General features: G+C 72.7%; 50 protein-coding genes (2 of these 50 only partly in view). 23 read left to right on the plus strand and 27 right to left on the minus strand.

Features of this window, described 5'->3' with window-relative positions:
- Both alc and allB read right to left on the minus strand, forming a co-directional pair.
- Positions 1–702: the 5' portion of an allantoicase gene (gene alc / locus ACFYQQ_RS02645; RefSeq protein WP_355790574.1), read on the minus strand. It extends 435 nt beyond the left edge of the window; only the first 702 of its 1,137 coding nucleotides appear in the window; the start codon lies at positions 700–702; its stop codon lies off the left edge, out of view.
- Between the two features lie 67 nt (positions 703–769).
- Positions 770–2,107 carry an allantoinase AllB gene (allB, locus tag ACFYQQ_RS02650; protein ID WP_355790576.1) on the minus strand — a complete coding sequence of 446 codons (1,338 nt, stop codon included), beginning with the start codon at positions 2,105–2,107 and terminating at the stop codon, positions 770–772.
- A 254-nt stretch (positions 2,108–2,361) separates the two neighbouring features.
- Between allB and ACFYQQ_RS02655 the strand changes: the two genes are divergently transcribed.
- On the plus strand, positions 2,362–3,174 hold the full coding sequence (locus tag ACFYQQ_RS02655) for an IclR family transcriptional regulator (RefSeq protein ID WP_356166794.1): 813 nt from the start codon (positions 2,362–2,364) through the stop codon (positions 3,172–3,174).
- 114 nt (positions 3,175–3,288) lie between these two features.
- On the opposite strand, the gene ACFYQQ_RS02660 is transcribed toward ACFYQQ_RS02655, so the two are convergent.
- Positions 3,289–3,603 (minus strand): DUF5955 family protein, encoded by a 315-nt coding sequence (locus ACFYQQ_RS02660; RefSeq protein WP_356166797.1) that lies wholly within the window; start codon positions 3,601–3,603, stop codon positions 3,289–3,291.
- Between the two features lie 211 nt (positions 3,604–3,814).
- Between ACFYQQ_RS02660 and ACFYQQ_RS02665 the strand changes: the two genes are divergently transcribed.
- Both ACFYQQ_RS02665 and aceB read left to right on the plus strand, forming a co-directional pair.
- Positions 3,815–4,414 carry a nucleotidyltransferase family protein gene (locus ACFYQQ_RS02665; RefSeq protein ID WP_355786408.1) on the plus strand — a complete coding sequence of 200 codons (600 nt, stop codon included), beginning with the start codon at positions 3,815–3,817 and terminating at the stop codon, positions 4,412–4,414.
- Positions 4,415–4,685: 271 nt separating this feature from the next.
- Positions 4,686–6,311, plus strand: coding sequence for a malate synthase A (gene aceB / locus ACFYQQ_RS02670; RefSeq protein ID WP_356166800.1), 1,626 nt, complete (start codon positions 4,686–4,688; stop codon positions 6,309–6,311).
- 63 nt (positions 6,312–6,374) lie between these two features.
- On the opposite strand, the gene ACFYQQ_RS02675 is transcribed toward aceB, so the two are convergent.
- The 3 genes from ACFYQQ_RS02675 to ACFYQQ_RS02685 are packed head-to-tail and all read right to left on the minus strand — an operon-like array spanning position 6,375 to position 9,172.
- Positions 6,375–6,650 carry a SelT/SelW/SelH family protein gene (locus tag ACFYQQ_RS02675; protein ID WP_355785145.1) on the minus strand — a complete coding sequence of 92 codons (276 nt, stop codon included), beginning with the start codon at positions 6,648–6,650 and terminating at the stop codon, positions 6,375–6,377.
- Between the two features lie 4 nt (positions 6,651–6,654).
- Positions 6,655–7,578, minus strand: coding sequence for a HipA family kinase (locus ACFYQQ_RS02680; protein WP_355785148.1), 924 nt, complete (start codon positions 7,576–7,578; stop codon positions 6,655–6,657).
- A 40-nt stretch (positions 7,579–7,618) separates the two neighbouring features.
- Entirely contained in the window at positions 7,619–9,172 is a 1,554-nt protein-coding gene (locus tag ACFYQQ_RS02685; protein ID WP_355785151.1) for an IucA/IucC family protein, read from the minus strand.
- Between the two features lie 175 nt (positions 9,173–9,347).
- Here ACFYQQ_RS02685 and ACFYQQ_RS02690 point away from each other — a divergent pair, with 175 nt between their 5' ends.
- The 3 genes from ACFYQQ_RS02690 to ACFYQQ_RS02700 are packed head-to-tail and all read left to right on the plus strand — an operon-like array spanning position 9,348 to position 12,987.
- Complete coding sequence (locus tag ACFYQQ_RS02690; RefSeq protein ID WP_355785154.1) at positions 9,348–10,859, plus strand: IucA/IucC family siderophore biosynthesis protein; 1,512 nt, start codon at positions 9,348–9,350, stop codon at positions 10,857–10,859.
- A gap of 32 nt (positions 10,860–10,891) precedes the next feature.
- Positions 10,892–12,166 carry a VWA domain-containing protein gene (locus ACFYQQ_RS02695; RefSeq protein WP_355785157.1) on the plus strand — a complete coding sequence of 425 codons (1,275 nt, stop codon included), beginning with the start codon at positions 10,892–10,894 and terminating at the stop codon, positions 12,164–12,166.
- Entirely contained in the window at positions 12,166–12,987 is an 822-nt protein-coding gene (locus ACFYQQ_RS02700; RefSeq protein ID WP_356166811.1) for a hypothetical protein, read from the plus strand. Before ACFYQQ_RS02695 ends, ACFYQQ_RS02700 begins: the two co-directional genes overlap by 1 nt.
- A gap of 109 nt (positions 12,988–13,096) precedes the next feature.
- Here the strand turns inward: ACFYQQ_RS02700 and ACFYQQ_RS02705 are convergent, their stop codons facing one another.
- A complete protein-coding gene (locus ACFYQQ_RS02705; RefSeq protein ID WP_355794474.1) occupies positions 13,097–13,729 on the minus strand; it encodes a helix-turn-helix domain-containing protein in 633 nt (210 codons plus the stop codon).
- Between the two features lie 86 nt (positions 13,730–13,815).
- Here ACFYQQ_RS02705 and ACFYQQ_RS02710 point away from each other — a divergent pair, with 86 nt between their 5' ends.
- The 4 genes from ACFYQQ_RS02710 to ACFYQQ_RS02725 all read left to right on the plus strand — a co-directional run bounded on the left by ACFYQQ_RS02710 (position 13,816) and on the right by ACFYQQ_RS02725 (position 17,050).
- Positions 13,816–15,024: a pyridoxal phosphate-dependent aminotransferase gene (locus tag ACFYQQ_RS02710; RefSeq protein ID WP_356237821.1), complete on the plus strand. Its 1,209-nt coding sequence runs from the start codon at positions 13,816–13,818 to the stop codon at positions 15,022–15,024.
- Between the two features lie 131 nt (positions 15,025–15,155).
- The gene (locus tag ACFYQQ_RS02715; protein WP_355795869.1) at positions 15,156–15,755 is read left to right on the plus strand and encodes a histidine phosphatase family protein; all 600 of its coding nucleotides are present in this window, start codon (positions 15,156–15,158) and stop codon (positions 15,753–15,755) included.
- 93 nt (positions 15,756–15,848) lie between these two features.
- On the plus strand, positions 15,849–16,478 hold the full coding sequence (locus ACFYQQ_RS02720) for a hypothetical protein (protein WP_356166818.1): 630 nt from the start codon (positions 15,849–15,851) through the stop codon (positions 16,476–16,478).
- Between the two features lie 149 nt (positions 16,479–16,627).
- The gene (locus ACFYQQ_RS02725) at positions 16,628–17,050 is read left to right on the plus strand and encodes an acyl-CoA thioesterase (RefSeq protein WP_355785611.1); all 423 of its coding nucleotides are present in this window, start codon (positions 16,628–16,630) and stop codon (positions 17,048–17,050) included.
- A 73-nt stretch (positions 17,051–17,123) separates the two neighbouring features.
- On the opposite strand, the gene ACFYQQ_RS02730 is transcribed toward ACFYQQ_RS02725, so the two are convergent.
- On the minus strand, positions 17,124–17,525 hold the full coding sequence (locus ACFYQQ_RS02730) for a helix-turn-helix domain-containing protein (protein ID WP_355785608.1): 402 nt from the start codon (positions 17,523–17,525) through the stop codon (positions 17,124–17,126).
- A 90-nt stretch (positions 17,526–17,615) separates the two neighbouring features.
- On the opposite strand from ACFYQQ_RS02730, the gene ACFYQQ_RS02735 reads away from it, so the two are divergent.
- Complete coding sequence (locus ACFYQQ_RS02735) at positions 17,616–19,100, plus strand: MFS transporter (RefSeq protein WP_388903065.1); 1,485 nt, start codon at positions 17,616–17,618, stop codon at positions 19,098–19,100.
- Here ACFYQQ_RS02735 and ACFYQQ_RS02740 read toward each other — a convergent pair.
- Positions 19,073–19,927 (minus strand): NAD(P)H-binding protein, encoded by an 855-nt coding sequence (locus tag ACFYQQ_RS02740; protein WP_356237819.1) that lies wholly within the window; start codon positions 19,925–19,927, stop codon positions 19,073–19,075. The genes ACFYQQ_RS02735 and ACFYQQ_RS02740 overlap by 28 nt on opposite strands.
- A gap of 95 nt (positions 19,928–20,022) precedes the next feature.
- Here ACFYQQ_RS02740 and ACFYQQ_RS02745 point away from each other — a divergent pair, with 95 nt between their 5' ends.
- Entirely contained in the window at positions 20,023–20,877 is an 855-nt protein-coding gene (locus ACFYQQ_RS02745; protein WP_355794490.1) for a helix-turn-helix domain-containing protein, read from the plus strand.
- 110 nt (positions 20,878–20,987) lie between these two features.
- A complete protein-coding gene (locus ACFYQQ_RS02750; protein ID WP_356237818.1) occupies positions 20,988–21,803 on the plus strand; it encodes a chitosanase in 816 nt (271 codons plus the stop codon).
- 130 nt (positions 21,804–21,933) lie between these two features.
- Here ACFYQQ_RS02750 and ACFYQQ_RS02755 read toward each other — a convergent pair whose 3' ends face one another.
- The 7 genes from ACFYQQ_RS02755 to ACFYQQ_RS02785 all read right to left on the minus strand — a co-directional run bounded on the left by ACFYQQ_RS02755 (position 21,934) and on the right by ACFYQQ_RS02785 (position 27,886).
- Positions 21,934–23,319: a nucleobase:cation symporter-2 family protein gene (locus ACFYQQ_RS02755; RefSeq protein ID WP_355786860.1), complete on the minus strand. Its 1,386-nt coding sequence runs from the start codon at positions 23,317–23,319 to the stop codon at positions 21,934–21,936.
- A gap of 327 nt (positions 23,320–23,646) precedes the next feature.
- Positions 23,647–25,023 carry an 8-oxoguanine deaminase gene (locus tag ACFYQQ_RS02760; RefSeq protein ID WP_355786857.1) on the minus strand — a complete coding sequence of 459 codons (1,377 nt, stop codon included), beginning with the start codon at positions 25,021–25,023 and terminating at the stop codon, positions 23,647–23,649.
- Positions 25,024–25,204: 181 nt separating this feature from the next.
- A complete protein-coding gene (pucL, locus tag ACFYQQ_RS02765; RefSeq protein ID WP_355786854.1) occupies positions 25,205–26,152 on the minus strand; it encodes a factor-independent urate hydroxylase in 948 nt (315 codons plus the stop codon).
- A 5-nt stretch (positions 26,153–26,157) separates the two neighbouring features.
- Positions 26,158–26,547 carry a hydroxyisourate hydrolase gene (uraH, locus tag ACFYQQ_RS02770; RefSeq protein ID WP_355786851.1) on the minus strand — a complete coding sequence of 130 codons (390 nt, stop codon included), beginning with the start codon at positions 26,545–26,547 and terminating at the stop codon, positions 26,158–26,160.
- Entirely contained in the window at positions 26,544–27,059 is a 516-nt protein-coding gene (uraD, locus tag ACFYQQ_RS02775; RefSeq protein ID WP_355786848.1) for a 2-oxo-4-hydroxy-4-carboxy-5-ureidoimidazoline decarboxylase, read from the minus strand. Before uraD ends, uraH begins: the two co-directional genes overlap by 4 nt.
- A 201-nt stretch (positions 27,060–27,260) precedes the next feature.
- A complete protein-coding gene (locus ACFYQQ_RS02780; protein WP_355786845.1) occupies positions 27,261–27,629 on the minus strand; it encodes a helix-turn-helix domain-containing protein in 369 nt (122 codons plus the stop codon).
- Entirely contained in the window at positions 27,626–27,886 is a 261-nt protein-coding gene (locus tag ACFYQQ_RS02785; protein ID WP_355786842.1) for a hypothetical protein, read from the minus strand. The genes ACFYQQ_RS02780 and ACFYQQ_RS02785 overlap by 4 nt, the downstream gene beginning before the upstream one ends.
- 137 nt (positions 27,887–28,023) lie before the next feature.
- Here ACFYQQ_RS02785 and ACFYQQ_RS02790 point away from each other — a divergent pair, with 137 nt between their 5' ends.
- The 4 genes from ACFYQQ_RS02790 to ACFYQQ_RS02805 all read left to right on the plus strand — a co-directional run bounded on the left by ACFYQQ_RS02790 (position 28,024) and on the right by ACFYQQ_RS02805 (position 32,071).
- Complete coding sequence (locus ACFYQQ_RS02790) at positions 28,024–28,863, plus strand: TIM barrel protein (protein WP_356166843.1); 840 nt, start codon at positions 28,024–28,026, stop codon at positions 28,861–28,863.
- A 56-nt stretch (positions 28,864–28,919) separates the two neighbouring features.
- Positions 28,920–29,813 (plus strand): 2-hydroxy-3-oxopropionate reductase, encoded by an 894-nt coding sequence (locus ACFYQQ_RS02795; RefSeq protein ID WP_355795096.1) that lies wholly within the window; start codon positions 28,920–28,922, stop codon positions 29,811–29,813.
- Between the two features lie 189 nt (positions 29,814–30,002).
- Complete coding sequence (locus ACFYQQ_RS02800) at positions 30,003–31,460, plus strand: catalase (protein WP_356166846.1); 1,458 nt, start codon at positions 30,003–30,005, stop codon at positions 31,458–31,460.
- Positions 31,461–31,846: 386 nt separating this feature from the next.
- Positions 31,847–32,071 (plus strand): hypothetical protein, encoded by a 225-nt coding sequence (locus ACFYQQ_RS02805; protein WP_356166849.1) that lies wholly within the window; start codon positions 31,847–31,849, stop codon positions 32,069–32,071.
- Positions 32,072–32,441: 370 nt separating this feature from the next.
- Here the strand turns inward: ACFYQQ_RS02805 and gcl are convergent, their stop codons facing one another.
- A complete protein-coding gene (gcl, locus tag ACFYQQ_RS02810; protein ID WP_356237812.1) occupies positions 32,442–34,226 on the minus strand; it encodes a glyoxylate carboligase in 1,785 nt (594 codons plus the stop codon).
- A 476-nt stretch (positions 34,227–34,702) separates the two neighbouring features.
- On the opposite strand from gcl, the gene ACFYQQ_RS02815 reads away from it, so the two are divergent.
- Positions 34,703–35,572 carry a hypothetical protein gene (locus tag ACFYQQ_RS02815; RefSeq protein ID WP_388903390.1) on the plus strand — a complete coding sequence of 290 codons (870 nt, stop codon included), beginning with the start codon at positions 34,703–34,705 and terminating at the stop codon, positions 35,570–35,572.
- A gap of 60 nt (positions 35,573–35,632) precedes the next feature.
- Here the strand turns inward: ACFYQQ_RS02815 and ACFYQQ_RS02820 are convergent, their stop codons facing one another.
- Positions 35,633–37,255, minus strand: coding sequence for an AMP-binding protein (locus ACFYQQ_RS02820; protein ID WP_355788840.1), 1,623 nt, complete (start codon positions 37,253–37,255; stop codon positions 35,633–35,635).
- Positions 37,252–38,955 carry an AMP-binding protein gene (locus tag ACFYQQ_RS02825; RefSeq protein ID WP_355788838.1) on the minus strand — a complete coding sequence of 568 codons (1,704 nt, stop codon included), beginning with the start codon at positions 38,953–38,955 and terminating at the stop codon, positions 37,252–37,254. Before ACFYQQ_RS02825 ends, ACFYQQ_RS02820 begins: the two co-directional genes overlap by 4 nt.
- Before the next feature lie 101 nt (positions 38,956–39,056).
- Between ACFYQQ_RS02825 and ACFYQQ_RS02830 the strand changes: the two genes are divergently transcribed.
- Together ACFYQQ_RS02830 and ACFYQQ_RS02835 are read left to right on the plus strand one after the other, a co-directional pair.
- Entirely contained in the window at positions 39,057–39,905 is an 849-nt protein-coding gene (locus ACFYQQ_RS02830; RefSeq protein WP_356166860.1) for a helix-turn-helix transcriptional regulator, read from the plus strand.
- Positions 39,906–40,703: 798 nt separating this feature from the next.
- Positions 40,704–43,520, plus strand: coding sequence for an AAA family ATPase (locus tag ACFYQQ_RS02835; RefSeq protein WP_388903080.1), 2,817 nt, complete (start codon positions 40,704–40,706; stop codon positions 43,518–43,520).
- A gap of 521 nt (positions 43,521–44,041) precedes the next feature.
- Here ACFYQQ_RS02835 and ACFYQQ_RS02840 read toward each other — a convergent pair.
- Entirely contained in the window at positions 44,042–45,256 is a 1,215-nt protein-coding gene (locus ACFYQQ_RS02840) for a winged helix DNA-binding domain-containing protein (RefSeq protein WP_355784960.1), read from the minus strand.
- Positions 45,257–45,433: 177 nt separating this feature from the next.
- Between ACFYQQ_RS02840 and ACFYQQ_RS02845 the strand changes: the two genes are divergently transcribed.
- Positions 45,434–46,594: a CorA family divalent cation transporter gene (locus tag ACFYQQ_RS02845; protein ID WP_356166867.1), complete on the plus strand. Its 1,161-nt coding sequence runs from the start codon at positions 45,434–45,436 to the stop codon at positions 46,592–46,594.
- A 90-nt stretch (positions 46,595–46,684) separates the two neighbouring features.
- Here ACFYQQ_RS02845 and ACFYQQ_RS02850 read toward each other — a convergent pair whose 3' ends face one another.
- A complete protein-coding gene (locus ACFYQQ_RS02850) occupies positions 46,685–48,244 on the minus strand; it encodes an MFS transporter (RefSeq protein WP_355788584.1) in 1,560 nt (519 codons plus the stop codon).
- Between the two features lie 119 nt (positions 48,245–48,363).
- Positions 48,364–49,368 carry an Lrp/AsnC family transcriptional regulator gene (locus tag ACFYQQ_RS02855; RefSeq protein WP_355788587.1) on the minus strand — a complete coding sequence of 335 codons (1,005 nt, stop codon included), beginning with the start codon at positions 49,366–49,368 and terminating at the stop codon, positions 48,364–48,366.
- A gap of 186 nt (positions 49,369–49,554) precedes the next feature.
- Here ACFYQQ_RS02855 and ACFYQQ_RS02860 point away from each other — a divergent pair, with 186 nt between their 5' ends.
- Positions 49,555–50,343 (plus strand): polysaccharide deacetylase family protein, encoded by a 789-nt coding sequence (locus ACFYQQ_RS02860; RefSeq protein ID WP_355788590.1) that lies wholly within the window; start codon positions 49,555–49,557, stop codon positions 50,341–50,343.
- A 26-nt stretch (positions 50,344–50,369) separates the two neighbouring features.
- Here ACFYQQ_RS02860 and ACFYQQ_RS02865 read toward each other — a convergent pair whose 3' ends face one another.
- Positions 50,370–51,587, minus strand: a complete 1,218-nt coding sequence (locus tag ACFYQQ_RS02865) for a cytochrome P450 (protein ID WP_356166874.1) — start codon at positions 51,585–51,587, stop codon at positions 50,370–50,372.
- A gap of 379 nt (positions 51,588–51,966) precedes the next feature.
- Here ACFYQQ_RS02865 and ACFYQQ_RS02870 point away from each other — a divergent pair, with 379 nt between their 5' ends.
- Positions 51,967–52,407, plus strand: a complete 441-nt coding sequence (locus ACFYQQ_RS02870) for an SRPBCC family protein (protein WP_355794261.1) — start codon at positions 51,967–51,969, stop codon at positions 52,405–52,407.
- A 76-nt stretch (positions 52,408–52,483) separates the two neighbouring features.
- Here the strand turns inward: ACFYQQ_RS02870 and ACFYQQ_RS02875 are convergent, their stop codons facing one another.
- From ACFYQQ_RS02875 to ACFYQQ_RS02890, 4 genes are all read right to left on the minus strand, one after another.
- The gene (locus ACFYQQ_RS02875; protein WP_355794262.1) at positions 52,484–53,146 is read right to left on the minus strand and encodes a hypothetical protein; all 663 of its coding nucleotides are present in this window, start codon (positions 53,144–53,146) and stop codon (positions 52,484–52,486) included.
- Between the two features lie 155 nt (positions 53,147–53,301).
- Positions 53,302–54,453, minus strand: coding sequence for an XdhC/CoxI family protein (locus ACFYQQ_RS02880; RefSeq protein WP_356237808.1), 1,152 nt, complete (start codon positions 54,451–54,453; stop codon positions 53,302–53,304).
- Between the two features lie 33 nt (positions 54,454–54,486).
- The gene (locus ACFYQQ_RS02885; protein WP_355783772.1) at positions 54,487–55,944 is read right to left on the minus strand and encodes an NCS2 family permease; all 1,458 of its coding nucleotides are present in this window, start codon (positions 55,942–55,944) and stop codon (positions 54,487–54,489) included.
- A gap of 225 nt (positions 55,945–56,169) precedes the next feature.
- A protein-coding gene (locus ACFYQQ_RS02890) for a molybdopterin cofactor-binding domain-containing protein (protein WP_355783769.1) crosses the window boundary here: on the minus strand, positions 56,170–57,020 show its 3' portion. The gene runs 1,534 nt beyond the window's last position; 851 of the gene's 2,385 nt are visible here — the last part of the coding sequence; its start codon lies beyond the right edge, outside the window — the gene reads right to left on this strand; its stop codon occupies positions 56,170–56,172.

The raw sequence follows: 57,020 nt of genomic DNA on the forward strand, positions 1-57,020 counted from the left end.
GAAGCGGTCGGACGCGTCCTCGACCTGGCCGCCGTTCTCCAGGGCCACCACGTCGAAGGCGCCGAGCACGGAGAGCCACTTCGGGTCCGGCACGACCTCGCCGTACACCCGCAGGCGGGCGATGCCGCCGTCCGGGTGCTGGTTGACCCGCAGGTGCGTGAAGCGCTGCTCCACGGAGACCGCGAAGCCGTTCGCCGCGTGGCCGCCGACCGCCGTGCGCGGCACCAGGGTCGTCCACTTCACGTCGTCCCCGAGCAGTTCCTCGGGCGACGGGGACCCGGCGACCGAGGTGCCCTCGACCGACACGGCCTGGGGGTAGTTGCCGCGGAAGTGGGCGGTGTCCACGACGATGCCGCGCACGACACCGGGGGCGCCGAGGCGTACGAGCGCCCAGTCGTGGTCCTCCGCCGTCGGCCACGGGTGCCCGGCCGAGGCGCCGCGCCGGCGGCGGGTCTCCCAGCCGTCCATGATCTTGCCCTTGTGGCCGAAGTGCTCGGGGTCGAACTCGGCGCGCTCCGGCACCAGGAGGTTCTCGCGCTGGGCGAAGAACTCGTCGTTGGCGGCGATGACACCGGCGCCCAGCTGCCGGTCGGCGAGGTTGGCGTACTGGGTGAAGGGGAGGTCGACCGTGCGGTAGTCCGCGTACGGGTCGCCGCCGCCGTAGGGGTTCGCGTCGCCGGTGAAGCCGGTAATCGCCGTCACGATGATCAGATCTGCCTTTCGGGAGTGTCGGGAGTCGGCTGCCGCGGGTGCGGGCGCGCGGAGTCGGTCAGGGGTGCCGGGTGAGGAGCCGCCCGGCGGGCTCGGAGAAGCGGCCGTCGGCCACGATGCGCTCGCCGCGCAGCCAGGTGGACCTGACGACGCCGCTGAGGGTGCGGCCCGCGTAGGCGGTGACCCGGTTGCGGTGCTGGAGCTCGGCGGGGTCGACGGTGAAGGTCGCGTCCGGGTCCAGGACGGCGAAGTCGGCGTCGCGGCCCGGCTCGATGGCGCCCTTGTGGCCGAGGCCGACGAGTTCCGCCGTGCGCGTCGACATCCAGCGGACCACGTCCTCCAGTCCGTGCCCGCGCCTGCGGGCCTCGGTCCACACCGCGGACAGGCTCAGCTGGAGGCCGGAGATGCCGCCCCACGCGGTGGCGAAGTCGTCGGTCTTGAGGTCGGCCGTGGAGGGCGAGTGGTCGGTGACGACGCAGTCGACGGTGCCGTCGGCGAGCGCCTGCCAGAGCAGGTCCTGGTTGGCGGACTCGCGGATGGGCGGGCAGCACTTGAACTCGCTGGCGCCGTCCGGGACCTCCTCGGCCGTGAGGGTGAGGTAGTGCGGGCAGGTCTCGACGGTGATGCGTACGCCCTCGGCCTTCGCGGCGGCGATCATCGGCAGCGCGTCGCTGGAGGACAGATGCAGCACGTGCACGCGCGCGTCGAGGCGCCGGGCCTGCGCGATGAGGTTGCCGATGGCGGTGTCCTCGGCGTCACGGGGGCGCGAGGCGAGGAAGTCGGCGTACTTCCGGCCGCCCTTCTGCGGGGCGGCGGCCAGGTGGTGCGGGTCCTCGGCGTGCACGATGAGGAGGCCGCCGAAGCCGGCGATCTCCGCGAGGGACTGGGCGAGCTGCTCCTGGTCCAGCTCCGGGAACTCGTCCACGCCCGAGGGCGACAGGAACGCCTTGAAGCCGAAGACGCCCGCGTCGTGCAGCGGCCGCAGGTCCTTGACGTTGCCGGGCAGGGCGCCGCCCCAGAAGCCGACGTCGATGTGCGCCTTGGGCCGGGCGACGTCCTGCTTGGTCCGCAGGTGGTCGACCGTGGTGGTGGGCGGGAGGGAGTTGAGCGGCATGTCGACGAGGGTGGTGATGCCGCCGGCCGCCGCGGCGCGCGTCGCGGTCCAGAAGCCCTCCCACTCGGTGCGGCCGGGGTCGTTCACGTGCACGTGGGTGTCGACGAGTCCGGGCAGCAGGACGTCGTCGCCGAAGTCCTCCAGGCGGGCCCCGGCGGGCACTTCGGCGTCGTGCGCGCGTACGGCGGTGATCTTCCCGGCGGCGACGGCGACCGAGGCGGCACGCGTCCCTTCCGGAGTGATGACGCGTGTCGAGCGCAGCACCAGTTCGACGTCGGACACCCGGACCCCTCTCTCGGACGCTGTTCACTTCCACGGAACGGAATTCAACGTTCTGTTGAAGGAGTCTTCACTCCCGCCTCCGCGCCGTCAAGAGCCCGCGTCTCCACTGTGCGCCCGATCGGCCGCACTCTGGACGTTTCCACAAGGCGGAATTAGAATTTCAACAGGCAGAACGTAGCTACGCACAACCGGAGAGCCGACCGACCGCCGGGTAGGCTGCCTCTCTGCCCGCCTGCCCTCGAAAGGACCGCGCCGTGCCGACGTCCAGCGCCAGCGACGCCCCCGCACAAGCCGCCGCCAAGTCTTCCGCCGCCAGCGGTGGTGTCCAGTCCCTGGAGCGCGCCTTCGATCTGCTGGAGCGGATGGCGGACGCGGGAGGCGAGGTGGGCCTGAGCGAGCTCTCCGCCAGCAGCGGGCTGCCGCTCCCCACCATCCACCGCCTCATGCGCACACTGGTGGCCTGCGGCTACGTACGCCAGCAGTCCAACCGGCGTTACGCGCTCGGCCCCCGCCTCATCCGCCTCGGCGAGTCCTCGGCCCGGCTGCTGGGCACCTGGGCCCGCCCCTACCTCGCCCGCCTGGTCGAGGAGACCGGCGAGACCGCGAACATGGCACTGCTCGACGGGGACGAGATCGTCTACGTCGCCCAGGTGCCGTCGAAGCACTCGATGCGGATGTTCACCGAGGTGGGCCGCCGGGTGCTGCCGCACTCCACGGGCGTGGGCAAGGCGCTGCTGGCGCACACGCCCGACGACGAGGTGCGCTCGCTCCTCGCCCGGACCGGCATGCCCGCCGCCACCGAGAAGACGATCACCACGCCGGACGGCTTCCTCGCCGCGCTGGAGGAGGTCCGCCGGATCGGCTACGCGGTCGACGACAACGAGCAGGAGATAGGAGTCCGCTGCCTCGCGGTCTCCGTACCCAACTCCCCCACCGCCGCCGCGATCTCGATCTCGGGCCCGGCCGGCCGCGTCACCGAGGCGGCCACGGACAAGATCGTCCCCGTGCTCCAGCAGGTGGCACGGGAGCTGTCCGAGGTCCTGGCGAGCTCGGGTTCGCCGGCCTGACGGAGCCCCGGCACGCTCACCCCCGGCGCCCGCCTCCCCGAGGCGGGCGCCGCGGCGCGCCCGGGGGAAGCCCCCTCGGCCCGGACCGACGGCTCACGGCGGGACATACGGCGTTCAGCGCCGCGGCGGGGTCCCGAAGAGCTCCACCGCGCCGCGCACGTCGGCGAGTCCGGCCGCGAGGGCGCTGACCGAACCGATGGCACCGGCGATCAGCAGCAGGGAGCGGCGCAGCCGCGGGATCTCGGGGGCGCCACCGACGGCCATCGCGGCCAGGGCGGCGAGTTCGTCCTCGGCGATGCCGCGGTCGGGGAAGTCCGCGGGGAGGGCGGCGAGTTCACGGCGCAGCCGGGACACGGCGGACCGCAGTTCCGCCACCCTCGGATCCTCGCCGCTGCCGGTCACCGGCCTCTGCCCCAAGCTCCGCAACACAGCTCTCCCCCCTCGCACGCCGTTGTGCGAAGCCCTACGTCTTTCGGCCCAACTCGCCCTGGGGCGTTGGTCGGACGCCGGAGGGACGCGGGCCAGTAAACGCCACCCGGCGCGCTCCGCGCCACTCCGCGGACGGAAATTCAGCCCCCCGGCACCGTGTGCCCCGCACGCCCCGGGAGCACACCCGGGCGGGGTCGGGTATGCAGGGGTCATGACGGAGAAGAAGGAACAGGTCACGGGCCTGCTGCTGGCGGCCGGGGGTGGCCGGCGGCTCGGAGGGCGGCCCAAGGCGCTGCTGCCGTACCGCGGACGCCTGCTCGTCGAACACGCGGTCGACGTCCTGCGGGCGGGCGGCTGCGCCCGCGTCCACGTGGTGCTGGGCGCCCGGGCCGCCGAGGTCCGTGAGCGGGCCGCGCTGGAGGGGTGCGTTCTCGTGGACAACCCCGCCTGGGAGTCGGGCATGGGCACGTCGCTGCGGGCCGGCCTCGACTCGCTCGCGGACACCGGGGCGGAGGCGGCGCTGGTCGCACTGGTCGACCAGCCGGGCATCGGGGCGGAGGCGGTGGCCCGGGTGCTAGCCGCGTACACCTCGCCGCGGACGCTCGCCGCGGCCTCGTACGGCGGGGAGCGCGGCCATCCCGTCCTGTTCGGCGCCGGGCACTGGGCGGGTGTCGCCGCGACCGCGACCGGGGACCGCGGGGCGCGCGCCTATCTCGGGACGCACGAGGACGCGATCACTCTCGTGGAGTGCGGCGACGTGGCGCGGCCCTTCGACATCGACACCGCGGCGGACCTCGTCCACCTGGAGTGAACGGGGTGGCACCGAGCGCCACCTTCTGTCGACCCGGAGAATCTCGACATCAACAAACCATTGAACTTCCACCATGAGGAAACTAGTATCCACTGCTCAGAAGCGCCCGACCGTTCCGAGGGCGCCGTCCGTCGCACCCGGGGGCCCTGGCACCCAGTGCCGCGGCGCATGGGCTCCTCACGTGGTTCGCCTCAGAGGTCCGTGAGAAGCCGTACCCGTGAGAAGCCCGCAAGCCCCCTCGTACGCAGCTCGCTGAAGGAAGTGACAGCTCATGTCCGCACCAGCGCCGTCCCCGCTGGCCATCGTCGACGCCGAGCCCCTGCCCCGGCAGGAGGAGGTCCTCACCGACGCGGCCCTCGCCTTCGTGGCCGAGCTGCACCGGCTGTTCACGCCGCGGCGTGACGAGCTCCTCGCCCGCCGTGCGGAGCGCCGCGCCGAGATCGCCCGCACCTCCACGCTCGACTTCCTCCCCGAGACGGCGGCCGTCCGCGCGGACGACTCCTGGAAGGTCGCCCCGGCTCCGGCCGCGCTGGACGACCGCCGGGTCGAGATCACCGGCCCCACGGACCGCAAGATGACCATCAACGCCCTGAACTCGGGCGCCCGGATCTGGCTCGCGGACTTCGAGGACGCCTCCGCGCCGACCTGGGAGAACGTGATCCTCGGCCAGCTCAACCTGACCGACGCCTACGAGCGCCGGATCGACTTCACGGACGAGCGCACCGGCAAGTCGTACGCCCTGAAGGACAACGCCGAACTGGCCACCGTCGTGATGCGCCCGCGCGGCTGGCACCTGAACGAGCGTCACCTCGTCGACGGCGACGGAACTCCCGTGCCCGGCGCGCTCGTCGACTTCGGCCTGTACTTCTTCCACAACGCCCGGCGGCTCCTCGACCTCGGCAAGGGCCCGTACTTCTACCTCCCGAAGACGGAGTCGCACCTGGAGGCCCGCCTCTGGAACGACGTGTTCGTCTTCGCGCAGGACTACGTGGGCGTCCCGCAGGGCACCGTGCGCGCGACCGTCCTGATCGAGACGATCACGGCGGCGTACGAGATGGAGGAGATCCTCTACGAACTCCGCGACCACGCCTCCGGGTTGAACGCGGGCCGCTGGGACTACCTCTTCTCGATCGTCAAGAACTTCCGTGACGGCGGCGCCAAGTTCGTCCTGCCGGACCGCAACGCGGTCACGATGACCGCCCCGTTCATGCGGGCGTACACCGAACTCCTCGTGCGCACCTGCCACAAGCGCGGCGCGCACGCGATCGGCGGTATGGCGGCCTTCATCCCCTCGCGCCGCGACGAGGAGGTCAACAAGGTGGCCTTCGAGAAGGTCAAGGCGGACAAGGACCGCGAGGCCGGCGACGGTTTCGACGGCTCCTGGGTCGCCCACCCCGACCTGGTCCCCATCGCCATGGCCTCGTTCGACAAGGTCCTCGGGGACCGGCCGAACCAGAAGGACCGGCTGCGCGAGGACGTGTCCGTGGCGGCCGGCGACCTGATCGCGATCGACTCGCTCGACGCCAAGCCCACCTACGACGGCCTGGTCAACGCCGTCCAGGTCGGCATCCGCTACATCGAGGCCTGGCTGCGCGGACTCGGCGCGGTCGCGATCTTCAACCTGATGGAGGACGCGGCCACCGCGGAGATCTCCCGTTCGCAGATCTGGCAGTGGATCAACGCGGGCGTCGAGTTCGAGAACGGCGAGAAGGCCACGCCCGAGCTGGCGCGGAAGATCGCCGGTGAGGAACTGGCCGCCATCAGGGCCGAGATCGGTGACGAGGCGTTCACGGCCGGCAACTGGCAGCAGGCCCACGACCTGCTGCTCCAGGTGTCCCTGGACGAGGACTACGCCGACTTCCTGACCCTGCCGGCGTACGAGCGGCTCAAGGGCTGACCTCCCGAGCGGCAGCGCGCCCCCGGTACCGCACGGCACCGGGGGCGCGCTCGCGTCCGCGGGTCACTTCTCGGAGTGGCCGAGGCTCCTGTCCGGGGCCACCAGGTCCCTGACCAGGCGCTTCACGGCCGTCGGCTCCGGGAAACCCTGCTCGCGGCGGTCCCAGACGACCTCGCCGTCGACCCGGACGACGAAGACGCCGTCCGTGCCGGGCTTCAGCGACAGCTCGGCCAGCTCGGTCTCGAAGGTGGTCAGGAGCTCCTGGGCGAGCCAGGCGGCGCGGGGAAGCCAGCGGCACTGGGTGCAGTACTCGATCTGGACGCGGTGCGGGGAGGTCACGGGTTCAGGGCTTCCTTTCCAGGTGCACGGACCAGTCCTGCTCGGCGGCCGGTTTGCCGTGCAGGTCGGGGACCCGCTTGAGCCAGTCCGGCCGGCCCCGCTGCGTCCTGGCCGCGCGGTGGGCGTCCTCGGCGGCGAGCTGCTCGCGGGTCGGGAAACCGGTGGGGAGCCAGGCGGCGGAGGCCCGCACACGCGCGTGGAGGTAGCGGACGTACGCCTCGCGCACCTCGTCCGGGCCGGCGAAACCGGGCTCGTCCGCGAGCCACGCGTCCGGCACCCGCCCGGCGACCTCGCGCAGCAGCTCCTCGGTCACCCGGGGAGCCAGTTCGGCGTCGGCGGCCCGCAGGTCGGGCGCGAAGCCGCCCAGCGCGTGGTGGCGGAAGTCGTACGCCTTCTCGGGCGAAGAGGCGTCCCAGCGGTGGTGGAAGACGAGGGCCGCGCCGTGGTCGATCAGCCACAGGCGCGGCGGGGCGACGCCGAGGGTGGGCCAGAGCATCAGGTTCGAGCTGTGCACGGTCCGGTCCACGTTGACCGTGAGGGCGTCCAGCCAGATCACCCGGCCCGCCTCCAGCGGGTCGACGGCGGCCTGCTCCGCGATCTCGGGTGTGAAGTCCCGCGCTCCCGACAGGTAGTCCATGCCGAGGTTGAGGCCGGCGCTCGCGTGCAGCAGGTCCTGGACCTCCCGGTGCGGCTCGTGCGCGGCGACGGCCGGGTCGAAGTGGGTGAGGACGAGCTCCGGGATCCGCAGGCCGAGCGCGCGCCCCAGCTCCCCGACGATCACCTCGGCGACGAGCGCCTTGCGGCCCTGCGCGGAGCCGGTGAACTTCACGACGTACGTCCCGAGGTCGTCGGCCTCGACGACTCCGGGCACGGAGCCGCCCGCCCGCAGGGGGGTCACGTATCGGACGGCGGTCACTTCGCGCAGCACACGCCAACTGTAGATCAGGCGCCCGCGGCGGCCGCCGGGGTCAGGCGGGGCCCTCCGGCGCGGGCCCGTCCGAGGGGTCGTGGGCCAGTGGGTTCGGCAGCGGGAGGTAGCGGGCGTCGGCTCCGTCGGCGCCCGTCCAGCGCAGCAGCAGGTTGGTCTTGCCGGGCAGGGCGGGCGCGGTGAGGAGCTGCCGGATCTCGGGCAGGCCGTGCCCGGCGTCGTAGCGGAGCAGCTCCCTCCGCACGGCGGGCCACGGGTCGGTCCCGGGGTGCCGTTCCGCGAGCAGGGCCGCGAGTTCGGCGAGGTGGTTGACCAGCAGGCAGTACACCAGCCGCTCCCAGCCGGCGGCGCGGGTCACCTCGCCCACGAGCTTGACGCCCTCCGCGTCCCGGAACAGGGCCTGGACGGGCATCCCCGCGCCGTCCACGGCGACGAGCGTGTTCTGCAGATGCGCCTCCAGGACGACGCCGTGGCGCGCGAAGGCGTCGAGGACCGGTGGCACGACCTGCCGCAGGTACGCCGCCCACCAGGCGCCGGTGTCGGTGGCCGTGTCGAGGGGGCTGCCGTCGAAGCCCTCGACGAGGGCGGCGGCGAGCAGCGGGGTCGCGCCGGGCAGGACGTGGCCGCGCAGTCCGTCGCGGACCAGCACGGCGAGTTCCTCGAAGGCGAAGGCGGCCGTGCGGTAGCCGCGGTCGCTCAGCCAGCCGGCGCCGCCGCACCCGGCGGCGAACGCCGAGGTGACCGCCGCGTCCGTGCGGCGCAGTCTCTGCAGGTCGTGGCGCCACAGGCGGCGGACGTCGTTGGTGATGCGCACGTCGAGGCTGAACTTGAGGAAGAGATCGTCCTCGGGGGTGCTGAGGGTGCGCACGGCGGCCGTCGGCCACAGCGGGCGCGCGGTGCGGCCGAGCCGCAGGAGCCTGCCGTCCGCGAGCGCGTCCCGGATCTCCGGGCGGGCGGCGACCAGGTCGAGCTGCCAGGGGTGGGCGGGCAGCAGCCGGTAGCCGTCCGGGGCCGCGCCGAGGGCGTCCAGGGCTCCCGGGTCGCCTTCCTCGGCCACCGCGTCCTCACGCACGGCGAGCAGTTCCAGCGGGAACTCGGCGTACGCCTCGGGCGCGTAGGGCAGCCAGCCGGCGACCGGTCCGCCGCCGCGCGCCTTGGGGGCGGGGTGGTACGGATGGCCCGTGAGCAGGGACTGCTCGGAGCGCCGGTAGAGGTCGTCCGGCGGGGTGGCGTCGGCACGGGCGGCGAGCAGGGCGGCCACCGCGTCCCGGCTGTCGATCATCTCGGCGGGCAGTTCGGAGTTGGAAAGACCGGTGAGGCGGCGCAGCTCGTCGGCGGTGAGTTTCACCAGCTCGGCGTGGGTCAGGCGGTGCCAGGCACCGGCGGCGTGGACCTCGGGGCGGGCGGGCCGCCGGGTGCCGGCGACCCGCAGCAGGCGGCCGCCGGCCCGGAGCCGGTACACGCCGGGAGCGCCCGCGGGCTCCCCGGCCTCCCGCAGCAGACAATTGAGCAGCGGCGCCGCCGCGTACGCGTCGGCCGCCTCCGCCACGTCGTCCAGGGAGGGCCCGGAGTGCAGGGAGTCCACGCGATCCATTCGTTCCCCACGTTCCATACGGTGCACTGTTCTCTGGTGATCAGTATGACCGTGTGTGACCGGTGTGCGGGCGCGCCGCCGTCCGGTCCGTCGTCCGTCGCCGGTGCCGGTGCCGGCTCGGTCCCCGTCGTCGCCGCCGGCCGCGACGCAGTCCCCGTACCCAAGGAGTCCGACCGTGCACCGTCCTTCCCGGCCCGAGGCCGAGTTCGCCGCGGAACTCGACGCCGTACGCCCCGACCTGTCGGAGCCGTATGCGGCGGCGCTGCCCGGCGCGCGGGCGGCCGTCCTGTCCCGGCTGTGGCGCGCGCTGGCCCATGAGCCGCTGCCGTGGGTCGAGTGGCGGGAAGAAGGGCGAGACGGGCTCCGCGTGCGGCTGGCCGACGGGCGGCGGCTGGAGGGGCCGTCCGCCGACCCGTACGCGACCACCGCGTACGCGGCCGAAGTCCGCCTCGACGGGCGGCCCTACGACCGCCCCGAGCGGCTGATGACGGATCTGGGCGTGCGCCACGGGCCCGCCTTCGCGGCCGAACTGGCCGGCAGCGCGGCCTCGTTGGCGCTGTCGCGTGCCGGCCGGCGCGTCCAGGAGCGGCCCGCCGAGACCGGCTGGGAGTGGGAGCAGCGGGTGGTCGACGGGCATCCCTATCACCCCAACTGCCGCTCGCGGCCCGGCTTCTCGGTGGCCGAGCAGCTCGCGTACGGCCCGGAGCACGGGCAGCCGGTGGAGCTGCGGTTCGCCGCCGTGGACGACTGCCTCGTCACCGGCGCGTGGCCGGACTTCCTGCGCGACGGCGGGCGCGTGCTGATCCCGGTCCACCCCTGGCAGGCGGACCACGTGCTGGACACGCCGAGCCACAAGGGGCCCACAGCCCATCCGCTGATGTCGCTGCGCACCCTCGCCCTGCCGGACGGGCCGCACGTCAAGACCGCCTTGAGCGCGCGGCTCACCTCCTCGGTGCGGGACATCTCCGTCTACTCGATCACGACGTCCGAGGCGGTCTCCGCGTTCATGGCGTCGGTCGCGGCGCGCACGGACGGCCTGCTGGACGTCACCCGGACCCTCGGGGCGGCCACCGCCGGCTCCCCCGACCTCGCGGCGGTGGTGCGCGAAGCCCCCGAGACGTACGCGCGAGGCGGTGAACGGGTGGTCCCGGTGGCGGCCCTCGCGACGACGGAACTGCCCCGGTCGGCGCGCTGGTTCGCCCGGTTCACCCGGCTGGCGCTGACCGCCTGCCTGCGCCTGCTGGACCTGGGGGTGGCGCTGGAGGCGCACGGCCAGAACCTCCTGGTCGTCCTCTCCCCCGCCGGCGACCCGGTGCGGCTCGTCTACCGCGACCTCGCCGACATCCGCGTCAGTCCGGCCCGCCTCGCGCGGCACGGCATCCCGGCGCCGCAGCTGTCCGGACGGATCGTCACCGACGACGAGACCGCCCTGCGCCGCAAGCTGTTCGGCTCGCTGGTCGGCGGCTCCCTCGGCGCGACGGCGGGTTCGGCGGCCGTGCTGCGCGAGGCCCTGGCGGACGCCGTACGGGACCTGCCGCGCACCCCGGATCTCGTCGCGCTGCTCGAAGAACCGCTGCCCACCAAGGCGTTGACGCTGATGCGGCTGTCTCCGGAAACGCCCGGCGACCTGTGGGCGCGGCTGCCCAACCCGGTGTCCGGGGAGGGCGCCGAGGGCCGCTCGTTTTGAAGCGCGGCACCTTTGCTCAATAGGATCCGCCGATGATCACAAGACAACGGCTGGCGGCGGGGATCTGCGCCCTGCTCGCCGCTCTGACGGCCGGGGCCGCGTTCCCGGCCGGAGCGGCCGCCGACGAACCGGTGGAGCAGGCCGCTCCCAAGGTCGAACTCGTGCTGGACGTCAGCGGTTCGATGCGCGCCCGGGACATCGACGGCGGGTCGCGGATGGCCGCGGCCAAGCAGGCGTTCAACGAGGTGCTCGACGCGACGCCCGAGGAGGTCCGGCTCGGCATACGCACGCTCGGGGCCAACTACCGCGGCGACGACCGCAAGACGGGCTGCAAGGACACCGAACAGCTCTACCCGGTCGGGCCGTTGGACCGGACCGAGGCCAAAACCGCGGTCGCGACGCTCACCCCGACCGGCTGGACGCCGATCGGCCCGGCGCTGCGCAAGGCCGCCGCCGACCTGGACGGCGGTGAGGGCACCCGGCGGATCGTGCTCATCAGCGACGGCGAGGACACCTGCCAGCCGCTGGACCCGTGCGAGGTGGCACGCGAGATCGCGGCCAAGGGCATCGGCCTCACCATCGACACGCTCGGGCTCGTGCCCGACGCCAAGACCCGCGACCAGCTCAGCTGCATCGCGGACGCCACCGGCGGCACGTACACCTCCGTCCGCCACAAGGAGGAACTCTCCGACCGGGTGGGCCAGTTGGTGGAGCGGGCCGCCGATCCGGTGGTGACACCGGTGGCCGTGGACGGGGCCGACGCCTGCGCGAAGGCGCCGACGCTGAAGTCCGGGCTGTACACCGACCGCGCGGAGTTCGGACAGCACCGCTGGTACCGCGTCGACGTGGAGCCGGGCCGGGAACTGCGTGCCTCCGTGAGCGTGGCCGCCGACCGCGCGGTGAACCCCGACCACGGGGTGCTGCTGCGCGCGGTCACCGTGCGCGGGCGGGAGATCGTCCGCGGTGAGGCGGCGGGCAACGGCCGCACCGACGTCGTCTCGACCGGACTGCGTTACCCGAAGGCGGAGAGCGACGACGGCGACGAGGACGACGCGCCGGCCGAGGCCGTGTGCCTCCAGGTGTCCCACTCCTTCTCGGCGGCCTCCGGCGTGAAGACCACGCCGGGTCTGCCGGTGGAGCTGACGGTCGACGTCGTCGACGGGCCCGACCAGGCGTCCGACGTCGCCGCCTTCGGTCTCGGGCGCGGCTGGTGGCTGCTGGGCGCCCTGGTGCTCACCGGCTTCCTCGCGGGTGTGCTGTGGGGCTGGATCTCCCGCTGGCGGGTCGCGGTCTGGAGGACCAACTGATGCGTATCGCACGTGTGCTGACCGCGGCACTGTTCATGCTCGGCGCGGCGGTGTCCCCCGCGGTCGCCGACGCCTCGCCCTCGCCGAGCCCGTCGGAGGACGGCGGCGCTCCCACGGAGGCGGGTACGTCGTTCCGCACCGCGACCGAGATCGACCAGGGAGAGCAGGCCACCGCGGGCGGGTCGACCGGTGACTACCTGTACTGGTCCTTCCCGGCCGACGCGGGGCAGCGGCCCACCGTGAAGGCGACGGTGAAGCTGCCCGATGCGTCCACCCGGAACGCCACGGAGACCTGGCAGGTCGACGTGTACGACGGACTGCGGCGTCGGCAGGCGTGCCAGTACGGGGCGCAGACGCGGACGGCGGCGAGGGACGCGGCGACGGTGGAACTGTCGTGCACCCTGCGCACGGTCCGCGCGTGGTCCGAGACGTGGGCCAACGACCCGCTGCCGGGCACGTACTACGTCCGGCTGACGGTCGTGGACCTGAAGGTGTCGGACCTCGGGCTTCCGGTCGACACCGAGGTCCGGGTCGACTCCAAGGACGTCGGCGGCTCCGCCGCGGTCGACGGGTCTTTGGGCCGGCCGCTGGTGCCGGGGATCGCCGTGGCGTCCGCGCGGGACGACGAGTCCGAGGACTCCGGGTCGCCGGGGGCCGTGCTGTCCTCGATCGAGCCCGACGACGGCTGGGCCTCCGGCTGGTGGACCGACCGGTGGGCGTGGACCGCGGTGGGCGGGGTGCTGGCGGCGCTCGCGGGGGTCGGCGGCTACACGCTGACGCGCGGCTCCGGGCGGCCGTCCCGGGTGCCGCCGGGCGCCTGACCCGCGGGGAATCCGGTAGGAGGAGGCCCGTCGTGCCCTGGGCGCGGCGGGCCTCCGCACGTCCGCGGCCTCCCCCGGTGCGCGGCCCGTGCGGGATGCACGCCCGCCGTCACTCGCCGCGCAGCGCCTTGGCCAGGGCACCCTCGCCCGCGACCTCCACGCGCCGCTCGGCCACGGCCTGACGGAGCGTCAACGCGCCCTGCGCCACGGCCGTGCAGGTCTCCGCGTCCAGGGTCAGCGAGGTGTCGGGTTCGGCCGGCGCCGGGCCCTCCCCGTACGCCGGGCCCTCCTCGGCGCCCACCCGCACGAAGAACTCGCCCTCCTCCAGCCGGACATGGACCAGCCCGTCCCCCTCGCCCTCCAGGCAGCGGAGCAGCGGCAGCGCGAACCAGTGGGCGCGGACCGCGTCCGTGGGCCTGCGCTCCTCCAGGGCGGGCGCGCCCCACTCGCCGAGCGCTTGCAGCACGGGGAGCAACTGCCGGCCACGCGAGGTGAGTTCGTACACGTACGCCGCGCCGGGGGGCGGCAGCCTGCGCCGGGTCGTCAGTCCGTCGCGCTCCATGTCCTTGAGCCGCGACGCCAGGACGTCCGTGCTGACGCCCGGCAGGTCCGCGTGCAGGTCGGTGTAGCGGCGCGGGCCGGCGAGCAGTTCGCGGACGACCAGGAGGGTCCAGCGGTCACCGACGGCGTCGAGGGCCCGGGCCGCGGAACAGTACTGGTCGTAGCTTCGGCGTGGTGACATGCGACGCAGTCTAGACATGTTGTTGGACTTTCCAAGCACCTACTTGGTAAAACCAAGCAACACCACAACACGGAGGTGCGCACCGCATGGAGTTCCGGCAGTCGAGCAAGCTCAGCGAGGTCTGTTACGAGATCCGGGGCCCGGTGATCGAGCACGCCAACGCGCTGGAGGCGGCGGGCCACAGCGTCCTGCGCCTCAACACCGGCAACCCCGCGCTCTTCGGGTTCGAGGCGCCGGAGGAGATCCTCCAGGACATGATCCGGATGCTCCCGCAGGCGCACGGCTACACGGACTCGCGGGGCGTCCTCTCCGCCCGCCGCGCGGTCGCCCAGCGCTACCAGGAGCGCGGCCTGGAGGTCGGCGTCGACGACGTCTTCCTCGGCAACGGCGTCTCCGAGCTGGTCTCCATGGCGGTCCAGGCCCTGATCGAGGACGGCGACGAAGTCCTCATCCCCGCCCCGGACTTCCCGCTCTGGACGGCCGTGACGACCCTCGCGGGCGGCAAGGCGGTGCACTACCTCTGCGACGAGCAGTCCGAGTGGTACCCGGATCTGGCCGACATGGAGTCGAAGATCACCGACCGGACCCGGGCCGTCGTGATCATCAACCCGAACAACCCGACCGGCGCCGTCTATCCGAAGGAGATCGTCGAGGGCATCCTCGACCTGGCGCGCCGCAACGGCCTGATGGTGTTCGCGGACGAGATCTACGACCAGATCCTCTACGACGACGCCGTGCACCACAGCGCGGCGGCGCTCGCCCCGGACCTCGTCGTCCTCACCTTCTGCGGGCTGTCCAAGACCTACCGCGTCGCCGGGTTCCGCTCGGGCTGGCTGGTCGTCACCGGGCCCAAGCAGCACGCGCGCAGCTATCTGGAGGGGCTGACCATGCTCGCCTCCATGCGGCTGTGCGCCAACGCGCCCGCCCAGTACGCCATCCAGGCCGCGCTCGGCGGCCGCCAGTCCATCCACGAGCTGACGGCCCCCGGCGGCAGGCTGCGCGAACAGCGCGACCGCGCCTGGGAGAAGCTGAACGAGATCCCCGGCGTCTCGTGCGTCAAGCCGAAGGGCGCGCTGTACGCGTTCCCGCGCATCGACCCCGAGGTGCACCGCATCCACGACGACGAGAAGTTCGTCCTCGACCTGCTGCTGCGCGAGAAGATCCAGGTCGTCCAGGGCACCGGCTTCAACTGGCCCCGCCCGGACCACTTCCGCATCCTCACGCTGCCGTACGCCGACGACCTGGACGCGGCGATCAGCCGCATCGGACGGTTCCTGAGCGGCTATCGCCAGTAGCCCGGCGCACCGCGGGCCGGCGGGCGCGACGGCCTCCGCCGGGCCCCGGACGCCACCGTCTGGCCGATCCGGTGCTGCGCGCCGCCGGGGCCGGTGACACCGTACGGGGAGAGCGACAGGAGGGCGCGGCGATGGGTGATGTGCTTCTGGTGCGGCACGGCGAGACCGAGTGGGCGCTCACCGGCCGGCACACCAGCTGGACGGACGTCACGCTGACGGGCCGGGGCCGCGAGCAGGCGCGCGCGGTCGCCCCCCTCGTGCGCTCGCACCACATCGCCGCCGCGTTCGTCAGTCCCATGCGGCGGGCCCGCGAGACGGCGGAACTCGTGGGGCTCGACGGCGTGCGGCTCGACGCCGACCTGTGCGAGTGGGACTACGGCGGCTACGAGGGCCTGACGACCGTCGAGATCCAGCGGACGCGGCCGGACTGGTTCCTGTTCCGGGACGGCGTGGCCGAGGGGCCCGCCGAGCATCCCGGCGAGAGCCCCGAGCAGGTCGGGGAGCGTGCCGACCGGATGCTCGCCAAGGTGGACGCGGCGCTGGCGAACACCGAGGGCAGTGTGGTGCTGGTCGCCCACGGGCACTTCCTGCGGGTCCTGACCGCGCGGCGCCTCGGGCTGCCGCCGTCGGGCGGCGCGCTGTTCCTGCTGGGTACCGGGACCGTCGGCCGGCTCAGCACGGAACACGGGCGTCCGGTCGTCGCGAGCTGGAATGTCAGACCCCCCTCGTAGTCTTCGACAGTGCGGTGCCCGCCGGCACCGGTGCCTTCGAGGGCGCCGGTCCCCGGCTCCGGGTCCGCGCCCGCCGAGGGGAGGAGACGTGCCGTGACCCGACCGCCGACCGCTGCCCAGCGGCGCGTCCTCGACGCCGCGGACCCCGTCACGGGGCGGCTGCGGGGTACGGAGACCCAGCTCGCCGCCCTGGTGAAGCGCGGGCTGGCCTTCCGGCACCCGAGACCGCCGCACGACCACTTCCTGACGCCCGCCGGCCACCGCCTGCGCGAGGAGGCGTCCACGCCCGAGGAGCCGGCTCAGGCCCCCGCCGTGCGCGACTCCGGGGTCTTCGCCGCCCGGATCGGGGGCGAGGAGGACGCCGAGCCGGGTCCTGCCCGCGCCCGGGAGGTGCACAGCGCCTGGCAGGGGCTCCTGGAGCTGCGGCGGATGACCGGGGCCGGCGGCGCCACGGACCGGCCCTGCGGCTGGGAGCGCGCGCATCTGGTGCAGGCCGCCGCGCTCGCCCTGGAGGCCGCGGGCCACCCCCCGGACGGTCCGGCGGGGCCCGGTTACCGGGTGCGGGCGACTCCGCAGCCGGAGGCCGTCGCCGTGCGCGATCCGGACCCCGAGCGGCTGCGGGCCTGCGCGGCGACACTGGAGGGGGCGGGCTGGCAGGTCAGCGCGCACACCGAACCCCGTACGGAGGCGCGCTACGTCCTGGCCTCGCCGCGGCGGGCCTGAGGCGCGCACGGGCTGCCCCAGGCCCGCCCGCGCCGGGTACGGCCCGCGGGACCCGGGCGGCGCGTGGGGCGGGGGAGTTGAGATCGTGGGTCCCGGGAACAGGCGTCCGCCTGCCCCGGACGCGTCCGGACCGTCGTGAAGGGGAAGTCGTGGCAGAGCCGTTTTCCGTGGGTGTGACCGTCCGCGGGTACGAGACCGACGTGCAGGGACACCTGAACCAGAGCGTGTACCTGCAGTACGCCGAGCACGCGCGCTGGTGCCTGCTCCAGGCGGCCGGGATCCGGCAGGCCGACCTGATGGCCGAGGGCGTGGGCCCGGTCGCCCTGGAGACGACCATCCGCTATCTGCGGGAGCTGCGCGCGGGCGACGAGACCGAGGTGACCTGCGCCTTCGTCTGGGGCGAGGGCAAGACGTTCCGGATCGAGCAGACGATCCGGAAGCTGGACGGCACGGTGGCCGCCGAGCTGACCGGTGTCGGCGGGCTGATGGACCTCACGAAACGCAAGCTGGTGGCCGACCCGCGCGCGTACTTCCGCACGATGGCCGACGACCCCGGCCCGTTCGGCCTCTGACACCCGCCGGGCGGACGCGCCCGCACCGGCGCGCGCCCGGACCACCGGATCCGGCCCAGGCCGCCGACTCGCCCTAGACGTCCAGCAGTTCGGGCCGGTGCACGGCGTCGTAGGCCGCGCGGGACTCGGCGATCGTGACGCGGTGCCGCTCGGCCCAGTCCGTCAGGGACAGCAGCGTGGCGTGCAACTCGCGGGCCACGGGAGTGAGTTCGTACTCGACCTTCGGGGGCACCGTCGCGTGGACGGTACGCGTCACGAGTCCGTCGCGCTCCAGGTTGCGCAGGGTGAGGGTCAGCATGCGGCGGCTGATGCCCTCGACGCTGCGCTCCAGTTCGGTGAAGCGGATCGGGCCGTGCGCGGCGGCGACGATGATCAGCACGCTCCATTTGCCCGCGACCCTGTCAAGAACCTCGCGGACCGGGCACGCCTGCGCGAGCACGGCCTGCGGGGTAACACCGGTGTTCCCCTGGGACATCGAGGTGCCTCCTTATGCGGGTCTCCATGGTCACTCACGATGTACCCCGTTACAAGTCGTGCACCTTTGGAGAACGCGGAGGCCCTCACCATGCCGACCAGGACCGGATCACCGAACCGGCGACCGCACTCCCCCCGGGCGTCCCTCGCCGTGCTGTGCGCGGGGACCCTGATGACGGTCCTGGACGGCAACGTCGTGACGGTCGCCATGCCGGCGATCCAGAACGACCTCGGCTTCTCGGGTCCGGGCCTCGCCTGGGTCGTGAACGCGTACCTGATCCCCTTCGGCGGGCTGCTGCTGCTCGCGGGCCGGCTCGGCGACCTGCTGGGCCGCAGGCGGATGTTCACCGCCGGGCTCGCCGTGTTCACCGTGGCGTCCGTGCTGTGCGGGGTGGCCACGGACCGGGGCGTGCTCGTGGCGGCCCGCGCCCTCCAGGGCGTCGGGGGCGCGATGACCTCGGCGGTCGTGCTCGGCATGCTGGTCGCGCTCTTTCCCGGGCCGCGCGAACGGGCCGGGGCCATCGCGGTGTTCAGCGCCGTCGGTGCGGCCGGCGGGGCGCTGGGCACCTTCCTCGGCGGGGCGCTGACCCAGGCACTCGGCTGGCACTGGATCTTCCTGATCAACCTGCCGATCGGGGTGGCGGCCTGGGTGGCCGCGCTGCGGATCCTCGCCCCGGACCGCGGTGCCGGTCTCGGCGGGGGCGCCGACTACCCCGGTTCCGCGCTGGTCACCGGCGCGCTGATGCTGACGGTGTACACGATCGTCGGGGCCGGCGGTCGCACGTCCGGCGCCACCGCTGCCCTCGCGGCGGTCTCGCTCGCCCTCTTCGCCGCCTTCGCCCTGCGCCAGGCACGGGCCGCCCGCCCGCTGCTGCGGCTCGCGCTGTTCCGCTCGCGCCTCCTGACGGGCGCCAACGCCGTCCAGGTCCTGATGATCGGCGCGATGTACGGCTTCCAGTACGTCGGCGCACTGTACCTGCAACGGGTGCTGGGCTACGGCGAGTTGCTCACCGGGACGGCGTTCCTTCCGGCGCCGGTCGCGATCGGGGTGCTGATGCTGGGGCTGTCCGCCCGGACGATCGCCCGCTTCGGCCCCTACCGGGTCCTGCTCGCCGGACTCGCCCTCGTCACCGCCGGCCTCGCGCTGCTGACCCGCGCCCCGGTCGACGGGCACTACGTCACCGACGTCCTGCCCCCGCTCCTCCTGCTCGCCGCCGGTTTCGCGGCGGCGATGCCCGCGGTGACGGGACTCGCCATGTCGGGCGCCCGGGAGGAGGACGCCGGGCTGGCCTCCGGCCTCTTCAACACCACGCAGGTGGTGGGCGGTTCGCTGGGCCTCGCGGTGCTCACGACGCTCGCGGCGGCCCGCACCGGGCGGCTGCTCGGCGAGGGCGAGCGGGCCGTCGCGGCGACCGCCGGCGGCTACCGGCTGGCGTTCGCCGTGGGCACGGGGCTCGCGGCGGCCGCGCTGGTGCTGGCGGCGGGGGTCCTGCGGCCGGTGCGCGTTCCCTCCGCCCCCGAGCCGGAGGGAACGGCCGCGCCGGGCGGTCAGCCGCCGGCGAACGCCGCCCTGTGATCGCGGGCCCAGCGCTCGTAGGTGCGCGGCTCCCGGCCCAGCACCCGCCGTACGCCGTCCGTCACCACGGCGTTGCGCCCCTGCCGTACGTACGCGGTGCCCGCCAGGACACCCTCGACGTAGGTCTCGGACATGCCCGCCGCGAGGAACCGCTCGCGGGCCGCCTCGGCGGGGACGTCCTCGGTGCGAACCGGGCGGTCGAGGACACCGGCGAGGATCGCCGCCTGGCCGGCCGTGGTGAGGAGTTCGGGCCCGGTCAGTGTGTGGACGCGGCCCGAGTGCCGCGGGTCGAGGAGCGCCGCCACCGCGACCTCGGCGACGTCGCGCGGGTCGACGACGCCCTGGGTGCCGGGGCCGGTCAGGTCGGGCACCGGATCGCCGGAGCGGATCGGCTCCGCCCAGCTCAGGGTGTTGGAGGCGAAGGCGGAGGGGCGCAGCACCGCCCACTCCAACCCGCTGTCCCTGACGGCCTGTTCACCGCCGAGATGCCAGGTGCCGACGGGGCCGAGGACCGGGTCGCCGGTGCCGATGGCGGAGAGCTTGACGACCGCGCGTACGCCCGCCGTCCGCGCCAGGGCGACGAGGGCCGCGTCCTGCTCGGCGTCCCCGGGGCCGAGGACGCCCACCGCGAACAGTGCGGTCGCGCCGGCCAGCGCGGCCGCCACCGAGTCGGGCTCGCGGTAGTCCCCGCGCACCGCCTCCACCCCGGGCGGCGGCGTGGCGCGGGACGGGTCCCGGGTGAGGGCGCGGACCTTCTCGCCGCGCTCCGCGAGCAGTCGTACGACGTGGCTGCCGATGGTGCCCGTGGCACCGGTCACTAGGATCATGGCCTCACCGTGCCGGGCGGATGTCGGCCGGAGCTAGGAAATTCCGGCACGGTTCACGGGCCCTGCGGGTGCTGTGCCGCGTCTACCGTGAAGGGGTGAGCACCCCGTACGAGACGAAGCCCGCCGCGGACTCCCTCATCGAGGAACCGCTGGTGCTGCCCGCGGCCCTGAGCCCGTGGTTCGCCCGCGCCGGTCTCACCGCCGTCGACGGCATTCCGGCGGGGCCGTTCGCCCAGGTCCCGGACACGGCGGCGAAGGTGGTCGTGCGGATCGAGGAGAACGGCCGCCGTGACGTCCTGGTGGTGGGACCGCGCACCCGTGCCTCGTACCACGCGGGCAAGCGCCTGGCCTCCTGCGTCCAGTTGCGTCTCGGGCCGGGTGCGGCCCGCCCGCTGCTGGGCGTCCCGGCCGTCGACCTGGTGGGTGTGGTCCGGCGCCTCGGAGACTTCCCGGCCGACACCGCCCGCCTGCTGGCCGGCGAACTGCTGTCGTCGGAGCCGGAGGAGGTGGTCCCCCGGCTGGCCCGGGTGCTGCCGGGGCGGCTCGCCCCCGCCGATCCGGCCCGCGTCCGGCTGCTGCGCGCGGCGGTCCGGGCCATGTCGACCGGGACGGGCCGGGTGCCGCCGGGCGTCGGTGAGCTGGCGGGCCGGCTCTCGGTCAGCGAGCGCCAGCTCCGCAACCTGTTCGCGGAGGGTGTCGGGCTCTCCCCCAAGCACTACGCCCGCATCGCCCGGGTGCGCCACGTCCTCACCCGGGCCCGCCACGCTCCGGACACGTCCTGGGCCCAACTGGCCGCCGCCACCGGCTACTACGACCAGTCCCATCTCACCGCCGACTTCCGCACCCTGATGGGTGTCCCGCCGACGTCGTTCTTCACCGGGCGCCTCCCCGCCGCGCAGCCCTGCCAGGCCCTGACCTCGCGGTCGGCCCGTCCCGCACCCGGCGGCTGAGCGGCGCGCTCCCGACTCGCCGTCCTTGACGGGTATACGTCACCCGCAAAGTCTGGTAGGAAACCTTCCTAACAGTTCGTGAACGACGTACTCCCCTCACTGGAGGTACCGTGCACACCCCCCACATACGTACTTCGCGCCGCACGCTGCTCGCGCTGATCGGAGCCTCCCTCGTGGCGGCCCCGGTCATCGCGACCCAGACGGCGACGGCCGCCCCGGTCGGTCTCGACGACCCGGCGAAGAAGGAGATCGCCATGAAGCTGGTCTCCAGCGCGGAGAACTCCTCGCTGGACTGGAAGGCGCAGTACAAGTACATCGAGGACATCGGCGACGGTCGCGGCTACACCGCCGGGATCATCGGTTTCTGCTCCGGCACCGGCGACATGCTCGACCTGGTCGAGCTGTACGCGCGCCGCAAGCCCGGCAACGTGCTCGCCAAGTACCTGCCGGCGCTGCGTGACGTGGACGGCACCGACTCGCACGACGGTCTGGACCCGAACTTCCCGGCCGACTGGCGCAGGGCCGCCCAGGACACGGTGTTCCAGCAGGCGCAGAACGACGAGCGCGACCGGGTGTACTTCAACCCGGCCGTCCGGCAGGGCAAGTCCGACGGCATCGGCGTCCTCGGCCAGTTCGCGTACTACGACGCCATCGTGATGCACGGCGACGGCGGCGACAGCACCAGCTTCGGCAGCATCCGCCGCCGGGCACTGGCCAAGGCCAAGCCGCCGGCCCAGGGAGGCGACGAGGTGACGTACCTGAACGCCTTCCTCGACGCGCGCGTCTGGGCGATGAAGCAGGAGGAGGCCCACTCGGACACCAGCCGCGTCGACACGGCCCAGCGGGTCTTCCTGCAGAAGCGGAACCTGAACCTGAACCCGCCGCTGGACTGGAAGGTCTACGGGGACAGCTTCCACATCGGCTGACCGGCCGCCCGGAGCAGCGGCCCGGGGCGGACGGCGGAGGGCGCGGCACCCGCGTGGGTGCCGCGCCCTCCGTGTGCCGCGGTGGCGGCGGCCTTGTCCGGAGGCCGGACCGCCGTGGTGCGCCCGGTCGTCAGTGGGCCGGCAGCGCCTTGCCACGCGGGCCGAGTTCCTCGCCCGCCTCCATGGGATGGGTGACGTCCTCCGCGTCCTGGTTCTTGCCGAGGTGGTTGAAGACGATGTTGAGGAGCACGGCGGCCACGCAGCCGGTCGAGATCCCCGAGTCCAGGACGATCTTCGCGGTCTCCGGGAAGGCGTGGTAGAACTCCGGCGCGGTGATCGGGATGATGCCGACGGCGATCGAGACGGCCACGATCAGGACGTTGTTGTCCTTCTCCAGTCCCGCCCGCACCAGGGTCTGGATGCCGCTCGCGGCGACCGAGCCGAACAGGACGACACCCGCGCCGCCGAGCACCGGCCGGGGGACGACCGCGATGAGCGAGGCGGCCATCGGACACAGCCCCATCAGCACCAGGAACCCGCCGCCGGTCGCGACGACGTACCGGCTGCGCACCTTCGTCATGGCGACGAGCCCGATGTTCTGCGCGAAGGCACTGCACATGAAGCCGTTGAAGAGCGGGCTCAGTGCCGAGCCGAGGGTGTCGGCGCGCAGACCGGCCGCGATGGTCTTCTCGTCGGCGGGCCGTTCCACGATCTCGCCCAACGCGAGCATGTCCGCGGTCGATTCGGTCATCGAGACCACCATCACCACGCACAGCGAGAGGATCGCGGCTACCTGGAACTGCGGGGCGCCGAAGTGGAACGGGGTCGGGAAGCCCACCACGTCCGCGTCGGCGACCGGCCCGAAGTCCGTGACGCCGAACGGGATCGCGACGAGCGTGCCGAGCACCAGGCCGAGCAGGACGGCGATCTGCTTGACGAAGCCCCGGGTGAAGCGGCGCAGCAGCAGCACCATGACGAGCGTGACGGCGGCGAGACCCAGATTGGTCTTCGAACCGTAGTCGTGGGCCGCGGGGTTCGGTCCCTGGGCCCAGCCGAAGGCGACGGGCAGCAGCGAGATGCCGATCAGGGTGATCACGGTGCCGGTGACCACCGGCGGGAAGAAGCGAACCGCCTTGCAGAAGAAGGGGGCGGCTATGAAGCCGAGGACACCGGCGACGATGACGGCGCCGAAGATGATCGGCAGCGCGTCGCTCTTGTCGTCGGCGGAGGCGACGACGGCGGTCATCGGCGCGACGCCGGCGAAGGTCACGCCGTTGACGAACGGCAGCCTGGCTCCGATCTTCCAGAAGCCGAGGGTCTGCAGGAAGGTGGCGAGGCCCGCGGTGAACAGGCAGGCGCCGGTGAGGAAGGTCAGTTCGGTTCCGGACAGACCGACGGCGGCGCCGACGATCAGCGGCGGGGCGACCACTCCCGCGTACATGGCTGCGACGTGCTGGAGGCCGCTGGCGGCCATCTTCAGGGGCGGGAGTTTCTCGTCCACCGGGTGCTTGGACACACCAGTGGGGACTGCATCGGTGCGGGGCGCGGGCTGGGCGGCCACGGCGGCTCCTCCGGTCGGTTACGCGTCCGCCACGGCGGCGACGCGGGTTTCAGGGAGGTGATGCGCGGTCGTGCGGGACCGGGACGATACGTCACGGAGAGAGGGTCTCCGGGGCGATGGCCGCCGCGGGGCGCACCGGTCCCCCGGCGTCCTCGCGACGGAGACCGTCCCGGGGAACCCGCACCTGTGTGCGCGTTCCCCGGACACGGCCACCACGGACCCCGCTCGGGTCCATGGCTACCGGCCGAGGGCCGTCCCCCTCAGCCGGAGATCTCCGGTTGGTCAGGCCTGCGCGGCGATCCGCGCGAGGCGCTGTGCCTCGTCCCGCGTGGAGCGGGCGACGGCGTCCTCGTCGACGTTCAGGAGCCGGCTGTCCCCGACGACCGGCCTGCCGTCGACGAGCGAGAGGGTGACCGGGGCCGCCGCGCCGAAGACCAGCGCGGTCACCGGGTCGGCGATCGAGGCGTGGGCCAGGGTGTCCAGCTTCCACAGCACCAGGTCGGCGAGCTTGCCGGCCTCCAGGGAGCCGATCTGCGTGGCCCGGCCGAGGACCTGGGCGCCGCCGTACGTGCCGAGGCGCAGCGCCTGACGGGCGTTCAGGGCGGCCTCGCGGTGGGCGCCGAGGCGGTTGATCAGCAGGGCGTTGCGCAGTTCGGTGTGCAGTTCGCCCGACTCGTTGGACGCGGTGCCGTCGACGCCGAGGCCGACCGGGACGCCGGCCGCCAGCATGTCGGGGACGCGGGCGATGCCCGCGGCGAGCCGGGCGTTGGAGGACGGGCAGTGGGCCACGCCGGTCTTCGTGCGGGCGAAGGCGGCGATGTCGGAGTCGTTCATGTGGACGCAGTGCGCCATCCACACGTCCTCGCCGAGCCAGCCGGTGGACTCGAAGTACTCGGTCGGGCCCATGCCGAACAGTTCCTTGCAGAACTGCTCCTCCTCCACGGTCTCCGAGCCGTGCGTGTGCAGCCGTACGCCCTTGCGGCGGGCCAACTCGGCTCCCTGCCGCATGAGTTCGGTGGAGACGGAGAAGGGCGAGCAGGGCGCGACGGCGATCTGGGTCATGGCGTCGAAGGACGCGTCGTGGTGCTCGTCGATGGTCGCCTCGGTGGCGGCCAGCGCCCCGTCGAGGGTCTCGACGGCGAAGTCGGGCGGCAGCCCGCCGTCCTTCTCGCTGCGGTCCATCGAACCGCGGGCGAGGGTGAAGCGGACACCGGTCTCGCGGGCCGCCCGGATGATGGCGCCGGACAGGTCGCCGGAGCCCTTCGGGAAGACGTAGTGGTGGTCCATGGCGGTGGTGACGCCACCGCGGGCCATCATGGCGAGGGAGCCCTGCGCGGCGGAGTACGCCATCCGCTCGTCGACGCGCGCCCAGGTCGGGTAGAGCGCGACGAGCCAGTTGAAGAGGTTGTGGTCCGTGGCCAGGCCGCGGGTGATCCACTGGTAGAAGTGGTGGTGCGTGTTCACCAGGCCGGGGGTCGCCAGGTGCCCGGTTCCGTCGATGCGGCGGACCACGTTCTCCAGGTTCTCGGGGGCCTTTCCGGCTCCCACCGACTCGATCCGGTTGCCGGCGACGACGATGTGGCCCGAGGCGTACTCGGTGTCGCCTGCGTCCACGGTCGCGATGGCGCAGTTCTCGATGACGATGCGCTCGACTGCCACGGCGGTTCCTCGTTCTTCCCATTGGCGGACGGACCCGGGGGTCGAGCGGGGTGACGACCGGGTCCGTGGTGCTGTTGTTGCGCAGATGCCCCCGCTCTCCCCCTGGGATGTCGACGCCGGCGCACGCGTCGGGGGTAGGGCAGCAGTACTGCTGCGGCCCGGTTCGGCCGCTGCGGCAGTACTACAGGTTGGTGAGGTCCACCGGGATGAGCGGCTCGCAGCCGTCGCGCAGGACGGTGGCCTCGATGAGGCCGTACGGGCGGTCGGCCGCGTAGTAGACCTCGTTGTCGTTCTTGAGGCCGAAGGGCTCCAGGTCGACGAGGAAGTGGTGCTTGTTCGGGAGCGAGAAGCGGACCTCGTCGATCTCGCTGCGGTGGTTGATGATGCGCGAACCCATCTGGTAGAGGGTCTGCTGCAGGGACAGCGAGTACGTCTCCGCGAAGGCCTGGAGCATGTGCTTCCTGACCTGCTCGTACGACTTCTCCCAGTGCGGCATCCGCTGCTCGTCGTCGGTCCAGTTGAACCGCCAGCGCGCGGACACCTGCGTCGCCAGGATGCGGTCGTACGCCTCCTTGAGCGTCGTGTACTTGTCCTTGACGTAGCCCCAGAACTCGGAGTTCGTCGAGTTCATCACGACCAGGTCCTTGAGGCCGGAGACGACCTCCCACTTCTCACCGTCGAAGGTGACCTGGGTGACCCGGGTCTCCTGGCCCTTGCGCACGAAGGAGTGGTTGACCTCGTCGGCGCCGATGAACCGCGAGTTGGCGTCGGAGGTGGCGATGCGCTCCCAGGCGTACTCCTCGATGCGGATGCGCGCCCGGTGGATCGGCTCCTGCGAGGTCACGAAGTGCCGTGCGAGGTGGATGCCGAACTGCTCGGCGGACTCGATGCCGTGCTCCTTGGCGAAGGCGAACACCGTGTTCTTGGTGGTGTCCGTCGGCAGGACGTTCGCGTTCGAACCCGAGTAGTGCACGTCGTCCATGTCGCCGCTCAGCGCGACGGAGACGTTCAGGTCCTTGATGTGGTGCGTGTCGCCGTCGCGCGTGATCTTCACGACGCGGTTCTCGGCCTTGCCGTACTGGTTCTGTCCCAGCATGGTCATGCGGGCAGGGCGGGATCGGTCGGTCATGTCTGCTAGCTCCCTCGGTAAACGGAGTAGCCGAACGGGTTGAGCAGCAGCGGTACGTGGTAGTGCTCGCCCGGTGCGACGGCGAACGTGATCGCCACCTCGGGGAAGAACGCGCCGCTGTCCCGGTTCGCGGGGGCGTCCTGCTGCGCATCGGCTTGCTTCTTCTCGAAGTACGGCTCGACGGCGAAGTCGAGCCGTACGTGGGTCGTCCCCTCCGGCAGCGCCGGCAGGTCCTTGCACCGTCCGTCCGCGTCCGTCGCGGAGCCGCCGAGCGGCCGCCAGTCCGCGTCGCGCCCGCCGCGGGCGGCGAGACGGACCGGGACGCCCTCGGCGGGGCGGCCGACGCTGGTGTCCAGGATGTGGGTGGACACGGAGGCCGTGCTGTCGGTGCTCATGCCTGCTCTTCCTGTACGAGGGCGGTCAGCCGGATGCGGTTGATCTTTCCCAGCTCGGTGCGGACGATCTCCCGCTCCTGCTCGGGCGCGTTGCCGATGCGCTCCTTGACCGCGTCGCGCATCTGCTCGCCGGTCCGGCCGGTGGCGCAGATGAGGAAGACGTGGCCGAACTTCTCCTGGTACTCCAGGTTCAGGTCGAGCATCTCCGCCTTGAGCTCCTCGGAGGCGCCGGCCATGCCGCGCTGCTCCCGGGAGGAGGTCGGGTCCCCGGGCTTGGGGCGCCCGATGGGCGGGTGCCCGGCCATTGCCTCGGCCAGGTCCGCGGGGGTCAGCTCGGCCATGGCGGCGTCGCTCGCGGCGAGGAGGTCGTCGGCGGTGGCGTAGGGGCGGTGGGCGAGCAGGCGGCGCGCCCATGCCGTGGAGGCGCACGCCTCGTGGAGTGCGGCGAGGGCCGCGTGCTCCTCCAGGGCGTTGAACCGGGCGAGACCGCCAGGTGTCGTACTCGACGTCACGGGAAGCCTCCGTGGCCTTGTGCTGGACGGGCTGCGGATAGCTAACGCCCTCGGAAACACCACGTCAACACTTTGTTGAAAAATCCGGGTAACAAAAAACCGCCGCCCGGACGATACGGGCGGCGGCTCGCCGCGGGCTGTTCCGACACGGCCACGCGCGCCGCGTCCGCCCTGGTCAGGGCCTCGGTCCGGTGTCCCGGCTCAGGACTCCTTCTCGCGGTTCAGGTAGTTGTAGACGGTGAAGCGGCTGACGCCGAGGGCGCTCGCGACGGTCTCCACGCCGTGCCGCACCGAGAAGGCGCCGCGCGCTTCCAGTATCCGCACGACCTCCTGCTTGGCCTTGCGGTCCAGGTCGGCCAGGGGCCTGCCCTGCTTGCGCTCCAGGGCGGCCAGGATGTGGTCCAGCGAGTCGGCGAGCTGGGGCAGGCGTACGGCGACGACGTCCGCGCCCTCCCAGGACAGCACGACGTCGTCGGCGCCGGCCTCCCCGGGCGCGAGCATCTCGCCGCCCATGGCGTCGACCAGCGGCTTGACCGCCGTGACGAAGGGGTCGTCCCCGATACCGGTCACTTATCGCCCTCCCCGGCGGCGCCGACCACGTTGACCTGCAGCGAGACGCGGGTGGCGCCCGCCTCCAGGGACCTGCGAAGCAGGGCGTCGACGGCGGTGAGCACGTCGTCGGCGGCCCCCTCCGCGGTGTTGCCGAACGGGCCGACGTCGACGGCGTCCAGCTCGGCCGCCTCGATGACCTCACGGGCGACCAGCGCGTGCCGGGGGGCCTCGTCGAGGTCGAAGGGCTCGGTCGTGAACTCCACTCTCAATCGCACGCGCTCAACCTACTGCGCGGTGCCGATTTTCCGGCAGCCCCCTCTTGACAAGCTCCGACACCCGACGGCAATCTTCCATTAAGCAGAAACGAACTTCCGCAATACGGAACATCGATACGGAAGGGAGCGCCGACCCCATGGGATTCGCAGAGCAGCGCTTCAACGTCAACCTGTCGATCCTCTTCACGGAACTCCCGCTCCTGGAGCGCCCCGCGGCAGCCGCCGCGGCGGGCTTCACCGCGGTCGAGCTGTGGTGGCCCTGGGTCGACTCCCCCACCCCCGAGCGGTCGGAGCTCGACGCCTTGAAGAAGGCGATCGAGGACGCGGGCGTCCAGCTGACGGGCCTGAACTTCTACGCCGGGCAGCTGCCCGGTCCCGACCGGGGCGCCCTGTCGCTCCCCGGCACGGAGTCGGAGCGGTTCCGCGCCAACATCGACGTGGCCGCCTCCTTCGCCGAGTCGCTCGGCTGCAAGGCGCTGAACGCGCTGTACGGCAACCGCGTCGAGGGCGTCGACCCGGCCGAGCAGGACGCGCTCGCCCTGGAGAACCTGGTCCTGGCCGCGCGCGCAGCCGACCGGATCGGCGCGGTCCTGCTGATCGAGACCCTCAACGCGCCCGAGTCGCCGCGCTATCCGCTGGTGTCCGCACCCGCGGGCGTCGCCGTGGTCGACCGGGTGAACGAGGCGACCGGTCTCGGCAACGCCAGGTTCCTCATGGACCTCTACCACCTGTCCATGAACGGCGAGGACCTGCCGTCGGTGATCGAGCGGTACGCCGACCGGACCGGTCACGTGCAGATCGCCGACAACCCCGGCCGCGGGGCGCCGGGCACGGGCTCCCTCCCGCTGGAGGACCTGCTCGACCGGCTCGCGAAGGCCGGGTACGCCGGCTGGGTCGGCCTGGAGTACAAGCCGGGCGACCGCCCGAGCGCCGAGGCGTTCGACTGGCTGCCGCGCGAGTCGCGCGCGGCCCGCTGACGGCCCACGCACCGCGGCAACCCCCAGACGCAGCACAGCAGTAGAGAGGCACCCTCATGAGCAGCAACCTTCCCAAGATCGCCTGGATCGGTCTCGGCATCATGGGCTCCCCCATGTCGGAGAACCTGATCAAGGCCGGCTACGACGTCACCGGCTTCACGCTGGAGCAGGACAAGCTGGACCGGCTGTCCGCGGCCGGCGGCACGGCGGCGGGCTCGATCGCCGAGGCGGTGCGCGACGCCGACGTGGTGATCACGATGGTCCCGGCCTCCCCGCAGGTCGAGGCGATCGCGTACGGCCCCGACGGCATCCTGGAGAACGCCAAGTCCGGCGCCCTGCTGGTCGACATGTCCTCCATCACCCCGCAGACCTCGGTGGACCTGGCCGCGGCCGCGAAGGACAAGGGGATCCGCGTCCTGGACGCCCCCGTGTCCGGCGGTGAGGCCGGTGCGATCGAGGCCGTCCTGTCGATCATGGTCGGCGGCGAGCAGGCCGACTTCGACGAGGCGAAGCCGGTCCTGGAGGCGCTCGGCAAGACCATCGTGCTGTGCGGCCCGCACGGTTCGGGTCAGACCGTGAAGGCCGCCAACCAGCTGATCGTCGCCGTGAACATCCAGGCGTGCGCCGAGGCCGTGGTCTTCCTGGAGAAGTCGGGCGTGGACCTGAAGGCCGCTCTCGACGTGCTGAACGGCGGGCTCGCAGGCTCCACCGTGCTGACGCGCAAGAAGGACAACTTCCTGAACCGCGACTTCAAGCCGGGCTTCCGCATCGACCTGCACCACAAGGACATGGGCATCGTCACGGACGCCGCCCGCAACGTCGGTGCCGCCCTGCCGGTCGGCGCCGTGGTCGCCCAGCTCGTCGCGTCCCTGCGCGCCCAGGGCGACGGCGACCTCGACCACTCCGCGCTGCTGCGCGCGGTCGAGCGCCTCTCCGGCGCACAGCTGTGATCCAGAGCCCCTAGATCTCCGGGCGGCGCCGCCGCTGACACCTGTCCTGTCGCGCCCAGGCGGCGGCGCCGCCCGGAACTCAGCACCGACCACCGGGATTCAACAAACTGTTGACGCCCGGATCGCCCCGAACCTAGGCTCCACGAAGCGGAAGCAGCTTTCCGCTGCCCCTCGTACGGAAGGTCCACGATGTCGAAGCGCGTGCTTACGACCGAGTCCGGCGCTCCGGTCGCCGACAACCAGAACTCCGCCACCGCCGGCGTCGGCGGCCCGCTCCTCCTCCAGGACCAGCACCTTCTGGAGAAGCTCGCGCGCTTCAACCGCGAGCGCATCCCGGAGCGCGTGGTGCACGCCCGCGGTTCCGGCGCGTACGGCTACTTCGAAGTGACCGACGACGTCACGGACTTCACGTACGCCGACTTCCTGAGCACCGTCGGCAAGCGCACCGAGCTCTTCCTGCGCTTCTCGACCGTGGCCGACAACCTGGGCGGCGCGGACGCGGTGCGCGACCCGCGCGGTTTCGCGGTGAAGTTCTACACCGAGGAGGGCAACTACGACCTCGTCGGCAACAACACCCCGGTCTTCTTCATCAAGGACCCCATCAAGTTCCCCGACTTCATCCACTCCCAGAAGCGCGACCCGTTCACGGGCCGTCAGGAGCCGGACAACGTATGGGACTTCTGGGCGCACGCCCCCGAGGCCACGCACCAGATCACCTGGCTGATGGGCGACCGCGGCATCCCGGCCTCCTACCGCCACATGAACGGCTACGGCTCGCACACCTACCAGTGGACGAACGCCGAGGGCGAGGCCTTCTTCGTCAAGTACCACTTCAAGACGAACCAGGGCATCCGCTGCCTGTCCACCGAGCAGGCCCAGGAGATCGCGGGCAAGGACGCCAACTCCCACCAGACGGACCTGCTCCAGGCCATCGAGCGCGGGGTCAACCCGTCCTGGACCCTCTACGTCCAGCTCATGCCGGCGGCGGAGGCGGCCGACTACCGCTTCAACCCCTTCGACCTCACCAAGGTGTGGCCGCACGCGGACTACCCGCTGCGCCGCGTGGGCCGGCTCGTGCTGGACCGCAACCCCGACAACGTCTTCGCCGAGGTCGAGCAGGCCGCCTTCTCCCCGAACAACTTCGTTCCGGGCATCGGCCCCTCCCCCGACAAGATGCTCCAGGGCCGCCTGTTCGCCTACGCGGACGCGCACCGCTACCGCCTGGGCGTCAACCACACCCAGCTGGCCGTCAACGCCCCGCGGGCGACGGTCGCGGAGAACTACGGCCGCGACGGCCTGATGGCCGCCAACCCGCAGGGCCGCGGCGCGAAGAACTACGAGCCGAACTCCTACGACGGTCCCGTCGAGACCGGCCGCCCGCTGTCGGCGCCGCTTCCCGTCGCCGGCCACACCGGCACGCACGAGGCCCCGCTGCACACGAAGGACGACCACTTCTTCCAGGCGGGCGAGCTGTACCGGCTGATGTCGGCGGACGAGAAGTCCCGGCTGATCGCCAACATCGCCGGCGGCCTCTCGCAGGTCTCCCGCGACGACGTCGTCGAGAAGAACCTCGCCCACTTCCACGCCGCCGACCCCGAGTACGGCAAGCGCGTGGAGGAGGCCGTCCGCGCCCTGCGCGAGGACTGAGCCTCACCCCAGGACGCCCGCGACAGCCCAGGACCCGGATGAGGGGTGGTCCACCGGCTGGTCCGGGCAGGACGGGGGCCGCGGCGGTGTGCGAGCCAGTGCGGTGGTCAAGGCCCAGGACTCCCTTCTCGACCTGAGGGAAGGGAGGTCCCGGTCCCATCGCATCCGCCGCGGTCCCCCAGCCACATCCCTCCGGGGACGACACAGACCCCGTCCGGCGGCGCGAACGTCCTGTCGCGCCCAGCCTCGCGCCGTCGGACGGCAACAACAGCACAGCTCACCGGCTCGCAGCGCCGGGTACGGACGGTCCCGTACCCGGCGCTGCGCGTCGTGCGCGCCTGCCGCGCCGACGTGCGGAACGCGGCGGCGCGCAGGAACCTGGGGGCATGGACCATCCCAGCATCGTCGTACACGCGCCCGGCCTGGACGGCTCGCGCAGGGTCACCGCGGATGACGAGGAGCTCGGCGTCGCGTCCCACCTCGACGACGTCGTCGAGATCCTGCGCGAGGCGGGCCTGGACGAGACCGAGGTCGAGGAGAGCGACATCGTCCAGTGGCAGGGCGGCGGCCCGGACGACTGGCCCGGCCTCTCGGAGCACCCGGCACGCTGACCGCGGGACGGGGCGCCGGCCGCGTCCGCGGGACCTGGCCACGGCATACACCAGCGTGCGTACTCCGCCTACGGAACCCTCAAATCAACCTCTGAACACCGGTGCGAGGGCTTCAACTCCCCGCGCCCGAGGCACATCCTCGCCCTATGAGGCCCGCCGGCACGGGGGCGGCGGGCCTCATGAACGGGGGAAGCATCACGGGGAAGCACCACCGCACGACGGAGGACGCATCACGGCGAGCACCACGGCACCACGGGGAAGCACACGGGGGCGGGACCCGCGCGAGGGCGCGGGTCCCGGGTACGGCGGAAGGGCGGCTCACCGGTGGGTGAGCCGCCCTTCGGCCGTCGTACGGGGATGACCGCCCGCGTCAGACCTTCAGCGTCCTGATCGCGGTGGGCGCGTGGCCCGGCTCGGTCGCGATCTCCTCGAACTCGACGACCTCGCTGATGTCGTTCGTCCTGCTCATCGCGATGTTGGTGACGCGCTCCAGGACGGCCTCGACGACCACCGGCACCCGGTACTCGGCGGCGAGCTTCTTGGCCTGCTCGAAGGCCGCGCCCAGTTCGGCGGGGTCGGTGACCCGGATCGCCTTGCAGCCGAGGCCCTCGACGACCTTGATGTGGTCGACGCCGTAGACGCCCAGTTCCGGGGAGTTGATGTTCTCGAACTCCAGGTTGACCTGGAAGTTGATGTCCAGGCCGATCTGCGCCTGCCGGATCAGGCCCAGGTAGGCGTTGTTGACCAGGACGTGGACGTACGGGATCCGGTGCTGCGCGCCGACGGCCAGTTCCTCGATCATGAACTGGAAGTCGTAGTCGCCGGAGAGCGCCACGACCTGCGCCTCGGGGTCGGCCTTCGCGACGCCGAGCGCGGCCGGGACCGTCCAGCCGAGCGGGCCCGCCTGACCGCAGTTGATCCAGTGCCGCGGCCGGTAGACGTGCAGCATCTGGGCGCCGGCGATCTGCGACAGGCCGATGGTGGTGACGTACCGGGTCTCGGGTCCGAAGGCCTTGTTCATCTCCTCGTAGACCCGCTGCGGCTTGATCGGGATGCCGTCGAAGTGCGTGCGGCGCTGGAGCGTGGCCTTTCGCTCCTGCGCGGACGCGGCCCACGCGGAACGGTCGGGCAGCCGGCCGGCCGCCTTCAACTCCCGTGCCACCTCGACGAAGAGCTCCAGCGCGGCCTTCGCGTCGGAGGCGATGCCGAAGTCCGGGGCGAAGATCCTGCCGATCTGCGTGGGCTCGACGTCGACGTGCACGAACTTCCGGCCGGCCGTGTAGACGTCCAGCTTGCCGGTGTGACGGTTGGCCCAGCGGTTGCCGATGCCGAGGACGAAGTCGGACTCCAGGAAGGTCGCGTTGCCGTAGCGGTGCGAGGTCTGGAGGCCGACCATGCCGGCGTTCAGCTCGTGGTCGTCGGGCAGGATGCCCCAGCCCATCAGCGTCGGGACGACCGGAGTGCCGGTCAACTCGGCGAACTCGACGAGCAGTTCGGAGGCGTCCGCGTTGATCACACCGCCGCCGGCGACGATCAGGGGGCGCTCGGACTCGTTGAGGAGGGTGAGCGCCTTCTCGATCTGGGCCCGGGTCGCGGCCGGCCTGTAGACGCCCAGCGGCTCGTACGTCTCCGGGTCGAACTCGATCTCGGTGAGCTGGACGTCGATGGGCAGGTCGATCAGGACCGGGCCCGGACGGCCGGAGCGCATCAGGTGGAAGGCCTGCTGGAAGACGCCGGGGACCTGGGCGGCCTCCAGGACCGTGACCGCCATCTTGGTCACCGGCTTGGCGATCGAGGCGATGTCGACGGCCTGGAAGTCCTCTTTGTGGATCACGGCGGTCGGGGCCTGGCCCGTGATGCAGAGGATCGGGATCGAGTCGCCGATGGCGGAGTAGAGGCCGGTGATCATGTCGGTGCCGGCCGGTCCCGACGTCCCGATGCAGACGCCGATGTTGCCCGGGTGGGTCCGGGTGTAGCCCTCCGCCATGTGCGAGGCGCCCTCGACGTGCCGGGCCAGGGTGTGGCTGATCCCGCCGGAGGCCTTGAGGGCCGCGTAGAAGGGGTTGATCGCCGCGCCGGGGACACCGAACGCGTCACTGACGCCCTCGCGCTTGAGGATCTCGACTGCCGCGCGGGCAGCGGTCATACGAGCCATGGAGTACTCCTGCTTCGGCTGGCGGATTCGCGCTCCCGTCGCGCCCCTCGGAGAGCCGTGTGATCCGTGTGGACCCCGCATCACGAATTCCGTATTGCGGAAACTAACTTCTACTATCTGGAAGCAATGTAAGTGGCGTGCGGACGGGCCGTCAAGGGATGTCCGGGTGCCGGGCCATGCGGTGCGCCGTGGCGCGATCCGGCCCCGGCGGTCCGGCCGTTTCGCTGCCGGGAGGGCGCCGGCTGGAGGACGATGGGGGCGCTGTCCCGACGCCACGTCTGTCCGACGCCCCGTCTGTCCTGGAGTGGGCCATGGCCGAGAGCGTGCCGGTGCGGTGCCCGGCCTGCCGCCGCGAGCACCTCTACGCCGCGCCGTCCTACCCCTGCGTGTGCGGTGCGCCCGTCACACCGTCGCTCGACCCCGACGCGGGGCCGGTCTCCGTCACCCACCGCACCTGGGACGAGGACTGGGTCACCGTGCGCTGCGACGCCTGCGGCCGCGCGCACGAGTGGCCCCACCCGGAACTGGCGTGCCCGTGCGGCACGGCCCTGCGAATCCCGGTGACCCCGGCCGTACGGGACGGTGACACCGGCGGGCCCGCGCGGGCCGAGGGCGACTCCGACTCGGGGGGTGGGGGCGGGGGCGGTGCTGATACGGGCACGGGTGCCGGTACCGACGCAGGGAACGGGACCGACGCAGGTACCGGTACCGGTGTTGGCGCTGGTGCCGGCACTGGTTCCGAGACCGACACTGGTGCTGATACTGGCACCGGCGCCAGTTCCGGCACCGGCACTGGTGCCGGAACCAGTACCAGCCCCAACGCCCGCCCCCGCGGCGGCACCACTACCGGAGCAGGCACCGGTACCGGTACCGGAATGGGCAGGACCGTGTCGTCGGCCGCCGCGTCCGGCTCCTCCGACCGTGTCCGGCGCGGCCCGCTCCCCCGGGTCGCCGCGCGCGCCCGGCGGGCCGCGTTCCAGCCCGTCACCATCCGGACGGCCCGGGACGCCGTCACCGCCGCCGCCCTCTATCTCAGATGGCTCGGGTACGAGGACATCCGGCGGGCCGACCAGCGGCCCCCGACGGGGATCGGCATCGCGGCCCGGGGCGTCGTGGCACAGGTCGACCCGACCGTGCGCCCGGCGTCCGTGCGGGACGTGGAGTGTCTGTGGCTGACGGCCATGACGGAGTCGGCGGAGTGCGTGTACTTCTCGCTCGCCGGGTTCGCGGACGACGCCCGGGACCGCGCCGACCACCTGCGCGTCCCGCTCTTCGTCCTCGACCTCACGGGCACCCCGCAGCCGGTCAACCGCAGCGCCGACGAGCTGGTCGCGGCGCGGCCCTGACGGCGGGGCCCCCGGGGGCCGGTCCCGCAAGGACGCGGGCGGCCCCGGGGACGGGAGGCGCTACGCCCCGTACCCCTGGCGCAGCTCGATCTTGCGGACCTTCCCCGACACCGTCATCGGGAAGGACTCCAGGACGCGCAGCGCGCTCGGGATCTTGTAGTGCGCCAACTGCCCCTCGCAGAAGGCCCGCAGCTCCTCCAGCGTGAGCGGGTCGCCCGGGTCGCGGGGGATGACGCAGGCGAGCACCTCCTCGCCGTAGCGCTCGTGCGGCACGCCGACGACCTGGACGTCGGCGATCTTCGGGTGGGCGTAGAGGAACTCCTCGATCTCGCGCGGGTAGATGTTCTCGCCGCCCCGGATGATCATGTCCTTGATGCGGCCGACGATCTCGACGTAGCCGTCCTCGCGCATCACGGCCAGGTCCCCGGTGTGCATCCAGCGGCCCGGGTCGACGGCCTCCGCGGTCTTCTCGGGCTCGTCCCAGTAGCCGAGCATGACGCTGTAGCCGCGGGTGCACAGCTCGCCCGCCGTGCCGCGCGGCAGCGTCACCCCGTCGACGGGGTCCACGATCTTCACCTCGATGTGCGGCAGGACCCGGCCGACGGTGCCCGTGCGGTGCTCCAGGTCGTCGTCCCGGCGGGTCTGCAGCGACACCGGCGAGGTCTCGGTCATGCCGTAGCAGATGGACACCTCGGCCATGTGCATCTCGGCGACGACCCGCTTCATCACCTCGACCGGGCAGGGCGAGCCCGCCATGATCCCGGTGCGCAGGGAGGACAGGTCGTACGTCGCGAAGTCGGGGAGGTTCAGTTCCGCGATGAACATCGTCGGCACGCCGTACAGCGAGGTGCAGCGCTCCTGCTGCACCGCCCGCAGTGTCGCCGCCGGGTCGAACGACGGCGCCGGGATGACGATGCAGGCGCCGTGCGAGGTGGCACCGAGATTGCCCATGACCATGCCGAAGCAGTGGTAGAAGGGCACGGGCAGGCACACCCGGTCCTGTTCGGTGTAACCGACCGTACGGCCCACCCAGTAGCCGTTGTTGAGGATGTTGTGGTGGGAGAGCGTGGCGCCCTTGGGAAAGCCCGTGGTGCCCGAGGTGTACTGGATGTTGACCGGGTCGTCGCAGCTCAACTCGGCTGCGGCGGAGGCAAGTTGCCCCTGCGGCACCGAGGCCGCCGCTGCCGTCAGCGCGTCCCAGGACGGGTCGCCGATGTAGACCGTCTCGCGCAGTTCGGGACACTTCTCACGGACCTGGCCGACCAGGGCGCGGTAGTCGCTGCCCTTGTGCGCCAGTGAGGCGATCAGGACGGAGATCCCCGCCTGCTTCAGGACGTACTCGACCTCGTGGGCGCGGTAGGCCGGGTTGATGTTGACCATGATGGCGCCGATGCGGGCGGTGGCGTACTGGACGAGGACCCACTCCGGGCAGTTCACCGCCCAGATGCCGACCCGGTCGCCCTTGAGCACGCCCTTGCCGAGCAGTCCGCGCGCCACCTCGTCGACGGCCGCGCCGAACTCGGCGTACGTCCAACGGCGTCCGGACTCCACGTCCACGAGCGCGTCCCGCCCGGGGTGGGCGGCGATCGCCCGGTCCAGGTTGGCCCCGATGGTGTCGCCGAGCAGCGGTGTCGTACTGGTGCCGTGCGCGTAACTCGCTGCGGGCGGTGCGGAGTCACTCATCGGAAGTCCTCCTCGCGGTACTCCGCGGCCGAACCCGCGGCGGTGGCCTCGCGCAGTTCGATCCGGCGGATCTTGCCGGAGACGGTCTTGGGCAGCGCGCCGAACTCCAGCCGGCGGATGCGCTTGTAGGGAGCGAGGACGGCGCGCGAGTGCTCGAAGAGCACCTTCGCGGTGTCGGGGCCCGGTTCCCAGCCCTCGGCCGTCACGACGTACGCCTTGGGGACGGCGAGCCGCAGCTCGTCCGGGGCGGGGACGACGGCCGCCTCCGCCACCGCCTCGTGTTCCAGCAGGGCGCTCTCCAGCTCGAACGGGGAGATCTTGTAGTCGCTCGCCTTGAACACGTCGTCCGCGCGGCCCACGTAGGTGATGTAGCCGTCCTCGTCGCGGGAGCCGATGTCGCCGGTGCGGTAGTAGCCGCCCGCCATGACCTCGGCGGTGCGGTCGGCGTCGCCGTGGTAGCCGGTCATCAGGCCCACCGGACGGTTGGAGAGGTCCAGCGCGATCTCGCCCTCCGACACCCCCGGGGCGCCGGACACCGGGTCGAGCAGCTCGACGCGGAAGCCGGGGCTGGGCCGGCCCATCGAGCCGGTCTTCAGCGGCTGGCCGGGGCTGTTGGAGACCTGGACCGCCGTCTCGGTCTGCCCGAAACCGTCCCGGACGGTCACGCCCCAGGCGCGCCGCACCTGCTCGATGACCTCGGGGTTGAGGGGTTCCCCGGCGGCGAGGGCCTCGCGCGGCGGGGTGCGCAGCCGGCCCAGGTCGGACTGGATGAGCATGCGCCACACGGTCGGCGGGGCGCAGAAGGTCGTGACGCCGGCGGCGTCCATCTCCGCCATCAGCCGGGCCGGGTCGAAGCGCGTGTAGTTGTGGATGAAGACGGTCGCCTCCGCGTTCCACGGGGCGAAGAGGTTGGACCAGGCGTGCTTGGCCCAGCCGGGCGAGGAGATGTTCAGGTGCACGTCACCGGGCCGCAGACCGATCCAGTACATGGTGGCGAGGTGGCCGATCGGGTACGAGGTGTGCGTGTGCTCGACCAGCTTGGGCCGGGCGGTGGTGCCCGAGGTGAAGTACAGCATCAGCGGGTCGTCCGACCGGGTGGGCCCGTCGGGCTCGAACGCGGCGGGGGCCTCGTACGCCTCCTCGTAGCGCAGCCAGCCGGCGCTCTCGGACGACGCGTCCCGCTCGGGCGGCCCGCCGACCGCGATCCGGGTGTAGTCGCCGGGCACGCCGGCGAACTTGCCGGTGTCCTCGGCCCGGACGACGACCTGCCGGACCCGGCCGCGCTCGACGCGGTCGCGCAGGTCGGCGGGGCCGAGCAGCGGGGTCGCCGGGATGACGACGGCGCGCAGCTTCATCGCGGCCAGGGCGGTCTCCCACAGCTCGACCTGGTTGCCCAGCATCACGAGGATGCGGTCCTCCGCGCCGACGCCCTGGGCGCGCAGCCAGTTCGCGGCCCGGTCGGAGCGCTCGGACATCTCGGCGAAGGAGACCTGGACGCGGGTGCCGTCCTCCTCGACGAGGTGCAGGGCCGCCCGGTCGTTGCCCTCCGCGATGACGTCGAACCAGTCGAGCGCCCAGTTGAAGTACTCCGGGCGGGGCCAGTCGAACCCCGCGTAGGCGGCCGCGTAGTCCTCGCGATGTGCCAGCAGGAAGTCCCGTGCGGTCCGGAAGTCGTCCGTCGCGCTCGTCTTCGCCGTCATGTGTCCTCCTCGTTGCCGGACAGCCACCTAACATCGTGTAATCCGTGATGCAGGTCTCACCACCCCCGAACGGGGGTGCGCCGCGATGAAGGGGCGAGCACGTGGCAGCTGACGCAGCCGAGGCGGTCGAGATGCGTGGAGCGCTGATGCGGCTGCGGCGTACGACGGGGCTGCCGGTCGCCTTCGGCGGCCTGTTCGAGCCGGGACGCCGGCAGGTGCGCATCAGCGTACTCAGCGGCACGGCGACGGCCGCGCTCAGCGCGCTCGCGGTGTCCTCCGGCAACGGCCTGGGCGGCAAGGCGGTCGCCCTCGCCCGGCCGTGCGCGGTCACGGACTACTCGTCGTCGCGGCAGATCAGCCACGAGTACGACGTGGCGGTCGCCACGGAGGGGCTGTGCTCGGTCCTCGCCGTGCCCGTGGTGGTACGGCGCCGGGTGCGCGGTGTCCTCTACGGCGCCCTGCGGACGGCCCGGCCGCTGGGCGACCGGACGCTGGCGGCGGCGGTGGAGGCGGCGCGGGACCTGGAGCAGGCGCTGGTCGTCCGGGACGAGGCGCGGAGTCTGCTGGCCGCGGTCCAGGCGCCGGACGCGGTGTCCGGGGCGGCGTGGGAGGAGGTCCGGGAGGCGCACGGCGCCCTGCGGGCCCTGGCGCCGCGGGTGGAGGACCCGGCGCTGCGGGCCGAGCTGCTGCGGGCCTGCGGGCGCCTGGCCCGGGCGGCGTCGCCGGAGCCGGCCGGGGCGACCGCCGCCCCCGTTCCCGGGCTGGCCGCGCGGGAGGTGGACGTCCTGGCCTGTGTGGCGGCGGGCGCCACCAATGCGGCGGCGGCCGAGCGGCTCGGTCTCCGGCCGGAGACCGTGAAGAGCTACCTGCGCTCGGCCATGCGCAAGCTGGGCGCCCACACCCGCACGGAGGCGGTCGTCGCGGCCCGCCGGGCTGGGCTGCTGCCGTAGCCGACCGCCGGGGGCGGATGGGCGTCCTCGACCTCGCCGGGCGCGGGCGTGCGCGGCGGGCCTATGGCAGGCGGGGGCAGGCTGCGGAGACCTCGCCGGGCGCGGGCGTGGGCGTCGGCGGCATCGGGCTGCACCCGTCCAGAAGCCGGGGCGGGCGCCGTAGACCCCGCCGGGCGCGGCGGCCGGTGGCAGACGGGGCGGGCACCGAAAGACCCGCTCGGCGTGTGCGGCGGCGGCCGGGACGCACCCGTCCAGAAGCCGGGGCCTGGCCCCCGTAGACCTAGCCGGGCGCGGGCGAGTGCGGCGCGGCCCGTGGCAGGCCGGGGCAGGCACCGAAAGACCCGCTCGGCGTGTGCGGCGGCGGCCGGGACGGACCCGTTCAGAAGCCGGGGCCGGCCCCCGTGGACTCCGCCGCGCGCAGGCGCTGGTGGCGGCCGGGTTTGGCCCCCGTGGGAGCCGAGCCGAGGTCGTCCAGGGTCGTGCCTGCCGGGAAGCGCGCCGCGGGCGTGTCCGCCAGGGAAGCGGGCCTGCGCGGGCCGCGGAACGCCGGTGAGTGTCCGCCAGGGCCGCGTGGACCTGGGCCGCGTGAGACGGGAGCGGCGGGCGGGGAGCCGGTGTCGGCGGACGAGAGCCGGCGCCGTCGGACGGGGCGCGCCTGGCGCGAGATGTCTCCATTCATTCGGCTCGGCACTGAAATGCCTTATGCCGCACTCTTGTTATTTCCCTCACCTTCTCGACCGTCCGGATTTCGAGGGTTCCTTGCCTAATATTGGCCGGACGCGACGCACGAGGGGAGCGGTGACCGTGACAGGGGACTTCCAGGAGCCCGCGCGGCCCCGCTCCGACCTGGTCATCGGCCGGGAGGACCTCTTCGCGGGTGCCCGCGCCCAGCTCTCCCGGGGCGGCAGCGTGCTGGTCCACGGACCCGCCGGAATAGGAAAGTCGACCGTACTGCGGGCCTTGGCCGCGGAATACGCCGGTGCGGCCCGTACCGTCCTGCGCTGCTCGGCCACCGAGTCCGAATCCCACCTCCCCTTCCTGGCCCTCGCCGACCTCCTCGGACTCGTGGTCGACGAGGTGTCCGACGCGCTGCCCGCCCCGCAGCGCACCGCCCTGGAGTCCGCCCTGACCGGCCGCGGCGAGTCCACCCTGCAGCGCGACGGTCTCGCCCTACGGCTCGCGGTGCTGTCCGCCTTCCGGGCCCTGGCCGCCCGGGGCCCCCTGCTCATCGTCGCGGACGACCTCCAGTGGCTGGATTCGGCCAGCACCGAACTGCTCGGGTTCGCCGCCCGCCGTCTTGGCGAGATGCCGGTGCGGATGCTGTGCGCGGTGCGTACGGAGACGGAGCCCGAGACCCAAGGGCACGACCATCATCTACGCGCATTGCCCCCGGACACCCTGGCCGTCCGCGTCAACGCGCTCTCCCGCACCCAGGTCGCCGAGCTGCTCGGCCGCCGCGGCTACACCGGCCTGCCCCGCTCGGCCGTACGGGACATCCACCGCACCAGCGGCGGCAACCCCCTCTTCGCCCTCGAGCTCGGCCGGGCCCTGGCCGAGAACCCGGCGGCCCCCCAGCCGGGCGAGCCGCTGCCGGTGCCCACCTCACTGCGCGCGCTGGTGCTCCACCGCATCGGGATGCTGCCCGCCGAGGCCCGCCGCACGCTGCTCGTCGCGAGCGCGGGCGCCCGCCCGACCCAGGCGCTGCTGCGCGCCGCGGGCCGTGAGAACGCCGAGACGGAGACCGCGTCGGCCGCCGCGCTCGGACTGCTCGCGCCGGAGCGGGAGGGCCCCGGCATCCGGTTCGCCCATCCCCTCATCTCGGCCGCCGTGTACGCCGAGGCCACCCCGCAGGAGCGGCGCGCCGCCCACGCCGCCCTGTCCACGGCGGCCTCCGACCCCATCGAACGGGCCCGCCACCTCGCGCTGGCCACCACCGGCACCGACGCCCAGGTGGCCGCCCGGCTGGGTGAGGCGGCGTCCGCGGCCCGGGACCGCGGCGCGCCCTCGGTCGCCGCCGGACTGAATCTGCTGGCCGCCCGGCACACGCCGCCGGACACCTCCCCCGGCCCGGACGAGCGGCGGCTCCAGGCGGCGGAGGACGCGCTGACCGCCGGGGAGACCGACCTCGCCCGGGACATCGCCCGCGAGGTACTCGGCCGCGCCACCGGGGCCGCCGACCGCGTACGGGCCTGGATGGTCGTCATCGACGCGGCCGGGCAGGCCATGGCCGAGGTCGACGCCGTCTTCCCGCAGGCCCTCGCCGACGCGGGCGACGAGCCGGGGCTGCTCGCGCTCGTGCGCTACCAACTGGCATGGCGGGCGCTGCTCCTGGAGGGCGAGATGGCGAAGGGCCGCGAGGAGGCGGCACGCGCCGCCGAGCTCGCCGAGCGCGCCGGGGACCGGCGCACCGAGCTGCTCGCGCTCGCCTTTCAGGCCCAGATGGAGACCCTGATGGGGCACTCCGACGCGCCCGCGACCATCAAGCGGGCCATGCGCGAGCCGCAGGACCCCCGGGTGGCGTGCGACCACAACGGCGCCGGCGCGGCCCGTTTCCGCTGGCTGGTCATGGGCGACCAGCTCGCCGAGGCACGGACGACGATCACCGCGCTGCTGCGCGAGGTGCGGCGGCGCGGGATGGTCGAGAGCGAGGTGCACTTCGTGCGCGGGCTCGCCGAGACGGAGTTGCGGGCCGGGCACTGCGGCCGTGCCCTCGACCTCGCCCGGGAGAGCCTGCGGCTGGCCCGGGACACCGGGATCGGGGAGGCGGCCACCGCCATGGTCACCTCGCTCGCGGAGGCCGCGGGCGGCGATCTGGACCAGGCGCTCGCGCTGGCCCGCGAGGCGGTGGAGCGCGCCGAGGAGGACAGCGACCTCATCTACCTCTCGCGTGCGCTGGGCGCCCTCGGGCACGCCTACCTGGTGGCGGGGGACGCGCCGGAGTGCGTCCGGGCGCTGCGCCGGGTCAGGGAGCTGGAGGAGAGCCTCGGGGTCACCGATCCCGCGCGCGGCCGCTGGCACGGGGACCTCGCGGAGGCGCTGGTCAGGATCGGTGAGCCGGCGGAGGCCCAGGACGTCATCGACACGACGCGGGTCCGGGCGCTGCGCCTCGGCCGCGAGAGCGTGCTCGCGGTGCTCGACCGGGCGGAGGCCCTCGCGCGGGCGGCACGGGGCGACACGGCCGCCGCCGTACGGCAGTTGACGTCGGCGCAGGACCGGCTCGCCCGGCTGGGCCACGGGCTGGAGGAGGCGCGGGCCGCGTACGCCCTCGCCGCACTGCGCACGGACCGGCCGGGTCCGGCCGCGTACGACGAGGCGGTACGGCTGTTCCGGCGCTGCCGCGCGCTGCCGTGGCTGCGCCAGGCGGAGACCGCTGCCGCCGCGAACCCGGCGCGTGTCGCCCCGGTGACCGCCTCCGTGGCGCTCGACGCGCTGGCCGCGACGGAACGCCAGGTCGCCGCCCTCGTGATGGAGGGCGCCACCAACCGCGAGATCGCGGGCCGACTGTTCATCAGCGTCAAGACGGTCGAGGCCACGCTCACCCGGGTCTACCGGAAACTGGGGATCCGGTCGCGGGTGGACATCGTCCGGCTGGCGGCCGGGGGCCGCAGCGGGTGAACCGACGGGCCGCTCGTCACACTGGTCCCCGTGCTGTGTCCCGGCCCACCCGCGTTGTTCGCTCCGGACTCATCTGCGTGATGCGCTTCGGACCCGTCCGCGTGATGCGTTTCGGACCCGCCCGTTCCACGCGCTTTTCGGCACCGGTCCCAACGAGCCGTGGCCGGTGGAGGTTTGCACGGCGCGACCGAGGGTTTTCCCTCCGCCGGGCCGCCTAGGGGCTTCCCCCCTTGGGGCGCCCGGGTGCGTGCTCCTAGCGTGAGGGCGTGCCGATCGCCCGGGCACGGAGTACCGGCCCGCCGGGACCCCGCCCGAGCGTCCCCCCACCGGCAACCCGAGGAGACCCGTGTCCAGGTTTGACCGCCGGATTCAGGTCAACTCACTTTGTGTAGAGATTTCCTGAGTACCCCTCAGGCATGAACCGGGGGGCGCCGCGGGCCTCCACGAGCGGCCCGCGACGCCCCCCTTCCACGTCCCGGCGCCGCCCCGTGGACGTAAGGGCCGCGCCTTCCCGCACGGGGCTAGGACGTCACGTTCCCGAATCGGACGTCGTGAGCACCCGCACCCTCGCCGGACATCACCCGGAGCATTTGTTCTGCCTCCCGTACGACCTCGTCGCGCTGCGCGCCGGTGAGGGGGACGAAGGGCTCGATCGTCAGCGTCTCTCCCTGCTGCCGCCACACGCCTGCGAGGAAGCCGTCGACGAGCAGCGTGCAGTACGCCTGATTGCCGCGCCACGTACGGCCCTTGAGGTCGGCGGGCACCACGCGGGACCGGTCGGCGTGCGAGAGGAGCAGATTGTCGAACTCCGGCAGGAAGCGCGGCGGTGCCGGGGTGTCCGCGTCCGGCCGGGGCGCGTCGGGGAGGTCGAAGAGCTCGACGCCGTTCTCGTCGCGGAAGGTGACCAGTCCGGGGCGCAGCCGCTCGAAGACCTCACGCAGCCGTGTCAGGCCGGCCCAGGTCTGCATGTCCTTGACCGAGGCGGGCCCGAAGGCGGCGAGGTAGCGCAGCACGGTCGCGTCCGGCGCGGGGACCGGCGCGGCGGGTCGGCCGAACCAGCTTTCGGCCGTGGTGAGTGCGACCTGGCCGCTGCGTCCCCACAGCCCGCGCGGGGTGACCTGCACGAGCGGCAGCCGGCAGCGGGCGGCGATGGCGAGCGCGGTCGGGTCGGCGTCCGGCCACTGGGCCGACAGCACCTCGCGCAACTGCTTCATGGTGCGCGGCTCGGCCTCGACCAGTTCGCGGCCGACGGCGGCGAGCCGGTCCAGGTCGACGCCGACGAGCCCCTTGCGGAAGTTGTTCAGCTCCCGGTCGCGGGCGGCCTGCACCAGTGGGCGCAGGGTGAGGCAGTCGTCCGCGGTGTGGGTGTGGATGGTGGAGCGCATGGTCACGATGCGGGCGACCTCGCGGCCGGCCATCAGACGTGACAGGTCCTCGGGCGCGAAGTCGGCGAGGCGGGCGGCGAGCGCGTAGTACGGCGGCTTCACGTTCTGCGCCTGGAGGCCGAGGAGATGCCCCACGGCGTCCTTCGCGCCGAGCATGGAGCGGCGCAGCAGGAGCTGCCGGTCCAGGGTCGCGCGGTTCAGCGCTCGGGCGCCCAGCACGGGCGCGGTCTTCCTCGTCCCGCCGTTCCGGTCCACCGCGACGCCCGCCTTCCTCGTCCCGCCCGACGCCGCTGTGCCCGTCGACGTCCTGGTCCCGCCCGGCCACCCTGTCACGCCCGCCGTCTTCGTCATGCTCCGACGCTACGGAGACTTGCGGACACCTTCTGTCCGCATCGAGGGTTTCCCTTCGCCGCCGGACGGCGCACCCGGCTCCGCTCCAAGGCCTCCCGGTCTCGCGCCGACGTCATTTACCCCGTATATCCTGCCGGTGATCAGACCGGCCCACGTGTGACAGCGGGAGGCAGCACCATGGCGGAACGCCGCGCCCGTCCGGACGCGAGGAGCGCCCGGAAGTCCGGTTGGCGCCGCGCCCTGACACCCCCGTCCACGCCTCCCGCGGACCGGCGGGACCAGGACCCGGAACCGTCGGCGGCGGAACCGGCCGAGGCGGGCAGCGTCGTGCAGGCCGCGCTGTACCGCGACGGCGTGCGGGTCTCGACGCCGGCCTCGCTCGCGGAGACGTTCCGTGAGCTGCGCGACGAGACCGACGGCATGGCGTGGATCGGGCTCGCCCGCCCCACCGAGGACGAACTCCTCTCCCTGGCCGCCGAGTTCGACCTGCACCCGCTGGCGGTCGAGGACGCGATGGAGGCCCACCAGCGTCCGAAGCTGGAGCGCTACGGCGAGACGCTCTTCGTCGTGCTGCGGGCCGCCCGCTATCTGGACGCGGCGGAGGAGGTCGACTTCGGCGAGCTGCACGTCTTCGTGGGCCCCGACTTCGTGATCACGGTCCGGCACGGTGCCGCGCCCGACCTGTCCGCGGTGCGCCGCCGCATGGAGGACACCCCGGAGCTGCTGCGGCTCGGCCCCGAGGCCGTGCTGTACGCGATCCTCGACTCGGTCGTCGACGGTTACGTCCCGGTCGTCACCGGCGTGCAGAACGACATCGACGAGATCGAGACGGAGGTCTTCCGCGGCGACCCGGAGGTCTCCCGCCGCATCTACGAACTCTCCCGCGAGATGGTCGAGTTCCAGCGGGCGACCCGTCCGCTGGTCAGCATGCTGCACAGCCTGATGGCGGGGTTCGCGAAGTACGGCACGGACGAGGAGCTGCAGCGCTATCTGCGTGACGTCGCCGACCACGTCACGCACACCAGTGAGCGCGTCGACGGCTTCCGCCAGGCCCTCGCCGACATCCTCACCGTCAACGCGACCCTGGTGACCCAGCAGCAGAACGCCGAGATGCGCGCCTTGGCCGAGGCGGGCTTCGAGCAGAACGAGGAGATCAAGAAGATCTCCTCGTGGGCCGCCATCCTCTTCGCCCCGACGCTGGTCGGCACGATCTACGGCATGAACTTCGACCACATGCCGGAACTGCACTGGCTCCTCGGCTACCCGTTCGCGATCGTCCTGATGGCCGTGGTGTGCACGAGCCTGTACGTCGTCTTCAAGCGCCGCGACTGGCTCTGAGCGGGCGGACGCGGGGGCAGCGCCTCGGATGGATACGGCCGCTCACGCGCATCCGCTCGGCGGGCGGCCGCGCGTCCTGGAGGGCCGCCGTCACGTCCTCGCGTCGGCCCGGGTCCCGTGCGCCTGCTCTTGGCCGCCGCCGCCGGTCTGCGCCGCCCTCTGGTGCGCGCCACCCACCGGGAGGCGGACCATCGTGAAGGCGAGGACCGCCGCCACGGCCGCGAGCGCTGCCGCCACCCACAGCATGAGGTCCAGACCGGACGCGAACGCCTCGCGCACCAGGTGCTCCACGCCGGCGCGTTCACCAGCGGGCGCACCGGAGACGACCGACCGCGCCTGCCCACCGCTCAGCGCGACCGCCGTGTCGTGCGGGCCCGGCAGGTCGCCGTTGCCCCTGAGGACGCTCTCCATCCGCGACTGGAAGATCACCCCGAACACCGCGACGCCCAGCGCGAATCCGAGTTGCCGGAACGTGTTGAGCGCGCCGCCCGCCATGCCCGCGCGCTCGGGTGGCACCGAGGCCAGCGCCGCGGCCCCGAGGCTCGGCGTCACGAGGCCGACGCCCATACCCGACACGATCAACCCGGCGACGAGGGCGTTGGCCGAGGACCCCGCGTCCAGCACCGTCTGGAGCGCGGAACCGACGGCGACGAGAACGAGACCCGCGCCCATGGCCGCCCGGGGCGGCAGCGGACCGAACTTCCCGGCCAGCGTCGAGAAGACGAAGGCGGCGCCGCACATGGGCAGGATGTAGAGGCCGGCCTTCACAGGCCCGTAGCCGAGGACGGTCTGCATCCACAGCGACTCGAAGAGCAGGTAGGCGAACGCGCCGCCCTGGAGGAGCAGCCCGCTGATCATGATGCCGGTGAACGACGGCCCGCGGAACAGGGACAGGTCGAGAATGGGGTGCTCGTGCCTCAGCTCGACGACGACGAAGAGCGCGAGAGCCACCACGGCCAGGGCGAACATGCCGAGCGTGAGCGGGGCGCTCCAGCCGTCCGAGTGGGCGTGGATCAGCGCGAACGTGAGCGCTCCGCTCGCCACGGTGAAGCTGAGCGTGCCGAGGACGTCCGCGCGCTGTCCGCCGGTGGACTTCTCCTCGCGCACGACGCGCCTGGTCAGCACGACGGCGGCCAGGCAGACCGGCAGATTGACGAAGAAGATCCACCGCCAGTCCAGGTACTCGGTGAGCAGCCCGCCGATCACCGGACCGGCGGCCGCCGCGATCGCGTTGGTGGCACCCCACACCGCGAACGCCACCCCGCGTTCCCGGCCGGCGTAGTGCATGCCCAGCAGGGCGATCGTCGTACCGAACATCCCCGCGGCGCCGAGCCCCTGGACCGCCCTGGCCGCGATCAGGACGCCCGTGTTCGGGGCGACGGCGCACATCAGCGAGGCGGCGGTGAAGACGACCAGGCCTCCGAGGTAGACCTTCTTGCGGCCGATCCTGTCGGCGGAGGAACCCACCCCGAGCAGCAGTGCCGCCAGTGCCAGGGCGTAGATGTCGACGACCCATTCGAGGTCGGCGAGTGTCGTGTCGAAATCCGCCGCCATGTCGGGGAGCGCCACGGTCACGACCGTGACGTCCACCAGCAGCATGAAGGTGCCCAGGCTGATCGCCGCCAGCGGCCACCACTTGCTTCTACGCATACGAACCCCTTCTCAAGTACGAGAGCCCCCGGGGCCCCGTCGACCCGCCCAGCTTGCGGAGCGGGGACGTCGCGGCCTACGCAGCGCCGGGCAGGTGACGGATATCGACGCCCCAGCGGTCACCGTGAAGGAAAGAGGGGGTTTCCGGTCGGAAGGAGGCGGCCTGCCCGCTTGATCGACTGCAGCACCGGCGCGGTCTCCACGTGCTTCACGCTCCGCAGCGCCCCGATCCGCGTGCTCAGGTACTCGTAGAACTCGCCGATGTCCCGGAACACGGCGATGGCGGCCAGGTTCGACTGGCCGGACGTGGCTGCCGTGAAACCCACCTCGGGATGCCGGGACAGCTCCTCGGCGACGCTCACCAGGTCCGCGGGCGGCACGGTGAGCCAGAGCATGATCTCCGTCTCGTATCCCAGCAGCGCGGAGTCGATCTCGACATCGAAGAACAGCGCCCGCATCTCCCGCAGTTGCTCCAGCCGGCGCCGGACGGTCGACTCCGACCAGCCCGTGGCGGTGGCCAGTTCGGCGTACCCGGCCCGGCCGTCCGAGGCGAGTACGGCGAACAGCGCGCTGTCGCCCTCGCGCATCTGGACGCGCACGCCGCGCGGTGGCGGCTCGGGCAGCCGGGGTCTGAGCAGTTCGGCCTCCTCGTCGGTCAGGGCGTGCGTCTTCCCGTGCCAGCCCGTGGGCCCGCCGAAGAAGGTGTGCAGCAGGTAGTGCGCGGAGATGTCGACCACCCGGGGCGTGCGCGGAAGTTTCTGGAGCAGGAGGGACGCGCCCTCCGCCCGGTGCGGGGCCCGGGTGAGGCAGACGATCTCGGTGCCCCCGGCGGTGAGACTCACCCAGGACGTGTCGTCCCGCCCCGCCAGTGCGCCGGCGACGCTGCTCGCGGTGTCCGGCGTGCACCGGACCCTGACCAGCCATTCGATGTGGCCGAACCGGGCGGCGTCGGGCAGCCCCAGTACCCGCATCGCCCCGGACCCCCGCAGCCGGCGGTAGCGGCGAGCCACGGTCTGGTCGGACACGCCGAGGACCTCGGCAACGTGTTTCAGGGGGGCCCGCCCGTCGAGCTGCAGGGCGTGCACGAGGCGGCGATCCAGCTCATCCAGACTGCGAGATTCCATCTGCAGCACGCTAGTTGACCTCGTGATCCGGCAGGGAGGGTCATTCCGAGCAGCGTTTTCCGACGGAAGACACCTTGTTCACGGTGCCGGACCACCGTGTGCGGCCGTTCTCAGGACCAGAGCGTGCCGAGCTGTCCGGATCACCCACTATAAACTGCGGGTATACATCGCATGTATAGTCCCGGCATGCCTTCTCCGACCCGGAAGACGAAGAACACGGGGACCACGTTCCGTTCGGCGGCGATCCTGTCGGCGGCCCTCGCCCTGGCGCTGCCGCTCACCGGCTGCTCCTCCCTCGACACCACCGCGCCCAGCAGCGCCCGCGCCCACCCGCCGGCGGACACGCAGGCCCGCTTCGGGAGCGTGGACTGCCGCCAGGCCAAGTGCATCGCGCTGACCTTCGACGCGGGGCCGAGCGAGCACTCGGCCCGGCTGCTCGACATCCTCAAGAGCGAACGGGTCCCCGCGACCTTCTTCCTGCTCGGCCGACGGCACATCGAGAAGTACCCGGAACTCGTCGAGCGCATGGCCGACGAGGGCCACGAGGTGGCCAGTCACACCTGGGACCACAAGATCCTCACCCGGCTCCGCCCCGACGAGATACGGGAGGAACTGAAGAGGCCCAACGACGCCATAGAGAAGCTCACCGGACACAAGCCGACGCTGATGCGCCCGCCGCAGGGCCGCACCGACGACACCGTGCACCGCGTCAGCCGCGAGCTGGGACTCGCCGAGGTCCTGTGGAGCGTGACGGCCAAGGACTACACGACGAACGACTCCGCGCTCATCGAGAAGCGCGTCCTGCGGCAGGCGTCCCGGGACGGGATCATCCTGCTGCACGACATCTATCCCGGCACCGTGCCCGCGGTGCCCGGCATCATCGACGCGCTGAAGCGGCGGGGCTACGTCTTCGTGACCGTGCCGCAGCTGCTGGCGCCCGGGAAGGCCTTGCCCGGCCAGGTCTACCGGCCCTGACCCGCCCCGCTCCTCGGGGCGAGCGCTCACCACACCAGGTGCAGGGCCTCCGGCGACCGGTGGATCATCGTCGGGCGCATGGTGACCGCCCGGTCCGCGGCGAGCCGCAGCCCTGGCAGCCGCGTGGTCAGCTGTTCCAGGGTCAACCGGACCTGTTCCCGGGCCAGTTGTCCGCCCGGGCAGCTGTGCGCGCCCAGCCCGAAGGCCAGATGACGGTCCGGGTCGCGGGTGATGTCGAACTCGTCGGGCCGCGCGTGACGGGCACCGTCGCGGTTGGCCGCGCCGAACGCCACGAACACCGCCGCCCCCGCCGGGAGTTGGGTGCCCGCGAGGGAGACGGGCCGCGTGGTGATCCGCCGGAAGCCTTGCAACACGCTGTCGTAGCGGGCGGCCTCCTCGACGGCCGCCGGTATCCGGTCGGGCTCGGCGCACAGCAGCTCCCACTGGCGTGGGTGCCGCAGCAGGTGCAGGACGGCGTTGCCGATCAGCGCGGTCGTCGTCAGATGGCCCGCGATCAGCAGGTTCTGCAGATGGCCGACGATCTCGTGTCGCTGGTCGAGCGTCAGCTCGCCGTCCCCGGGAGCGAGCGAGGCGACCAGTTCGGTGACCAGGTCCTCGCGCGGACGGGCACGCCGGTCGCGTACGCACGCGTCGAGGAGGTGCTGCTTCGCCACCGTGTCCCGGGCGGCGGCCACCTGTTCGTCCTCCGGCAGCGGCCGGAAGAGGAGTTCCTCGGCGCGCAGGCCGCCCCTGACGACGGCCGGTACGTCCTCCGGACCGAGGCCGAGGAGCCGGCCGACGACCTCGCCGGGCAGCCGCCGCGCGTACGCGGACATCAGCTCGACGTGGCCGTCCTTCACGAAGCCGTCGACGAGGGCGGCGGCCCGTTCGGCGGCGTACGGCAGGACGGCGGCGACGCGTGCGGGCGACAGGCCCCGGACGATCGGGGCGCGCAGCTCCCGGTGGCGGGCACCGTCCGCGGTGACGACCACGGGGCGCCCGCCGAATCCGCCGTCGAGGACCGCGCGGGCGGCGGGTGACGGCACGGTGTCCGGGCGCAGCGCGTTGCCCGAGGAGAAGTCACCGGGCCGCCGCAGCACCTCGCGCACGTCCTCGTCCCGCGCCACCAGCCAGGCGTCCAGCTCGGCGACGTGCAGGAGGCCCGGGGTGCGCCGCGCCAGCTCGTAGAGGGGGTAGGGGTCGCGCTGGAGCGCGTCGAGCCTGCCGTGCGCTTCGCGGTCCACAGGGGCAGCCTCCCGGGCGACGGCGTGGGACGCACCCATGGTCCCGCACGGCCGGGAGCCGACGGTAGGGCGCTTTCGGCCCGCCGGGAGGGGGTGCGGGGCGCGGCCGGACGAGGGTGAGGGCGCCGCGGGCTCGGTCCGGTGAGGTGGGGGGTGCGGGGCGGCAGGTCCGGTGGGGGGCACGGGTCCCGGGCGGCTGGAACAGGGGCCACGGGTCCCCGGCCGGCCGAGCAGGGCAGCCGCCGGTCCTCGGCGGAGACGGCGGGTCGCGGGTCCCCGTTCAGGCAGGGAGCCGCAGGTCGGTGCGCGGGCCCCGTCGGGACCAGGTGCCCGGCGTACCGGAGGGACCCTCGTGGCCGTGTCGGCATACGATCACCCCGTGGCCCTTTTCGTCCTGGAACGTGACGTCCCGCTGCCCGCCGCCGAAGCCTGGCGCAGGCTCACCCGGTGGGAGCGGCATGCCGACGTGGTCCCGCTGACCCGGGTCACCGTGCTGACTCCCCCGCCGACCGGCGAGGGCACCACGTTCGTGGCCAGGACGGGGGTGGGGCCGCTGGGCTTCGACGACCCGATGGAGGTCGTGGGCTGGCAGGCACCGCGGGAGGAGCGGCCGGGCCGGTGCCGGCTGGTCAAGCGGGGTTCGTTCGTCACCGGGTGGGCCGAGATCGAGGTGCACGCGACCGGCGCCGGGACCGCTCGGGTGGTCTGGCGCGAGGAGCTGCGGGTGCGGTGGCTGCCGCGCCTGTTCGACGGTCCGCTGGCGTGGGCGGGGCGCGGGATGTTCGGCCGGGCGATGACCGGACTGCTGAAGCACGACTGAGGAGGGACCGGACTGAGTGAACTCCCCCTCTAGGGCGACGAGTTGCCCTCCAGGGACGCTCCCGGCAGGCGTGCGCTCACGTGGACCCGCCGCCCGGCCCCGAAGGACGGGCGGCTGTCGCCGGGTCGGTCCGCTCCCCCTCCGGCTCGAGTTTGTCCTGGCGTTCGCGGTCGCCGTCCCGTCCGGTGCTCAGGATCGTGTCGCAGATCTCGCGCAGCTTGTCCGCGGCCTGTTTGGAGAACAGTCCGCACAGGCCCGCGATCCCGGAGAAGCCGTACGGGTTGGTGGCGCCGGCGCCCGAGCTTCCGGCGAACAGGCCACCGCGCAGCAGGAAGTAGACGAGCAGGGCGAGCGCGACGCCGATGCCGGCCCTGAGCAGGTACCACCACAGCCAGCTCGCGTACAGCCGCCGGTTGCCGACGTAGGTGGCGAACGACGTGGCCGCGTGCACGAAGCTGCCGAGGGCGCTGCAGAGGATGACCGCGAACAGCATCGCCGCGTCGGCGGTGAGCGACCAGCTCCCCAGCCCGAAGGGCGACCACCGGTCGACGGAGCCGTCCTGCGTCTCGGGCTGCACCAGGACGAGGACCACCGGCCACAGGCTGATCAGGGCACCGCAGACGAGGACGACCTCGGCCAGCAGGAAGACGCCCAGCGCCGTGGTGGCGGACGGCGAGAGGCAGCGTGTGGCCTCCGGGTCGTCGTCCGCAGGGTCGCGTCCGTTCTCCGCCTCGCTCAACCGCCCGCCCCCGCTGCGCTCACCCGCGGCGGCACCCCCTGCACCCCCGGACCCTCACCCTGCCGCTCGCGTGCCGCGCGTACAAGTCCGTTGCCGGACAGGGCCGTTGAGGAAACGCTTCGTCTCGTGGACGCCTTCTCCCGCGGGGCCCGGGCTCAGGCCACCGAGCCTATCCGGCCCGCCGGGGTGCGCGTTGCGTCGTGGTGGATCGGCGTGTGCGCGCCGGTCAGCGAGACGCCGCTGCCGCCGCGCCGGTTCGCCACGATCTCCGCGGCGATCGACAGCGCCGTCTCCTCCGGGGTGCGCGCTCCCAGGTCGAGGCCGATGGGCGAGCGAAGCCGCGCCAACTCCATATCGGTGACGCCGACTTCGCGCAGCCGTTCGTTGCGGTCCAGGTGGGTGCGGCGGGAGCCCATCGCCCCGACGTAGGCGACGGGGAGCTTGAGCGCGAGCCGCAGGAGCGGTACGTCGAACTTGGCGTCGTGGGTCAGGACGCACAGGACCGTGCGGGAGTCGACGTCGGTGCGCTCCAGGTAGGTGTGCGGCCACTCGACGACGATCTCGTCCGCGTGGGGGAAGCGGGCGGCCGTCGCGAAGACGGGACGGGCGTCGCACACGGTGACGCGGTAGTTCAGGAACTTGCCGACGCGCACCAGCGCCGAGGCGAAGTCGATCGCCCCGAAGACGATCATCCGGGGCGGCGGCACCGAGGACTCGACCAGAAGGGTGAGCGGTGCTCCGCAGCGGGAGCCCTGCTCACCGATCTCGACGGTCGCGGTCCGGCCCGCGTCGAGCAGGGCGCCGGCCTCGCCGGCGACCGTGCGGTCCAGTTCGGGGTGGGCGCCGAAGCCGCCGTCGTACGAGCCGTCGGGGCGGACGACGAGCGCCCGGCCGAGCAGCTCGGAGGGGCCGTCCACCACCCGCGCGACCGCCGCCGCCTCCCCACGGGCGGCGGCGGCGAGCGCGGTGGCGAGGACCGGCCGGGCGGGATCGGCCGTCCGGACCGGTGTGACGAGGATGTCGATGACGCCGCCGCAGGTCAGTCCGACGGCGAAGGCGTCCTCGTCGCTGTAGCCGAAGCGCTCCAGAACGGTCTCGCCGTCCTCCAGGGCCTGACGGCACAGGTCGTAGACCGCGCCCTCCACGCAGCCGCCGGAGACCGAGCCGACCGCCGTGCCGTCGGCGTCCACCGCGAGGGCGGCGCCGGGCAGGCGGGGCGCGCTGCCGCCGACGGCCACCACGGTGGCCACGGCGAAGTCACGTCCCTGCTCGACCCACCGGTGCAGATCGTCGGCGATGTCCAGCATGTCTCGGTCTCCTCGGCGGTCACGCGGAGGGCGTCAGTGGACGCCCATCCAGTTCTCGATCGGGTTGAGGGCGAAGAAGACGATGAAGACCACCGTCAGCCCCCACATGAACGCCCCGATCTCCCGGGCCTTGCCCTGGGCGATCTTGATGGCGGTGTAGCTGATGACTCCGGCCGCGACGCCCGCGGTGATGGAGTACGTGAACGGCATGACGACCACGGTCAGGAACACCGGGATCGCCGTGGCGCGGTCGGACCAGTCCACGTGCCTGGCGTTCATCATCATCATGGCGCCGATGACGACGAGCGCGGCGGCGGCCACCTCACCGGGGACGATCGCGGTGAGCGGGGTGAAGAACAGGCAGGCGGCGAAGAACAGGCCGGTGACGACCGAGGACAGACCGGTCCTCGCCCCTTCGCCGACGCCGGTCGCGGATTCCACGAACACCGTCTGCCCGGACGCTCCGGCGACACCGCCGACGGCACCCCCCGCGCCGTCGATGAACAGCGCCTTGGACAGGCCCGGCATCCGGCCCTGCGCGTCGGCCAGCTTGGCCTCCGTGCCGACGCCGATGATGGTGGCCATCGCGTCGAAGAAGCCGGCGAGCACGAGCGTGAAAACAATCATGCCGACCGTCATCGCGCCGACCTCGCCCCAGCCGCCGAACTCGACGTCCCCGAAGAGCGAGAAGTCCGGCATGGAGACCGCGCTGCCGTGCAGTTCGGGAGCGCCGCTCGCCCACTGCTTCGGGTCGATGACGTCGAAGGCGTTGAGGAGGACGGCGAGCACGGTCCCGCTGACGATGCCGATCAGGATCGCCCCGGGCACGCCCCGGGCCTGCAGCATGAAGATCAGCAGCAGGGTGACCGCGAAGAGCAGCACCGGCCAGCCGGCGAGTTCACCGGTGGCGCCGAGACTGACGGGTGTGGCCTTGCCCTGGTGCACGAAGCCGGCCTTGTAGAAGCCGATCAGGGCGACGAACAGGCCGATTCCCATGGTGATGGCGTGCTTGAGCGCCAGCGGGATGGCGTTCATGATCATCTCGCGCATCCCGGTGACGACCAGGAGCATGATGACCACGCCGTACAGCACGCACATGCCCATGGCCTGCGGCCAGGTCATCTGCGGTGCGACCTGCGAGGACAGCACGCCGGAGACCGACAGGCCGGCGGCGAGGGCCAGCGGCACCTTGCCGAAGAAGCCCATCAGCAGAGTGGTGAAGGCCGCCGCGAACGCCGTCGCGGTGATCAGCGGCTGCTGGCCGAGGGTGTCCCCCGCGACGTCCTTGCCGGACAGGATGAGCGGGTTGAGCAGCAGGATGTACGCCATCGCCATGAAGGTGGTGACACCGCCGCGCACTTCGCGCGCCACGGACGATCCCCGCCGGGATATGTGAAAGTAGCGATCGAGCCAAGACCGGCCGGCCGGGACACGGGTACCCGTGCCCGCGTCCTCCGCCACGGTCTTCGGCTCCAGTGACTGCTGGGTCATGATGCCTGACTCCCAAGGTTCACAGGGGCACCCGCGAAAGCCCTGACTGGCTGCGGGATTTGGGAAGGTGCTTCGGCTGCACGACCCGGGGGACGGCCCGAGGCGAACTGGGGGACTACAACTGCGGGACCTGCTGGGGTGGTTCGCCGGTACCGCGAGCGGTGCGGTGCCGGAGTGCTCCGGGCGGCGCGGAGTTGTGACGCTCCGTGCGCCGCCCGGAGGGTTCTACGCGGTGCCGGTGAGGTGCTCGGGACGTACCGGCGTCCGGTTCAGCTCCAGGCCCGTCGCGTTCCGGATCGCCGCGAGGACGGCCGGGGTGGACGACAGGGTCGGGGCCTCGCCGATGCCACGGAGCCCGTACGGGGCGTGGTCGTCGGCGAGTTCGAGCACGTCGACGGGGATGGTCGGCGTGTCGAGGATGGTGGGGATCAGGTAGTCCGTGAAGGACGGGTTGCGCACCTTCGCGGTCTTGGGGTCGACGATGATCTCCTCCATGACCGCCACGCCCAGGCCCTGGGTGGTGCCACCCTGGATCTGGCCGATGACGGACAGCGGGTTGAGCGCCTTGCCGACGTCCTGGGCGCAGGCCAGTTCGATGACCTTGACCAGGCCGAGTTCGGTGTCCACCTCGACGACGGCGCGGTGCGCGGCGAACGAGTACTGGACGTGGCCGTCGCCCTGGCCGGTGCGCAGGTCGAAGGGCACCGTCGGACGGTGCCGCCATTCGGCCTCGACCTCGACGGACTCGCCTTCGAGGACGTCCACCAGGTCGGCGAGGACCTCGCCGCCGTCGGTGACGACCTTGCCGCCCTCCAGGAGCAGTTCGGCCGTCGCCCACGCGGGGTGGTACGAGCCGAACCTGCGCCGGCCGAGCTCCAGGACCTTCTCGCGGACCAGCTCGCAGGAGTTCTTGACGGCGCCGCCGGTGACGTACGTCTGACGGGACGCGGACGTCGAGCCGGCGCTGCCGACCTGCGTGTCGGCGGGGGCGATCGTCACCTGGGTGACGCCGAGCTCGGTGCGGGCGATCTGCGCGTGGACGGTGACGCCGCCCTGGCCGACCTCGGCCATCGCGG

Source organism: Streptomyces sp. NPDC005496 (assembly GCF_042872045.1).
Classification (GTDB): domain Bacteria; phylum Actinomycetota; class Actinomycetes; order Streptomycetales; family Streptomycetaceae; genus Streptomyces.

Coding starts and splice junctions, on each gene's coding strand:
- ACFYQQ_RS02855 (WP_355788587.1), bottom strand. CDS start 49,368: ATGGAATCTCGCAGTCTGGATGAGCTGGATCGCCGCCTCGTGCACGCC.
- ACFYQQ_RS02715 (WP_355795869.1), top strand. CDS start 15,156: ATGGGTGATGTGCTTCTGGTGCGGCACGGCGAGACCGAGTGGGCGCTC.
- ACFYQQ_RS02695 (WP_355785157.1), top strand. CDS start 10,892: ATGATCACAAGACAACGGCTGGCGGCGGGGATCTGCGCCCTGCTCGCC.
- uraH (WP_355786851.1), bottom strand. CDS start 26,547: ATGAGCACCGACAGCACGGCCTCCGTGTCCACCCACATCCTGGACACC.
- ACFYQQ_RS02800 (WP_356166846.1), top strand. CDS start 30,003: ATGTCGAAGCGCGTGCTTACGACCGAGTCCGGCGCTCCGGTCGCCGAC.
- gcl (WP_356237812.1), bottom strand. CDS start 34,226: ATGGCTCGTATGACCGCTGCCCGCGCGGCAGTCGAGATCCTCAAGCGC.
- ACFYQQ_RS02685 (WP_355785151.1), bottom strand. CDS start 9,172: ATGGATCGCGTGGACTCCCTGCACTCCGGGCCCTCCCTGGACGACGTG.
- ACFYQQ_RS02825 (WP_355788838.1), bottom strand. CDS start 38,955: ATGACGGCGAAGACGAGCGCGACGGACGACTTCCGGACCGCACGGGAC.
- ACFYQQ_RS02850 (WP_355788584.1), bottom strand. CDS start 48,244: ATGCGTAGAAGCAAGTGGTGGCCGCTGGCGGCGATCAGCCTGGGCACC.
- ACFYQQ_RS02730 (WP_355785608.1), bottom strand. CDS start 17,525: ATGTCCCAGGGGAACACCGGTGTTACCCCGCAGGCCGTGCTCGCGCAG.
- ACFYQQ_RS02790 (WP_356166843.1), top strand. CDS start 28,024: ATGGGATTCGCAGAGCAGCGCTTCAACGTCAACCTGTCGATCCTCTTC.
- ACFYQQ_RS02735 (WP_388903065.1), top strand. CDS start 17,616: ATGCCGACCAGGACCGGATCACCGAACCGGCGACCGCACTCCCCCCGG.
- aceB (WP_356166800.1), top strand. CDS start 4,686: ATGTCCGCACCAGCGCCGTCCCCGCTGGCCATCGTCGACGCCGAGCCC.
- ACFYQQ_RS02705 (WP_355794474.1), bottom strand. CDS start 13,729: ATGTCACCACGCCGAAGCTACGACCAGTACTGTTCCGCGGCCCGGGCC.
- ACFYQQ_RS02665 (WP_355786408.1), top strand. CDS start 3,815: ATGACGGAGAAGAAGGAACAGGTCACGGGCCTGCTGCTGGCGGCCGGG.
- pucL (WP_355786854.1), bottom strand. CDS start 26,152: ATGACCGACCGATCCCGCCCTGCCCGCATGACCATGCTGGGACAGAAC.
- ACFYQQ_RS02880 (WP_356237808.1), bottom strand. CDS start 54,453: ATGCTGGACATCGCCGACGATCTGCACCGGTGGGTCGAGCAGGGACGT.
- ACFYQQ_RS02700 (WP_356166811.1), top strand. CDS start 12,166: ATGCGTATCGCACGTGTGCTGACCGCGGCACTGTTCATGCTCGGCGCG.
- ACFYQQ_RS02795 (WP_355795096.1), top strand. CDS start 28,920: ATGAGCAGCAACCTTCCCAAGATCGCCTGGATCGGTCTCGGCATCATG.
- ACFYQQ_RS02805 (WP_356166849.1), top strand. CDS start 31,847: ATGGACCATCCCAGCATCGTCGTACACGCGCCCGGCCTGGACGGCTCG.
- ACFYQQ_RS02840 (WP_355784960.1), bottom strand. CDS start 45,256: ATGACGAAGACGGCGGGCGTGACAGGGTGGCCGGGCGGGACCAGGACG.
- ACFYQQ_RS02820 (WP_355788840.1), bottom strand. CDS start 37,255: ATGAGTGACTCCGCACCGCCCGCAGCGAGTTACGCGCACGGCACCAGT.
- ACFYQQ_RS02860 (WP_355788590.1), top strand. CDS start 49,555: ATGCCTTCTCCGACCCGGAAGACGAAGAACACGGGGACCACGTTCCGT.
- ACFYQQ_RS02710 (WP_356237821.1), top strand. CDS start 13,816: ATGGAGTTCCGGCAGTCGAGCAAGCTCAGCGAGGTCTGTTACGAGATC.
- ACFYQQ_RS02885 (WP_355783772.1), bottom strand. CDS start 55,944: ATGACCCAGCAGTCACTGGAGCCGAAGACCGTGGCGGAGGACGCGGGC.
- ACFYQQ_RS02740 (WP_356237819.1), bottom strand. CDS start 19,927: ATGATCCTAGTGACCGGTGCCACGGGCACCATCGGCAGCCACGTCGTA.
- ACFYQQ_RS02845 (WP_356166867.1), top strand. CDS start 45,434: ATGGCGGAACGCCGCGCCCGTCCGGACGCGAGGAGCGCCCGGAAGTCC.